The 57,300-nt window shown below is 70.8% G+C and carries 49 protein-coding genes and 2 tRNA genes (1 of these 51 cut by a window edge); 33 read left to right on the top strand and 18 right to left on the bottom strand.

The genetic code is table 11. The features are described 5' to 3' along the window. Together BJ971_RS39035 and BJ971_RS39030 are read right to left on the bottom strand one after the other, a co-directional pair. A protein-coding gene (locus BJ971_RS39035; protein ID WP_184998298.1) for a GNAT family N-acetyltransferase crosses the window boundary here: on the bottom strand, nt 1-357 show its 5' portion. It extends 129 nt beyond the left edge of the window; only the first 357 of its 486 coding nucleotides appear in the window; it begins with the start codon at nt 355-357; the stop codon falls past the left edge of the window. A 107-nt stretch (nt 358-464) separates the two neighbouring features. Further along, nucleotides 465-872, bottom strand: coding sequence for a hypothetical protein (locus BJ971_RS39030; protein WP_184998297.1), 408 nt, complete (start codon nt 870-872; stop codon nt 465-467). A 77-nt stretch (nt 873-949) separates the two neighbouring features. Between BJ971_RS39030 and BJ971_RS39025 the strand changes: the two genes are divergently transcribed. Together BJ971_RS39025 and BJ971_RS39020 are read left to right on the top strand one after the other, a co-directional pair. Then, entirely contained in the window at nt 950-1,522 is a 573-nt protein-coding gene (locus BJ971_RS39025) for a YbaK/EbsC family protein (protein ID WP_184998296.1), read from the top strand. Then, entirely contained in the window at nt 1,519-2,040 is a 522-nt protein-coding gene (locus BJ971_RS39020) for a GNAT family N-acetyltransferase (protein ID WP_239087788.1), read from the top strand. The genes BJ971_RS39025 and BJ971_RS39020 overlap by 4 nt, the downstream gene beginning before the upstream one ends. Before the next feature lie 16 nt (nt 2,041-2,056). On the opposite strand, the gene BJ971_RS39015 is transcribed toward BJ971_RS39020, so the two are convergent. From BJ971_RS39015 to BJ971_RS39000, 4 genes are read right to left on the bottom strand one after another with little or no spacing between them, the layout of a single operon-like run. Continuing rightward, the gene (locus BJ971_RS39015; RefSeq protein WP_184998295.1) at nt 2,057-2,698 is read right to left on the bottom strand and encodes a DsbA family oxidoreductase; all 642 of its coding nucleotides are present in this window, start codon (nt 2,696-2,698) and stop codon (nt 2,057-2,059) included. After that, nucleotides 2,695-3,132: a SufE family protein gene (locus BJ971_RS39010; protein ID WP_184998294.1), complete on the bottom strand. Its 438-nt coding sequence runs from the start codon at nt 3,130-3,132 to the stop codon at nt 2,695-2,697. The genes BJ971_RS39015 and BJ971_RS39010 overlap by 4 nt, the downstream gene beginning before the upstream one ends. Before the next feature lie 9 nt (nt 3,133-3,141). Further along, entirely contained in the window at nt 3,142-3,549 is a 408-nt protein-coding gene (locus BJ971_RS39005; RefSeq protein ID WP_184998293.1) for a CBS domain-containing protein, read from the bottom strand. A 45-nt stretch (nt 3,550-3,594) separates the two neighbouring features. After that, on the bottom strand, nt 3,595-5,328 hold the full coding sequence (locus tag BJ971_RS39000) for a proline--tRNA ligase (protein ID WP_184998292.1): 1,734 nt from the start codon (nt 5,326-5,328) through the stop codon (nt 3,595-3,597). Between the two features lie 93 nt (nt 5,329-5,421). Between BJ971_RS39000 and BJ971_RS38995 the strand changes: the two genes are divergently transcribed. The 11 genes from BJ971_RS38995 to BJ971_RS38945 all read left to right on the top strand — a co-directional run bounded on the left by BJ971_RS38995 (nt 5,422) and on the right by BJ971_RS38945 (nt 22,353). Beyond that, nucleotides 5,422-6,321, top strand: a complete 900-nt coding sequence (locus tag BJ971_RS38995) for a sulfurtransferase (protein WP_184998291.1) — start codon at nt 5,422-5,424, stop codon at nt 6,319-6,321. Between the two features lie 140 nt (nt 6,322-6,461). Beyond that, on the top strand, nt 6,462-8,222 hold the full coding sequence (locus BJ971_RS38990) for an HSP90 family protein (protein WP_184998290.1): 1,761 nt from the start codon (nt 6,462-6,464) through the stop codon (nt 8,220-8,222). Next, the gene (locus BJ971_RS38985; RefSeq protein WP_184998289.1) at nt 8,219-11,053 is read left to right on the top strand and encodes a tetratricopeptide repeat protein; all 2,835 of its coding nucleotides are present in this window, start codon (nt 8,219-8,221) and stop codon (nt 11,051-11,053) included. The genes BJ971_RS38990 and BJ971_RS38985 overlap by 4 nt, the downstream gene beginning before the upstream one ends. Nucleotides 11,054-11,105: 52 nt before the next feature. After that, nucleotides 11,106-11,708 carry a TetR/AcrR family transcriptional regulator gene (locus BJ971_RS38980; protein ID WP_184998288.1) on the top strand — a complete coding sequence of 201 codons (603 nt, stop codon included), beginning with the start codon at nt 11,106-11,108 and terminating at the stop codon, nt 11,706-11,708. Nucleotides 11,709-11,883: 175 nt separating this feature from the next. After that, nucleotides 11,884-13,242: an acetyl-CoA carboxylase biotin carboxylase subunit gene (locus BJ971_RS38975; RefSeq protein WP_184998287.1), complete on the top strand. Its 1,359-nt coding sequence runs from the start codon at nt 11,884-11,886 to the stop codon at nt 13,240-13,242. 6 nt (nt 13,243-13,248) lie between these two features. Beyond that, entirely contained in the window at nt 13,249-14,130 is an 882-nt protein-coding gene (locus BJ971_RS38970; protein WP_184998286.1) for a hydroxymethylglutaryl-CoA lyase, read from the top strand. A gap of 65 nt (nt 14,131-14,195) precedes the next feature. Further along, a complete protein-coding gene (locus tag BJ971_RS38965; RefSeq protein ID WP_184998285.1) occupies nt 14,196-15,395 on the top strand; it encodes a hypothetical protein in 1,200 nt (399 codons plus the stop codon). A 286-nt stretch (nt 15,396-15,681) separates the two neighbouring features. After that, nucleotides 15,682-16,851, top strand: a complete 1,170-nt coding sequence (locus tag BJ971_RS38960) for a chaplin (RefSeq protein ID WP_184998284.1) — start codon at nt 15,682-15,684, stop codon at nt 16,849-16,851. A 215-nt stretch (nt 16,852-17,066) separates the two neighbouring features. Continuing rightward, nucleotides 17,067-18,593 (top strand): acyl-CoA carboxylase subunit beta, encoded by a 1,527-nt coding sequence (locus tag BJ971_RS38955; RefSeq protein WP_184998283.1) that lies wholly within the window; start codon nt 17,067-17,069, stop codon nt 18,591-18,593. Nucleotides 18,594-18,621: 28 nt separating this feature from the next. Next, a complete protein-coding gene (locus tag BJ971_RS38950; protein WP_184998282.1) occupies nt 18,622-19,779 on the top strand; it encodes an acyl-CoA dehydrogenase family protein in 1,158 nt (385 codons plus the stop codon). A 114-nt stretch (nt 19,780-19,893) separates the two neighbouring features. Continuing rightward, complete coding sequence (locus BJ971_RS38945) at nt 19,894-22,353, top strand: ATP-binding protein (protein WP_221478938.1); 2,460 nt, start codon at nt 19,894-19,896, stop codon at nt 22,351-22,353. Between the two features lie 241 nt (nt 22,354-22,594). Here the strand turns inward: BJ971_RS38945 and BJ971_RS38940 are convergent, their stop codons facing one another. Beyond that, entirely contained in the window at nt 22,595-23,110 is a 516-nt protein-coding gene (locus BJ971_RS38940) for a MarR family winged helix-turn-helix transcriptional regulator (RefSeq protein ID WP_184998281.1), read from the bottom strand. 102 nt (nt 23,111-23,212) lie between these two features. Between BJ971_RS38940 and BJ971_RS38935 the strand changes: the two genes are divergently transcribed. Together BJ971_RS38935 and BJ971_RS38930 are read left to right on the top strand one after the other, a co-directional pair. After that, nucleotides 23,213-23,791 carry a YceI family protein gene (locus BJ971_RS38935; RefSeq protein ID WP_184998280.1) on the top strand — a complete coding sequence of 193 codons (579 nt, stop codon included), beginning with the start codon at nt 23,213-23,215 and terminating at the stop codon, nt 23,789-23,791. A 210-nt stretch (nt 23,792-24,001) separates the two neighbouring features. Next, nucleotides 24,002-25,480 carry a glutamate-cysteine ligase family protein gene (locus BJ971_RS38930; RefSeq protein WP_184998279.1) on the top strand — a complete coding sequence of 493 codons (1,479 nt, stop codon included), beginning with the start codon at nt 24,002-24,004 and terminating at the stop codon, nt 25,478-25,480. A gap of 15 nt (nt 25,481-25,495) precedes the next feature. Here the strand turns inward: BJ971_RS38930 and BJ971_RS38925 are convergent, their stop codons facing one another. Then, on the bottom strand, nt 25,496-27,259 hold the full coding sequence (locus BJ971_RS38925; protein ID WP_184998278.1) for an ABC transporter permease family protein: 1,764 nt from the start codon (nt 27,257-27,259) through the stop codon (nt 25,496-25,498). 106 nt (nt 27,260-27,365) lie between these two features. On the opposite strand from BJ971_RS38925, the gene BJ971_RS38920 reads away from it, so the two are divergent. Then, complete coding sequence (locus BJ971_RS38920) at nt 27,366-28,319, top strand: PASTA domain-containing protein (RefSeq protein ID WP_184998277.1); 954 nt, start codon at nt 27,366-27,368, stop codon at nt 28,317-28,319. 7 nt (nt 28,320-28,326) lie between these two features. On the opposite strand, the gene BJ971_RS38915 is transcribed toward BJ971_RS38920, so the two are convergent. After that, nucleotides 28,327-28,626 carry a hypothetical protein gene (locus BJ971_RS38915; RefSeq protein WP_184999328.1) on the bottom strand — a complete coding sequence of 100 codons (300 nt, stop codon included), beginning with the start codon at nt 28,624-28,626 and terminating at the stop codon, nt 28,327-28,329. Between the two features lie 475 nt (nt 28,627-29,101). On the opposite strand from BJ971_RS38915, the gene BJ971_RS38910 reads away from it, so the two are divergent. The 3 genes from BJ971_RS38910 to BJ971_RS38900 all read left to right on the top strand — a co-directional run bounded on the left by BJ971_RS38910 (nt 29,102) and on the right by BJ971_RS38900 (nt 30,835). Then, complete coding sequence (locus BJ971_RS38910; protein ID WP_184999327.1) at nt 29,102-29,983, top strand: helix-turn-helix domain-containing protein; 882 nt, start codon at nt 29,102-29,104, stop codon at nt 29,981-29,983. Beyond that, nucleotides 29,947-30,171: a DUF397 domain-containing protein gene (locus BJ971_RS38905; protein ID WP_184998276.1), complete on the top strand. Its 225-nt coding sequence runs from the start codon at nt 29,947-29,949 to the stop codon at nt 30,169-30,171. Before BJ971_RS38910 ends, BJ971_RS38905 begins: the two co-directional genes overlap by 37 nt. 214 nt (nt 30,172-30,385) lie before the next feature. Further along, nucleotides 30,386-30,835: a hypothetical protein gene (locus tag BJ971_RS38900; protein WP_184998275.1), complete on the top strand. Its 450-nt coding sequence runs from the start codon at nt 30,386-30,388 to the stop codon at nt 30,833-30,835. A 7-nt stretch (nt 30,836-30,842) separates the two neighbouring features. On the opposite strand, the gene BJ971_RS38895 is transcribed toward BJ971_RS38900, so the two are convergent. The 4 genes from BJ971_RS38895 to BJ971_RS38880 form a co-directional block, all read right to left on the bottom strand. Beyond that, on the bottom strand, nt 30,843-31,523 hold the full coding sequence (locus BJ971_RS38895) for a hypothetical protein (protein WP_184998274.1): 681 nt from the start codon (nt 31,521-31,523) through the stop codon (nt 30,843-30,845). Between the two features lie 275 nt (nt 31,524-31,798). After that, nucleotides 31,799-32,602, bottom strand: coding sequence for a WecB/TagA/CpsF family glycosyltransferase (locus BJ971_RS38890; RefSeq protein ID WP_377885101.1), 804 nt, complete (start codon nt 32,600-32,602; stop codon nt 31,799-31,801). Continuing rightward, nucleotides 32,602-33,681 (bottom strand): NAD-dependent epimerase/dehydratase family protein, encoded by a 1,080-nt coding sequence (locus BJ971_RS38885; RefSeq protein ID WP_184998273.1) that lies wholly within the window; start codon nt 33,679-33,681, stop codon nt 32,602-32,604. Before BJ971_RS38885 ends, BJ971_RS38890 begins: the two co-directional genes overlap by 1 nt. A 1,112-nt stretch (nt 33,682-34,793) precedes the next feature. Continuing rightward, a tRNA-Leu gene (locus BJ971_RS38880) sits at nt 34,794-34,876 on the bottom strand. 168 nt (nt 34,877-35,044) lie between these two features. Between BJ971_RS38880 and BJ971_RS38875 the strand changes: the two genes are divergently transcribed. The 7 genes from BJ971_RS38875 to pknB all read left to right on the top strand — a co-directional run bounded on the left by BJ971_RS38875 (nt 35,045) and on the right by pknB (nt 43,920). Then, nucleotides 35,045-35,830 carry an FHA domain-containing protein gene (locus tag BJ971_RS38875; protein WP_041840475.1) on the top strand — a complete coding sequence of 262 codons (786 nt, stop codon included), beginning with the start codon at nt 35,045-35,047 and terminating at the stop codon, nt 35,828-35,830. A 5-nt stretch (nt 35,831-35,835) separates the two neighbouring features. Further along, complete coding sequence (locus BJ971_RS38870; RefSeq protein WP_184998272.1) at nt 35,836-36,318, top strand: FHA domain-containing protein FhaB/FipA; 483 nt, start codon at nt 35,836-35,838, stop codon at nt 36,316-36,318. Then, a complete protein-coding gene (locus BJ971_RS38865; protein WP_184998271.1) occupies nt 36,315-37,742 on the top strand; it encodes a PP2C family protein-serine/threonine phosphatase in 1,428 nt (475 codons plus the stop codon). Before BJ971_RS38870 ends, BJ971_RS38865 begins: the two co-directional genes overlap by 4 nt. A 143-nt stretch (nt 37,743-37,885) precedes the next feature. Continuing rightward, a complete protein-coding gene (locus tag BJ971_RS38860; protein WP_184999325.1) occupies nt 37,886-39,277 on the top strand; it encodes an FtsW/RodA/SpoVE family cell cycle protein in 1,392 nt (463 codons plus the stop codon). Next, complete coding sequence (locus tag BJ971_RS38855) at nt 39,274-40,776, top strand: peptidoglycan D,D-transpeptidase FtsI family protein (protein WP_184998270.1); 1,503 nt, start codon at nt 39,274-39,276, stop codon at nt 40,774-40,776. The genes BJ971_RS38860 and BJ971_RS38855 overlap by 4 nt, the downstream gene beginning before the upstream one ends. A gap of 1 nt (nt 40,777) precedes the next feature. Then, the gene (locus BJ971_RS38850) at nt 40,778-42,127 is read left to right on the top strand and encodes a serine/threonine-protein kinase (RefSeq protein ID WP_184998269.1); all 1,350 of its coding nucleotides are present in this window, start codon (nt 40,778-40,780) and stop codon (nt 42,125-42,127) included. Then, nucleotides 42,124-43,920: a Stk1 family PASTA domain-containing Ser/Thr kinase gene (gene pknB / locus BJ971_RS38845; RefSeq protein WP_184998268.1), complete on the top strand. Its 1,797-nt coding sequence runs from the start codon at nt 42,124-42,126 to the stop codon at nt 43,918-43,920. Before BJ971_RS38850 ends, pknB begins: the two co-directional genes overlap by 4 nt. A gap of 74 nt (nt 43,921-43,994) precedes the next feature. On the opposite strand, the gene BJ971_RS38840 is transcribed toward pknB, so the two are convergent. The 4 genes from BJ971_RS38840 to BJ971_RS38825 are packed head-to-tail and all read right to left on the bottom strand — an operon-like array spanning nt 43,995 to nt 48,645. Next, nucleotides 43,995-44,645, bottom strand: coding sequence for an aminodeoxychorismate/anthranilate synthase component II (locus tag BJ971_RS38840; RefSeq protein ID WP_184998267.1), 651 nt, complete (start codon nt 44,643-44,645; stop codon nt 43,995-43,997). An 8-nt stretch (nt 44,646-44,653) separates the two neighbouring features. Beyond that, complete coding sequence (locus BJ971_RS38835) at nt 44,654-44,935, bottom strand: hypothetical protein (RefSeq protein WP_184998266.1); 282 nt, start codon at nt 44,933-44,935, stop codon at nt 44,654-44,656. A 12-nt stretch (nt 44,936-44,947) separates the two neighbouring features. Further along, nucleotides 44,948-47,836, bottom strand: coding sequence for a class E sortase (locus BJ971_RS41895; protein ID WP_260415207.1), 2,889 nt, complete (start codon nt 47,834-47,836; stop codon nt 44,948-44,950). Next, complete coding sequence (locus tag BJ971_RS38825; RefSeq protein WP_184998265.1) at nt 47,836-48,645, bottom strand: DUF881 domain-containing protein; 810 nt, start codon at nt 48,643-48,645, stop codon at nt 47,836-47,838. Before BJ971_RS38825 ends, BJ971_RS41895 begins: the two co-directional genes overlap by 1 nt. A 170-nt stretch (nt 48,646-48,815) precedes the next feature. Between BJ971_RS38825 and BJ971_RS38820 the strand changes: the two genes are divergently transcribed. The 5 genes from BJ971_RS38820 to BJ971_RS38800 all read left to right on the top strand — a co-directional run bounded on the left by BJ971_RS38820 (nt 48,816) and on the right by BJ971_RS38800 (nt 54,855). Then, the gene (locus BJ971_RS38820; protein ID WP_184998264.1) at nt 48,816-49,079 is read left to right on the top strand and encodes a cell division protein CrgA; all 264 of its coding nucleotides are present in this window, start codon (nt 48,816-48,818) and stop codon (nt 49,077-49,079) included. Nucleotides 49,080-49,282: 203 nt separating this feature from the next. Then, entirely contained in the window at nt 49,283-51,433 is a 2,151-nt protein-coding gene (locus tag BJ971_RS38815; protein ID WP_184998263.1) for a (Fe-S)-binding protein, read from the top strand. A gap of 103 nt (nt 51,434-51,536) precedes the next feature. Then, nucleotides 51,537-52,871, top strand: coding sequence for a hemolysin family protein (locus BJ971_RS38810; protein WP_184998262.1), 1,335 nt, complete (start codon nt 51,537-51,539; stop codon nt 52,869-52,871). Beyond that, nucleotides 52,864-53,889, top strand: a complete 1,026-nt coding sequence (locus tag BJ971_RS38805) for a hemolysin family protein (RefSeq protein WP_184998261.1) — start codon at nt 52,864-52,866, stop codon at nt 53,887-53,889. Before BJ971_RS38810 ends, BJ971_RS38805 begins: the two co-directional genes overlap by 8 nt. 171 nt (nt 53,890-54,060) lie before the next feature. Beyond that, a complete protein-coding gene (locus BJ971_RS38800) occupies nt 54,061-54,855 on the top strand; it encodes a LamG-like jellyroll fold domain-containing protein (RefSeq protein WP_184998260.1) in 795 nt (264 codons plus the stop codon). Between the two features lie 158 nt (nt 54,856-55,013). Here the strand turns inward: BJ971_RS38800 and dcd are convergent, their stop codons facing one another. Continuing rightward, nucleotides 55,014-55,592 (bottom strand): dCTP deaminase, encoded by a 579-nt coding sequence (dcd, locus tag BJ971_RS38795; protein ID WP_184998259.1) that lies wholly within the window; start codon nt 55,590-55,592, stop codon nt 55,014-55,016. Nucleotides 55,593-55,667: 75 nt separating this feature from the next. On the opposite strand from dcd, the gene BJ971_RS38790 reads away from it, so the two are divergent. Next, complete coding sequence (locus BJ971_RS38790) at nt 55,668-56,183, top strand: pyridoxamine 5'-phosphate oxidase family protein (protein WP_184998258.1); 516 nt, start codon at nt 55,668-55,670, stop codon at nt 56,181-56,183. 140 nt (nt 56,184-56,323) lie between these two features. Beyond that, nucleotides 56,324-56,394, top strand: a tRNA-Gly gene (locus tag BJ971_RS38785). Nucleotides 56,395-57,300: the final 906 nt, after the last annotated feature.

The following is a 57,300-nucleotide window of genomic DNA, read 5'->3' as shown; positions in this document are numbered from 1 at the left end:
CCAGTTCAGCAGGGCCGTGGTGCAGCTCCGGGAGTAGCCGAGGCGGCGGTGGGCGGGGTCGGTGGCGACGTTGAAGACGTAGCCGGTCAGGCCGCTGGGGTTGCCCGGCCCGCCGAGGCGCGCCTCCACGGTGCCGACCGCGCAGGCGGCGAGCCTGCCCGGGGTGTCCGGCTGTGTGACGACAAAGGCCGCGAGGGTCGGTTCGGCCTCGGCCAGCCGTCTTTCCAGGGTTCCCTGTGCGTACTCGCGCCATGGACCGTCATCGGGCTCGCGGCCCTGCATCGCAGCGATCATCACGCCGCGAAGCCGGACCAGTTCCGCAGCGTCGGCTGCGGTGGCTCTACGGGCGCTGATCATCGGCCGATGATATGAGCGGCCGGCCAACCGGCGAGAAGGACACGGGCCGGCGCCGCTAAGGCGACCCGGCGATGAAACAAGACCCGATCCCGGCGATGAAACACGCCTCAGCGCCCCGCGGCCTCTTCGCTTGTCGGTGTGGTTATCGCCCGGCGGCGCTCGCGGACGAAGTAAACGCAGCTCACGGCGTACCCGATGGTCAGGATCAGGCCGACGGCCCGGATCGGTGGCGCGGCCACGGGCAGGACCGTCGCGGTCAGCGCGCCCACCGCGAAAACGGCGAGCAACACCGAGTTGACGGTGTCCTGGACCGCCCAGCCGCCCGCCGATCGGCGCCGCGCCTGGCGCCGGATCTCCGTCAGCAGCGCGTGGCCCATCACGACCGCCAGCAGCCCGAGCAGGGTGGAAGAGAAGATCGTATGGGTGTCGCCGGCTACCGCGGCCATGGCCGTGCCGCCCGCCAGCAGGGCGAGGCCGCTGACCGTGCCCACCCGCGCGCTGCGTCTCTCCTCCATCCAATCAATGTCGGCAGGATCACACCAAAACTGAGCGCTGGTGAATTGGCTGGCCGGTGGGCGGGCGCTCGGGGAGGATGTCGGGCGTGCTCGGAACCCTGAAGCTCGAACCCGCGACCTCTCGCCCCGATCTGCTCGCCGCGCCGGTCACGGCGGCTCTCGAGGCGTGGCCCACTCCCGCGCTGACCGATCGCGATCAGGTGATGGTCGCGCCGATCGACCCCGGCCTGGCCGACACGGCCGCCTTCTGCGACGCGTACGGCGTGCGCCTCGAGGAGTCGGCGAACTGCGTGATCGTCGCCGGGCGCCGCGGCGAGGTCACCAGGTACGCGGCCTGCGTCATCCTGGCGACGACCCGCGCCGACGTGAACGGGATCGTGCGCCGCCTCCTCGACTCCCGGAAGGCCAGCTTCGCGCCCATGGACGACGCGGTACGGCTGACCGGCATGGAGTACGGCGGAATCACCCCGATCGGAGTCCCGTCGTCGTGGCCCGTGCTCGTCGACGCCCGGGTGGTCGCGACGCCGCACGTGATCATCGGGTCCGGGGTCCGGCACAGCAAGATCGCCATCCCGGGTGCGGCGCTGGCCGCGCTGCCGGGCGCCGAGGTCATCGAGGGCCTGGCCCGCGAGGTCGGCGCCGAGGCGTGAACGACATCCGGCCCACCCGGTACGACGATCTGACCGTCATCCAGCAGATCGAGCTGGCGGCCGGCGAGCTCTTCCACGACGTCGGGATGTCGGACATCGCCGAGCATCCGGTACCCACCACCGAGGCCCTTGCCGAGTTCGTGCGGGCCGGGCGCAGCTGGGTCGTCGTCGACGAGACGGACACTCCGATCGCGTTCGTCCTGGTCATGTCGGTCGACGGGCTTGCGCACATCGAGCAGATCAGCGTGCGGCCCGAGCACGCGCGCCGCGGCGTCGGCCGCAGGCTGATCGACCACGTCGACGCGTGGGCGGCCGGGCAGGGAATCGGCGCGCTGACCCTGACCACGTTCCGGGGCGTGCCGTGGAACGGGCCGTACTACGAGCGGATCGGCTTTGTCACGCTAGAGCCCGGTGAGCGCGGGCCCGAGCTGACGCGGCTGATGGCCGAGGAGGCCGCGCACGGGCTGGACCCCGCGCAGCGGATCGCCATGCGGCGGGACAATCGCGCCCGTCGATGAGGTTTCACGTGGAACCTCATCGAGGGGTGTCGACGGCCTCTCGGCGGGCGATCTCGTCGAAGGCGGTGCGCAGCACGGCCGGCTCCTGTGCGCCCTGAATCGCGAACTTCCGGTCGACCACGAACGTCGGCACGCTGGTGATGCCGAGCTGGCGCGCCTCGGCCAGGTCGGCGTTCACGGCGTCGGTGCCGGCGGGGGTCGCCAGGTAGGCGTGCGCGGCCTGCCCGTCGAGGCCGATCGAGTCGGCGAGCCGGGCCAGTTCGGTGTGCGAGCCCAGGTCGACGCCGTCGGTGAAGTGCGCCCGTTGCAGCGCCTCGATCATGCTGAGCTGTAGCTCCTGGGTGGCGGCCCAGGCGATCAGGCGATGGGCGTCGAAGGTGTTGGCGGCGATCGCCTTGTCGAAGTTCATGGTCAGCCCGTCCGCCGCGGCGATCGCGGTGACGTGGGCGAACATCCGGTCGGCCTGCTCCCGGCCGCCGAACTTCGCCTCAAGGGCCTGCCTGATCGGCACCGGGTGCGGTATCGGTGCGGGATCGAGCTGGTACGCCCGGAAGGTCATCGTCGCGTCGCCGCCGAAGTCCCGCAGCGCGGTCTCCAGGCGGCGCTTGCCGATGTAGCACCACGGGCAGATGACGTCGGACCAGACCTCGACGTTCACGGCTTCGCGTCCTCCTGCTCACGGATCTGGCGCTTGAGCCTGCCGAGGATCGCGGTGCCGCCGCGGATGCGCAGCGGGCTGATCGCTGTTGCCAGGCCCATCCGGTTGTAGAGGTCGTCGGGCACGGCCAGGATCGCGCCGGCCGACGCGCCTTCGAGCCCCTCGGCGAGGATGCCGGCGAACGCGCGGGTCGTCGGCGCCTCGAGCGGGCAGTCGAACCAGGTCTGCACCGTGTCGTCCGGCCGCACCTCGGCGCGCAGGAAGAACTGCGTCTGGCACTCCGGCACCTGCTCCATGCCCTCGTGGCCCTTGAGCTCGTCGGGCAGGGGTGGCACGGCGTCGGAGAACTCGAGCAGCATCTCCAGCACGACGTCGCGCGGCGCGGAGGCGAAGTCGTCGACGATCTCGGCCAGCTTGGGCGGCATGTCGCTCACGTCCCGACCCTACGTCGCGTTCGCCCGTCCCGACTCCGAGGTCGGCAGGAGGGCAACGTCACTCAGGCTGAGGATGCCGACGAGGTTGCGATCCGCGTCGCACACCAGTAGCCGGCGGATGCCGCGGTCGCGCATCGCCTGCACCGCCTCCTCCACTGTGGCGAACTGGTCGATCATGATCAGCTCGCGGGAGGCGATCGACGCCAGCGTCGTCGCCGCCGCCTGCAGGCCGGCGGCGACCGCCCGCACCACGATGTCGCGGTCGGTCACGATGCCGGAGAGGGTGGGGCCGTCGGTGACCACGACGTCGCCGATCTCCTGGTCGCGCATCACCTGCGCGGCCTCGTCCAGCATCGTGCCGCCGGGCAGGTAGACGATCTGCCGGGTCATCACGTCAGCGACCGCTGTCCTCGCCATTGGTCCGTAAACCTCCACCCGTGTCCGCGTCCGTCTCCGGCCCGCTTACCCGGCCAGCTCCTTCATTACACGCGTCACGTCCGCGAGCGGAACGTCGCGCCGCTCTCCGGTACGCCGGTCGCGCACCTCCGCGTACCCCTCGGCGAGACGGCGGCCGACCACGACGATCCGGCGGATTCCGATCAGCTCGGCATCGGTGAACTTCACCCCCGCCGACAGCTGCGGCCGGTCGTCGACGAGCACCCGCAATCCCTCCGCGAGCAGGGTCGCGCCGAGGTCGAGGGCCGCCTCGACCTGACCCTCCTTGCCGGCCGCGATCACGTGCACGTCGGCGGGGGCGACCTCGTCCGGCCAGAGCAGGCCGCGGTCGTCGCGGTGCTGCTCGGCGATCGAGGCGACCGCGCGCGAGACGCCGATGCCGTAGGAGCCCATGGTCAGGCGCGCGGGCTTGCCGTCCGCGCCCAGCACGTCGACCTTGAAGGCGTCGGTGTAGCGCCGGCCCAGCCGGAAGATGTGTGCGATCTCGATGCCGCGCCGGATGGTCAGCCCGCCGGTGCCGCACGCCGGGCAGGGGTCGCCGGCCCGAACCTCGGCGGCCTCGACGGTGCCGTCGGGGGTGAAGTCCCGGCCCGCGACGACCGAGGTCGCGTGCCGGCCGGGCTCGTTGGCGCCGGTGAGCCACGCGGTGCCGGTCGCGACGCGCGGGTCGGCCAGGTAGCGGATCTTGATGCCCTGCGGCCCGATGTAGCCCTTGACCAGGTCGGGGTGCGCCTCGAAGTCGTCGAACACGCTGACGGTGGCCGGGCTCAGCGCGGCGTCGAGGCGCTTGGTGTCGATCTCGCGGTCGCCGGGCACGCCGACCGCCAGCAACTCGTCCTCCCGGCCCGGGTGGTGGACGGTGAAGACGACGTTCTTGAGGGTGTCGGCGGCCGTCCAGTCGGTGCGGCCGTCGAGCGCACGCGCGTTGGCGAGGTCGACGAGCGCGGCGATGGTCGGGCTGTCCGGGGTGTCGTGGACCGTCAGCCCGGGGTGCTCGCGCCCGGGTACCGCGGGGACCGGGGTGACGACCGCCTCGGTGTTGGCCGCGTACGCGCAGGCGGTGCAGCCCACGAACGTGTCCTCGCCCACCTCGGAGGAGGCCAGGAACTCCTCCGACGCGGAGCCGCCCATGGCGCCGGAGGTCGCCGACACGATGGTGTGCTCGAGCCCGAGGCGCTCGAAGACGCGCTGGTAGGCCGCCCGGTGCAGTGCGTACGCCGCGCCGAGGCCCGCGTCGTCGAGGTCAAACGAGTAGGAGTCCTTCATCAGGAACTCGCGGCCGCGCAGCAGGCCGGCGCGGGGCCGGGCCTCGTCGCGGAACTTCGTCTGGATCTGGAACAGGACCAGGGGCAGGTCGCGGTACGAGCTCGTCATGTCCTGCACCAGCAGGGCGAACATCTCCTCGTGCGTGGGCGCGAGCAGGAACTCGGCGCCGCGGCGGTCCCGCAGCGTGAAGATCTCGTCGCCGTACTCCGTCCAGCGGCCGCTCACCTCGTACGGGTCGCGGGGCAGCAGGGCCGGGAAGGCCACCTCCTGCCCGCCGATGGCGGTCATCTCCTCCCGGATCACCTGGGTCACGCGGTCGAGCACCAGCCTGCCGAGCGGTAGCCAGGTGAATCCGCCCGGTGCCGCGCGCCGGATGTAGCCGGCCCGCAGCAGCAGCCGATGGCTCGGCACCTCCGCCTCGGCCGGCTCCTCGCGCAGGGTCTTGAGCAGCATCGTGGACATTCGCAGCAGCATGATTCGCAGCCTAGGTACGGCCGCCGCCCGCGACACCCGGTTATCCGGGGTTACCGCCCGGGCCGGGCGCCGCCGACGCGATAGCGTGTGAACATGTCAGTCGAGAACGACCCGGCGCCGTCCCTCCAGGCGTACGCGCACCCCGGCATGCTGGTCACCACCGATTGGCTCGCCGCGCACCTCGGCGACCCCGGCCTGGTGGTCGTCGAGTCGGACGAGGACGTGCTGCTCTACGAGAGCGGTCACATCCCCGGCGCGGTGAAGGTCGACTGGCACCTCGAGCTGAACGACCAGCTCGTCCGCGACTACCTCGACCCCGCAGCCTTCGCCGCCATGTGCGAGGCCAAGGGCATCGGGCGCGACGACACGATCGTGTTCTACGGCGACAATTTCAACTGGTGGGCGGCGTACGCCCTCTGGGTCTTCAGTCTTTTCGGACATCGTGACGTCCGGCTGCTCGACGGCGGCCGCCAGAAGTGGGCCGCCGAGGGCCGCGAGCTGACCCGCGACCGCACCGAGCGCCCGCCGGTGAACTACCCGGTGCCGGTGCGCGAGGACGGCCAGATCCGCGCCTTCCGCGACCAGGTCGGCGCGCACGTCGCGAGCGGCCATCCCCTCGTCGACGTGCGCTCGCCGCAGGAGTACACCGGCGAGCTGACCCACATGGCGGCGTACCCGCAGGAGGGTGCGCTGCGCGGCGGGCACATCCCCGGCGCGGTCAGCAAGCCGTGGAAGTCGGCGGCGAACGACGACGGCACGTTCAAGGCGGCCGACGAGCTCACCAGGATCTACCGGGACGAGCTGGGCCTGGACGTCGGCGACGACGTCATCGCGTACTGCCGGATCGGTGAGCGGTCCAGCCACACCTGGTTCGTGCTCCAGCACCTGCTCGGCTATCCGCAGGTGCGCAACTACGACGGCTCCTGGACCGAGTGGGGCAACCTCGTCCGGGCGCCCATCGTCAAGGGCACCGAGCCGGGCAAGATCTCATAAGCCGGGTGTCCAACATCGACTATGTCCCGGCCGTCACGCTGTTTTTGCGCTGGTCGACGCGGGAGTAATGAACTCCGGAACGTCGTAGCCTCCCTGTAGCCTGAGCGACCACAGCGCCGACGGGAGGGCGAGAACCACCAGTGAGCAACACCTTCCAGGTCGATCTTCGGGGCATCGTCGACCTGCTCAGCCACCATCTATACGCCAGCCCGCGGGTCTACGTCCGCGAGCTCCTGCAGAACGCGGTCGACGCGATCGTCGCCGTTCGGCAGGACGAGCCGGCCACCCCGGGCCGGGTCGTCATCGAGTCCTCCGACGCGACCGGCGACGGCAGCCTGCGCATCACCGACGACGGCATCGGCCTCACCGAGGAGCAGGTGCACGAGCTGCTCGCCACCATCGGCCGCAGCTCCAAAAGGGACGAGCTCGGCTTCGCCCGCCACGAGTTCCTCGGCCAGTTCGGCATCGGCCTGCTCTCCTGCTTCCTGGTGGCCGACGAGATCCGGGTGCACACCTGCCGGGCCGGCTCCCCGCCCGTGCTGTGGACCGGCTACGCCGACGGCCGCTACGACGTCCGGCCCGGGCCCGACCGCGAGCCCGGCACCGCCGTCACCCTGCTGCCGCGCCGCGGCGCCGAGATGTACCTCGTCGGTGCGACCGTCACCCAGCTCGCCACCCTCTACGGCTCGCTGCTGCCGGTCGAGGTCACCGTCGACGGCACCGTCGTCACCGCCGGCGAGGTGCCCTGGGCGGCCGGCCGCCGCGCCTCGATCGCGTACGCGGAGCGGACCCTGGGCTTCACCCCGTTCGACGTGATCGAGCTGGACGTGCCCGAGGCCGGCCTCACCGGCGCCGCGTACGTGCTGCCGACGCCGGTCAATCCCGCGACCCGCGGCGGCCACCGCGTCTACCTCAAGCGCATGCTGCTCGCCGAGGCCGTCGAGGGCCTGTTGCCGGAGTGGGCCTTCTTCGCCCGGTGCATCGTCGACAGCACCGAGCTGAGGCCGACCGCCAGCCGCGAGGCGCTCTACGACGACAGCCTGCTCGAGGCCACCCGGGATGCCATCGCGGATCAGCTGCGCGGCTGGCTGGTGCGGCTCTCGTCGTCGGACCCGCGCCGGCTCGCCGAGTTCCTGCGCATCCACCACCTCGGCGTCAAGGCGCTCGCCCTGCACGACGACGAGATGCTGCGCCTGGTCGAGCAGTGGTGGCCGATGGAGACCAACGCCGGCCAGACCACGCTCGCCGAGTTCCGGGCCCGGCACGGCCTGCTGCGCTACGCGGCGACGACCGACGAGTTCCGGCAGCTCGCCGCGGTCGCCGCCGCCCAGGACGTCGGCCTGATCAACGGCGGCTACACGTACGACGCGGAGATCATCGAGCGGCTGCCGCAGGTGGACCGGGAGATCAAGGTCGAGCGGCTGGAGCCGACCGACCTGGCGACCCGGTTCGAGGCCCTGGACGCGGCGGTCGAGCTGCGGCTGCGCCCGTTCCTGTCGGCGGCGCAGCGGCGGCTCGACCGGCTCGGCTGCGAGGTCGTCGTGCGCACGTTCGAGCCGGCGAACCTGGCGGCCCTCTACCTGGTCAGCCGGGCGGCGCATCTCCACGAGGAGTTCACCGCGACCCGCGCGAAGGCCGACGACCTGTGGGGCGGCGTGCTCGACGCGCTCGCCGACACCGAGGCGCCCGAGCGGCCCCAGCTGGTGCTCAACCATCGCAACCCGCTGGTGCGCCGGGTGACCGCGCTCGGCGACCCCGACCTGACGGCCCTGGCCGTCGAGGCGCTGTACGGCCAGGCGCTGCTGCTCGGCTACCACCCGATCAGGCCGGCCGACGCGGCGCTGCTCAACACGTCGTTCCTCGGACTGCTGGGCCGGGCCGTTCCCGGGGAGGAGCGGTGAGCCGGTCGGTCGAGGAGCTGTGGGTGCTGTTCCGGGAGGCGCACCGCATGCCGTACGGCGCCGCGCAGATCGCCCTGGTCGAGCAGGTCATCCGGCACGCCGACGCGCTGGGCGAGCGGGAGCTCGGCTACGAGGCGCGCATCCTCGCCACCACCGCGTACACCTACGGCGGCGAGGTCGCGAAGTCGTTCGTGACGTTCTCCTGGTGCCTGAGCGACTTCGACCGCGACCCGGCGGCGTTCCACGCGCGCAGCCGGCACACGCTGTACTGGCACTTCAAGTACATGGTGTCGGCGCTGACGAAGTTCCCCGAGGTGCCGCTGGAGCGAACCTACGCGGTGCTTGACGACATGGAGCGCCGCTACCGCGAGGCCGGGCACAGCCTCCAGGCCGTGCACAAGCACCGCTACGTGGTGGCCCGGCACGTGGGTCTCGAGGCCGAGGCCGACGGCCTCTACGAGCGGTGGAACACCACGCCCCGCGACGACCTCTCCGACTGCGCGGGCTGCGACCCGTCGTCGCAGGTCACCTACCTGTCCGGCCGGGGCCGGTATGAGGAGGCGGTGGCGCTCGCCGAGCCGGTGCTGGCGGGCCGGCTCACCTGCAACGAGCAGCCGCAGACGATCCTTCGTGGACTGATGGTGCCCTATCTGCGTACCGGGCGGCTGGAGCAGGCCGCGGACGCGCACCGCCGGTCCTACCGGCTGATGCGCGGCAACCTCGCCGACCTGTGGGACATCGGCGACCATGTCGCCTTCTGCGCGCGCACCGGCAACGAGAACCGCGGGCTGGAGATTCTCCAGCGGCACGTCGACTGGCTCGAGCGGGCGCCGTCGCCGGCGGCGGGGATGAACTTCGCCGCGTCGTCGGCCATGCTGCTGCGCCGGCTCGTCGCGCTCGGCCACGGCGACACCATCGTGCACCGCCGCGAGCAGGGCGACATCGCCGCAGCGGCGCTGGCCGAGGAGCTGGCGGCGCACGCGACCGGGCTGGCGCTGCGCTTCGACGCGCGCAACGGCACGACGACCCAGAGCCGGCAGATCGCGGAGGAGATCTCCGCCGAGCCCTATGACGTCGTGCTCCCGCTCTCGCCGTCGACCCGTCGCGGCCCGGCGGCGAAGCCGCAGACCCGGGTGGACGCGAAGCCGGCGCCGGTGGAGGTGCCGGCCGACGCTTCCGCGGACAGCCTGCTCGACATGGCCGAGGAGCACGAGAACCAGGATCGCGAGGACGCCGCGGACGCGGTCATGGCGATCTACGACGACCGCTACGGCCGGGCGGCGCCGCACGCGATGCGCGAGGCTCGCCGGGCCATGCTGCTGGGCGGCCAGCGGTGGCGTGCCGACGACCACGAGGGCACCGCCGCGGCCTGGGGCCGGGCGATCGACCTGTTCACCGAGGCCGGCAGCGAGATCGACGCCTCGGTCGCGAGGGGCCGGCTCGGCGTCTCGCTCGCGTGCACCGGACGGCCCGACGAGGGCCGGGCCCTGGTCGAGCCGGACACCGCGTACCAGCAGGAGCACGGTGACGCCCGCCGGCGCGCGGCCGCCTGGTCCCGGCTGTCGCTCGTCAATCTCCTGCTGGACCGCCCCGACGAGGCCAACGAGGCGCACGACAAGGCGGAGCGGGCCGCGGCCGAGACCGGCGACGCCCGGTTGGCGGCCTTCTACCTGGCGCGGCGCGCCTCGAACCGGGCGGCAGCCGGCCGCAACGAGGAGGCCCTCGCCGCGGCGACCGAGGCCCGGGCCTATTTCCTTGAGCACGGGCCCGCCGCGCGGCTGGCCGACGCCTCGGTCCTCTTCGGCCAGCTCACCCACGATCCCGAGCAGGCGGTCACGGCGTTCGGCGAGGTGCTGGCGGCGGTCGACCCGGAGGGCGCGCTCACGGCGCGACTCGGGCGGGGCCGGGCGCTGGTCCAGCTCGAACGGGCCGCCGAGGCCGTCGACGACCTGGTCGAGGCCGTCGCCCTCTGCACCGAGCAGGACCTCGACGAGGGCGGCGCGTTCGTCCGGCAGGAGCTGGCCGACGCATACCGGCAGGCGGGCCGGGTCGTCGAGGCGGCCGAGGTCGGCGAGGAGGCCCTTGCGACGTTCGAGCGGCTCGGCCATGACGAGGCCGCCGACAACACCCGCTTCCTGCTGGCCGGCCTCTACCGCGAGCTCGGGGACAGCGTCGGCTCGCTGGTGCTCTACGAGGCGCTTGTCGAGCGGCTCGGCGCCAACCTGGCCGGCCGCGGTCAGATCCGCGAGAACGGCGGCGACCTGCTCTTCCGGCTGGACCGCGACGCCGAGGCGGCGGAGTGGTTCGGCGCCGGCGCCGAGGACCTGCGCGTCGCCGGCGACCCGCTCGGCGAGCTGCGGCTGCTGCGCCGCCGGGTGATGGCCCTGCACTGGGCCGACGACGTGGCGGCGGCCGTGGAGACCTTCGAGCTGGCCGAGCGCAGGCACGCCGGTCTGGGTTCCGGCGTCGCCGGGCAGCCGGACGCGATCTGGGAGCGGGCCATGCTCGGGTTCGAGATGAGCCGGCTGCTGTTGGCCCGCGGCCGGGCGGTCGAGGCTGTGCCGTACGTCACGGGTTCGCCCGAGCGGCTGCGCGCGATCGGCGCCCGGAGCGAGGCTGAGCAGGTCGCGACGATGCTCGGCGAGGCGCTGCTGCGCTCCGGCCGTCCGCAGGAGACCGAGGACCTGCTCTGGCCGGTGCTCGGCGAGATGGCTCAGGACGCGCCGTCGCGTCAGGTCGCGGCGCGGGTGCTCGCCGAGGCACTGGAGGCTCGGGGCGCGGACGAGCAGGCGGCGAGGCTGCGCCGGACCGAAGGCGTCGAGGAGTCGTAATCGGCTGAACGGCCGTTAAGGCATCGGCTTGACAGCGGGTTAGAGTTGCCAGGTGACGGTAGATCAGCAGCAGCGTCCCGGCCCGCCGGCCCCCCGTCGGCGCTCGCGCCGTGACGAGATCCTCGAGATTGCGGTCGGCCTCTTCGCCGCCCGGGGGTACCACGGTGTGTCGATGGACGACATCGGCTCCGCCGCCGGCGTGACCGGCCCGGCTCTGTATCACCACTTCGCCGGCAAAGAGGCCATGCTGGTGGCCGCGCTCATCCCGGTCAGTGAGGGCCTGCTGCACGGCGGCAGGGAGCGGGTGGGCCGGCACCGCGAGGACGCGCACGCCGCACTCACCGACCTGATCGAGTTCCACGTCGAGTTCGCGCTGGCGAACCCGGCGGTGATCGCCCTGCACCTGCACGAACTGGACCGCCTTCCCGAGGAGCCGCGCCGGCAGATCCGCCGCCTGCAACGCCTCTACGTGGAGGAGTGGGTCGGCGTGCTGGCGACGCTGCGCCCCGACCTGGAGGGCGGCGAGGCGCGGGTGCTGGCACATTCGGCGTTCGGCCTGATGAACTCGACGCCGTTCCTGGGTGGCGAGGTGGACCGCCGGCGCCGCGCGGACCTGCTGCGCGAGGCGACGGCACACGCCCTCATCGGCAGATAGGCGCGGCCCGAGCCCGGGTTGACGGCCGCGCCGGCCCGACCGGCGGAGCGACGGTAGCGAGAGTCTCCCGGCTCCGCGCGGACAGCCATGCGCCCGGTGAGGCCGCGGCGGACGGAAAGCGCACCACCGCAAGGCAGCCGGCCGCCGAGACGGCCGGAACGCACGAGGGAGAGAAATGATCGAGTCGCTGCTCATCGCCAACCGGGGTGAGATCGCCCGCCGGATCATCCGCACCGCCAAGCGGCTGGGTATCCGGTCGATCGCGGTCTACTCCGAGGCGGACGAGGGCATGCCGTTCGTCGCCGAGGCGGACGAGGCGGTCTGCGTCGGCCCGGCCAACCCGGCCCTGAGCTACCGCAACACCGAGGCGATCCTGACCGCAGCGAAGTCGACCGGCGCGCAGGCAATCCACCCCGGCTACGGCTTCCTCAGCGAGAACGCCGACTTCGCCCGTACCGTCGAGGCCAACGGCCTGGTGTGGGTCGGCCCGTCCGCCGATGCGATCACCGCGATGGGCGACAAGATCAATGCTCGGAACCTGATGGCGGAGGCCGGCGTTCCCGTCGCCCCCGGCACCCACGACCCGGCGGCGACCGTCGAGGCCGCGATCGAGGCCGCCGCGACCATCGGGTACCCGGTGATGGTCAAGGCCGCCGCGGGCGGCGGCGGCATGGGCATGGCGGTCGCGAACGACGAGGACGGCCTGCGCACCGAGTACGACAAGGTCCGCGCGTTCGCCGAGCGCATGTTCGGCGACGGGTCGGTGCTGATCGAGCGCTACTTCCCCCGGGTACGCCACGTCGAGGTGCAGATCCTCGGCCTCGCCGACGGCCGGGTGGTCGCGCTGAGCGAGCGCGAGTGCTCGGTGCAGCGCCGCAACCAGAAGCTGGTCGAGGAGGCGCCCTCGCCCGCGGTCGGCCCCGAGCTGCGCGAGCGGTTCCTGGCCGCGGCCGTCAAGGCCGGCGAGGCCGTCGGTTACCGCAACGCGGGGACCGTCGAGTGCCTGCTGGACCCGGCGACCGGCGAGTTCTTCTTCCTGGAGATGAACACCCGGCTCCAGGTCGAGCACCCGATCACCGAGCTGATCCACGGCATCGACCTGGTCGAGGAGCAGCTGCGGATCGCGTCGGGCGAGGCGCCGACGTTCGACCCCGCGACGGTGCACGCCACCGCCGGTCACGCCATCGAGCTGCGGATCAACGCCGAGGACCCGAAGCGGTTCCTGCCCGGCCCGGGCAAGGTCGCGACCTGGGTCGAGCCGTCCGGCGAGGGTGTCCGGGTCGACTCCGGCTACGGGCCCGACACCACCGTCACGCCGTTCTACGACTCCCTGATGGCGAAGCTGATCCTGGTCGGCACGGACCGGGAGGACGCGATCGCCAAGGCCCGGACGGCGGTGGCCGGATTCGAGATCGTCGGGCCCAAGAACAACCTGCCGTTCTTCGCCGAGTTGCTCGAGAACGCCGAGTTCCTCTCCGGCGACTACGACACCGGCATCGTCGGCCGCATGCGTGAGAAGCCCAAGAAGGGGTGATCTGACATGACGAACACCGTCTCGATCCGCGAGGTGGCCCCTCGCGACGGACTCCAGAACGAGGAGCCGATTCCGACCGACAACAAGGTCCGGCTGATCGACGCCCTCTCCCGCACCGGGGTGCGGCGGATCGAGGCGGTCTCGTTCGTGCACCCGAGGGCGATTCCGCAGATGGCCGACGCGGACGAGGTCTGGGCGCGTTCCTGGCACAATCCGGACGTCCGTTACTCGGCGCTGATCCCCAACACCCGCGGCGCCGAGCGCGCGATCCGGGCGGGCTTCAAGGAGATCGAGGTGGTGGTGTCGGCCAGCGACACACACAACCGCCGAAACCTCAATCGCTCGACCGAGGAGTCGCTCGACGACATCACGGGCCTGATTCCGCTGATCCACGAGGCCGGCGCCAAGCTCGAGGTGATCGTGGCGACCAGCTTCGGGTGCCCCTTCGAGGGTGACATCGACCCCAAACGGGTGGCTTCCATTGTGGAGCGGGTCCGCGCCGACGGCGCGGACCGCATCGCGTTCGGCGACACGACCGGCATGGCGACGCCGCGCCGGGTCCGTGACCTGCTCTCGGAGGTACGCCCGGACCTGCTGCACTTCCACAACACCAGGGGTACGGGGCTGGCGAACGTCCTGACCGCCCTGGACCTGGGCATCACCGAGTTCGACGCGAGCGTCGGTGGCATCGGCGGCTGTCCGTACGCGCCGGGCGCCTCGGGCAATATCGCGACCGAGGAGGTCGTGCACATGCTCGAGGACATGGGCATCGACACGGGAATTGACCTGGAAGAACTCATCCGGGTGGCGGAGCTCGCCGAGGGGCTGCTCGGCCGCACTCTGCCCTCGGGTGTTCTCCGCGCCGGACCCCGTGCCCGATTGGTCTGATTCACCTCCGCTTTCCCGATCGTTTCGGTGTTCCCGCGAAGCGATCATTTTTCCCGATTGTTTGCGTGACTCCGGCTGTGCCGCTTCGTTACCAATACCGAGCGGCCGATATCGCCTCGTTCTTTCGAGAGGTATTCGGTCGCCGGTCTGAAGTCGACGACGAGGGGCGGGACCAAATGACAGGGCCGGAGGTCGAGCGCGATGCGCGCACGGCGTTCCCGCTCTCGTCAGTTCCGTCCACCGGTGTCGCCGCGCCCATGCCGCCCCAGAGCCAGGGGGCGGAGCGGCGCAGCGGGCACCGCGCAGGACGCACCGGTTCCCGGTGGGCCCTGCGGGCACTTGTCGTCGGCGGTCTTGCCGGCGCGGCCTGGCTGCTCACCGGTGCTGCCGCGCACGCTGCGGACCATGGTTCGACGGACGGGGGACTCACCCTCGACTCGTCGATCATCGGTACGGCGGTGCACGGCGGCGACCGCCACGAGCCGGTGGTCAATCGGATCCTCAAGGCGGCCACCAAGCCGCTGGAATCCGACCGCCGAGGTCTCGTCTCCGCGGTACCGCTGCCCAACAGGGTTGCAGGAACGCTGAACGGGACCACTAGGAGCAGGACCGACGCGGATGCCGCCCACGGCGGGGTCAACGGCGTCGTCAGGGGGTTGACCAGCCCAATTCGCCTTGCCGGCGAAGCGGTGGACACCCGCAATCTCGTCCCGATCACCGATCTGCCGCAGGGCCGCCTCCTGAACGACGTGGCGGCCACGGCGGTGCCGGTGAAGCACTCCGCGCACCGAGTCGTCGTCTCCGGTTCGGAGCACGACGCACCCGAGGCGGATGCCGACCGTTCCGGTGCAGACCGGATCGGCGTCGACGAGGTCGTCGCCGATGAGTTCGGCGGAGCGGCTGTCACGGGCGAGGAGGCTCCGGTGGTTGAGCCTGCGCTCGACCGGCGGAGCACGGTGGGAACGACCGTCACCCGGCAGCACGAGATTGCTGCCGATCGGCACCAGGCCGCCGTCACGGTGGCCGAGCCGAAGATGGTCAGCGACACACCCGGCGGTGACGCACCCGCACCTTTGCGGGGAAACCTCGGGGCAGCGAATGGCGTTCCGGCCTCCGGGCCGGGATCTGCGACGGATGGTGGCTCAGCGGCCTTCCTTCCGGCCAAGGTCGCGGACAGCACGGTGGCTCGCCGCCGGCTGACGATCGCGACAGATGTCGAGGTCCGGCGGCATGACGCCGAGGCACCGACCGTCTCACCTGACTAGTGCTGACACCGGCCGGCGCGTAGCAGATCCACTGATCATCAGCGGATCCGTGCGCCCGCACCACGGGCCCGATTCCTCACCCGCCTGCGAACAGGCGGCGAATCACCTCTGGGCCCAGGGTCATCACTTTCACCGCACCGAAGGCGCCAGTAAATCCAGGGCGCATGTCGACAAGCGGGGTCAGGGCAGTCGAAATAACGCCAGGGCACCGCTGCGCCCGAAAGCACCGATCAATTGAATACGCGTCTCACCATTCTCTGACAATTCTGAAAGGCATCTTCTTTCCATGAAGACTTGGGTTCGTAAGACTCTGAACGTCGGTGCCCTCGCCGCGGGTGCGCTCCTGTTCGCCCCGGGCGTCGCCCACGCCGATGTCAACTCCCAGAGCTCCGGCGCCAACATCGGGGTGCTCAACGGCACCCAGGTGATCGCACCGGTCTCCGTCCCGGTGAACCTGACCGGCAACTCCGACTCCGTCCTGGGCTTCGGCACCGCGACGGCGCAGAGCGGCAACTTCATCGAGTCCGGCAAGACCGAGGGCGGCCCGCGCCGCCGGGTCATCGTCCGCGGCGGTGACCAGGTCGGGCAGGTCTCGCAGGGCAACTTCGGGATCGGCAACGGGACCCAGGTGTACATGCCGGTCTCGCTGCCGGTGAACATGGTCGGCAACGGCGTCTCGTTCCTGGGCATCACCAGCGCGGCCGGCACCGGTGTCAACCGCATCGAGAGCGGCCGGGAAGAGTGCGGCGCCGGCGGCGGCCGTCCCTGCCGGGGCGGCGGCAGGCTGGTCGGGCAGAGCAGCACCGGCAACGTCGGGTTCCTGAACGGCACGCAGTTCTACACCCCGGTCAACATCCCGGTGAACATGTGCGGCAACTCGCTCGCCGTCCTGGCGCTGACCCAGGCGCAGGCCTCCTGCGTGAACAACATCGAGTCGGCCAGCGTGACCGAGAAGAAGTCGGCGGGCCACGCCCGGTCCGCCGCCAAGACCGAGTCGGGCATCCCCGACGTGCTCACCCAGAGCACGGCCGGCAACTTCGGCATCGGTAACGGCACCCAGATCGCGGCGCCGATCAACGTCCCGGTCAACATCTGCGGCAACTCGTTCGCGCTGCTCGGCGCGACCAACGCCGCTGGCTCCTGCGCCAACAACATCGGCACCACCGGCTGCGTCAGCAGCGTCACGGTCGTCAAGGGCTGCAAGGGCAACCGCCCGGCTCGTCCGGCTCGTCCGGCCCGTCCGGCCACCCGTCCGGACAACGCCGGCGACAACGACGACCAGTACGCGGGCGACAACGACGACCGCTACGGCGACCAGGGCCGCAAGGGCGCCAAGAAGGCCATGGTCGGAGAGTCGAGTGGCATCGAGGGCATCGACGGCCTCACCCAGAGCCTGAGCAACGCGGGTGGCCTGAACGTCGCTGGCCTGAACGTCATGGACACGCTCAACAACTGAGCTGGTTCGCAGAGGCCCGGGTCACGCCGGTCCCGGGCGTGACCCGAGCGACGCCACCGGGCGTCGGGCAGTAAGCCGGCGCTCCTCCACAGCGCCGGTAGCACCAGACGGACGGGAGTCCTCGCGAGAGCGGGGGCTCCCGTTCGGCGTCTCTGGTCTCAGCCACCGGAATGCGCTACCCTAACGATCGTTCAGGGAAGCACGAAGGGGGCCAGGTGGCATTCGACTCAGAGGCGCTAGCGCAGGCACGCAAGCGGGCGATGGCCGGCGGTGCCGATCGCTACCACGCCGCGAATGCCGCGAAGGGCAAACTCTTCGCCCGTGAGCGGATCGCGCTGCTCGTCGACGAGGGCTCCTTCGTCGAGGACGGGCTCTACGCCAACAGCCTGGCCGAGGGCCTGCCGGCCGACGGCGTGATCACGGGCAACGCCCGGATCGACGGGCGTGCCGTGTGCATCATGGCCAACGACTCGACCGTCAAGGCGGGCTCCTGGGGCGCCCGCACGGTCGAGAAGATCATCAGGATCATCGAGCGGGCGTACGCGACCGGCGTACCCATGGTCTATCTCGTCGATTCCGCGGGCGCCCGGATCACCGACCAGGTCGACCTGTTCCCGGGCCCGCGCGGCGCCGGGAAGATCTTCCACACCCAGGTCCGCGCCTCCGGCTCGATTCCGCAGGTCTGCGCCCTGTTCGGCCCGTCGGCCGCGGGCGGAGCCTACATTCCGGCGTTCTGCGACGTGGTCGCGATGGTCGAGGGCAACGCGAGCATGTACCTCGGCTCCGACCGGATGGTCGAGATGGTCACCGGGGAGAAGACGACGCTCGAGGCGATGGGCGGCGCGCGGGTGCACTGCGCGGAGTCCGGCGTCGGGCACTTCCTCTGCAAGACCGAGCGGGACGCGCTCGAGGTGGTCCGCTCGTACCTGTCCTATCTGCCGTCGAACTACGCAGAGCAGCCGCCGGCCGCGGCCGCGGCCGAACCGGCAAAGGTGGATCTCTCCGCCCTGGTGCCGGTGAGCGAGCGGCAGGCCTTCGACATGCGCCGCTACGTGAAGGGCATCGTCGACGAGGGCTCGTTCTTCGAGATCCACGCGCTCTGGGCCCGGGAGCTGACGGTGGGCTTCGCCCGGCTCAACGGCGAGGTCGTCGGCGTGGTGGGCAACAACTCGATGTTCAAGGGCGGCGTGCTCTTCGTCGACTCGGCCGACAAGGCGAGCCGGTTCGTCCAGCTCTGCGACGCCTTCAACGTGCCACTGATCTTCCTCTCCGACGTGCCCGGCTTCATGGTCGGCAGCGCGGTCGAGAAGCAGGGCATCATCCGGCACGGCGCCAAGATGATCAGTGCGATCTCCGAGGCAACCGTTCCGAAGATCTGCGTCGTGGTCCGCAAGGCCTACGGCGCGGGCCTGTACGCGATGGCCGGCCCCGGCTTCGACCCGGAGGCGACCATCGCCCTGCCCACCGCCAAGATCGCGGTGATGGGCGCCGAGGCGGCCGTAAACGCGGTCTACGCCAACAAGATCGCGGCTCTGCCCGCGGACGAGCGGGAGGCCTTCGTGGCCGAGCGCCGCGCGGAGTACGAGCGCGATATCGACATCATGCGACTGGCCGGTGAGCTGGTGATCGACACCATCGTCGAGCCCGCCGACCTGCGGGGCGAGCTCATCAGCCGCTTCGCCGCCGCCCGCGGCAAGGACCGCGGCTTCTCCCGGCGCCGGCACGGCGTCACCCCGGTCTAGCAGGTCTCTGGTCCAGAAAGGACACGTCATGGTCGACTTCCGGCTCAGTGAGGAGCAGGAGGCACTCGTCGCCAGCGTGCGCGAGTTCGCCCGCGAGCAGGTCGCGCCGGTCATCGGCGAGCATTACGAGCGCAAGACCTTCCCGTACGACCTGATTCGGCAGATGGGCAAGATGGGCCTGTTCGGGCTCCCGTTCGCCGAGGAGCACGGCGGGATGGGTGGCGACTACTTCACCCTCTGCCTGGCTCTCGAGGAGCTGGCCCGGGTCGACAGCAGCGTGGCCATCACCCTGGAGGCCGGCGTCTCGCTGGGTGCGATGCCGATCTACCGATTCGGTACGCCGGAGCAGAAGGCCACCTGGCTACCCAGGCTGACCAGCGGCGAGGCGCTCGCGGCGTTCGGGCTCACCGAGCCAGGCACGGGCTCCGACGCCGGCGCGACCACCACCCGGGCGGTCCTCGACGAGCGGACGAACGAGTGGGTGATCAACGGCTCGAAGGCGTTCATCACCAACTCCGGCACGGACATCACCTGCCTGGTCACGGTGATGGCGGCGACCGGCACGAGGCCGGACGGCAGCAAGGAACTCTCCACGATCATCGTGCCGTCGGGTACCCCGGGCTTCACGGTGGCGCCGGGCTACTCGAAGGTCGGCTGGTGCGCGTCGGACACCCATGAGCTCTCCTTCGACGACGTCCGGGTGCCGGCCGCCAACCTGCTCGGCGAGCGTGGCCGGGGCTTCGCCCAGTTCCTGCGGATCCTCGACGAGGGCCGGATCGCCATCGCCGCGCTCTCGGTCGGCCTGGCGCAGGGCTGCGTCGACGAGTCGGTCAAGTACGCCAAGGAGCGCCAGGCGTTCGGTCAGCCGATCGGCAACTACCAGGCCGTCCAGTTCATGATCGCGGACATGGAGATGCGGGCGCACACCGCGCGGGTCGCGTACTACGACGCCGCGGCGCGGATGCTCGCGGGCCGCGACTTCAAGCACCAGGCGGCGCTGGCCAAGCTCTACTCGAGCGAGGCCGCCATGGACAACGCCCGCTACGCGACCCAGGTGCACGGCGGATACGGCTTCATGAACGAGTCCGCCGTCGGCCGGTTCTACCGGGACGCCAAGATCCTCGAGATTGGTGAGGGCACCTCCGAGGTGCAGCGGATGATCATCGCGCGCGGCCTCGGACTGTAGATCTTGGACGCTCGGTTGGTTTCTGCGGCAAATCCGACGGCGTAACCGTCGGTTACTCGACAAATGGCCGGCTGAGTGCGGCATCCATCGACACGGGTGCCTAGGTTCGAAGGCATGACGTCCGAGCACGGGGCGGGCCAGGTCGGTCCGGGATTCGACGCCGTGCTGCGCGGATACCGGCAGCGGGCGAAACTCACCCAGGACGAGCTGGCCGCCCGGGCCGGGATCGGCGTCCGCACGGTCCGCGACCTCGAGCGCGGTCGCGCGTCCCGGCCGCAGCGCACCACGGTGGAGCTGCTGGCCGCCGCGCTCGGCCTCGCCGGGGCGGACCGGCTGGCGTTTCTCACCGCCGCGCGTGGTCAGCAGTCCGAGGCCGCCGCGGCGCCCCGATTCGTGCGCCTGCCGCCGGCCGCCGACCTGATCGGCCGCGACGGCGACGTGGTCGAGCTGCTCGCCCGGCTCTCGCGGCCGCAGGACGACGGCCCGCGCGGCATCACCCTCGTCGGCCTGGCCGGCGTCGGCAAGACCAGCCTGGCGCTGACGCTCGCGCACCGGGTCGCGCCGGCGCACCCGGGCGGCGTGGCCGGGATCGTCGTCACCGACGGCTCGACCGCCGGCGAGGTGCTGGGCGGCGTCGCGGCCGTGTTCGGCGTCGGCCGGCCGGACGACCTGGTGCCGCGCTTCGCCGGCCGCTCCGCGTTGCTGCTGGTCGACGCCGTCGAACGCGCGTCGGAGGCGGTGGCCGAGGCGCTGAGCCGGCTGCTCCGCCAGCACCCCACGCTGCGCTTCCTGGCCACCGGCCGGCACCCGATCGGCCTGCCCACCGAGCGGGTCTGGCCGGTAGCCCCGCTGGTCGCGCCGCCCTGCGACGCGGGACCGGGTCTGGCCGATGTGGCCGGTTATCCGGCCGTGGCGCTCTTCCTCGACCGGCTGGCCCGGGTGCGCGGCGCGCCGGTCGAGCCCGACGAGGTGGCGCCGCTGTCCGCGCTGGTCCGGCGGCTCGGCGGCCTTCCGATCGCGCTCGAACTGGCCGCCGCCCGCGGCCGGGTGCTCACCGTCGCCGAGATCCTCGACCGGTACGGCGACCGCGTCCTCGATCTGTCCGGGCCTCCCGCCGAGGGCGGCGTCGTCTCGGTGCGTGACGCGGTCGCGGCCAGCTACCGCCTGCTCCCGGCCGACGAGCAGCGCGACCTGCACCGGCTCGCCACCTTCCGGAACCGCTGGTCGCTGGACCTGGCCGAGGCGGTCATCGAGGACGGCCGGTCCAAGGACGCGGTGCATCTGCTGGACCGGCTGCTGGAGCTCGGCCTGCTCAGCGCCCGCGGCGCCCGCGCGCTCCGGTTCCGCCTGCTGGACGTCGTGCGCGACTACGCGCTCGAACGCGCCGCCGCCGGTGGCGACCTGCACGCCGCCCGTCGCCGGCACGCCGAGGTCATGGCCGACCTGGCGCAGGGGACCGCGCCGGAGCTGAACGGCGCCCGGCTGGCCGAGGCGGCCGCCCGGCTCGACGACGTCGCCGGCGATCTGGGCGCCGCGCTCACCTTCGCGGCCCAGGAGCAACCACACACCGCCCTGCGCATCGCGGCCGCGCTGCCGCGATGGTGGCGGTTCCGCGGCCGGGACGTCACCGGGCGGCAGTGGCTGCGGCGGCTACTGGCCGACCCGCGCACGGCCGACGCCGACCCGGCGGTACGGGCCTGGGCGAAGGTCGGGCTGGCCCAGCTGGCGCTCGAACACGGGTCGGGTGCCGAGGAGATCGGCTCCGCGGAGGCGGCCCTCGCCGAGTTCTCGGCCCTCGATGACGTGCCGGGCCAGCTCACCGCCCACACCCAGCTCGCCGCGCTGTGGATGACGACCCGCGGCTACGACCAGGCCCGGCGGCACGGCACGGAGGCGCTCACGCTGGCTCGCGGCAGTGGCCGGGTCCGCGACATGGCGGTGGCGGAGAACAACCTGACCTGGCACGAGATCCGCGAGGGTGACCTGGCCGCGGCGCGTGACCGGCTCGCCGAGGTCGACCGGCTGGCCAGCCGCTGCGGCGAGCACCGGCTGCGGGCCGTGGCGGCGGCGAACCTCGCCGAGGTGGAACGGCTCGACGGGCGGTTCGACGAGGCGGCGCGGCTGGGCCGGGACGCGATCGCCGAGCTGGAGGACGTCGGCGACCCGGGACACCGGCGCCGGGTGCTCGCCACGGTCGGGCTGGCCCTGGCCGGCGGCGGCCGGGTCGACGAGGCGGCCGCGGTGCTGGCCGAGCTGCGCCCGGCGGAGAACACGGATCCCGCAGACGGGCCGGCCGCGATCGTCGAGGCGGCGATCGCGCTGCGGCGCGGCGACCAGATGCGGGCGGCGGAGTGTTTCGCGGCGGCCGCGGGGGCATACGACGGCCGACACGATCCGCGGGACACGGTCGAGGCGCTTGTCGGACTGGTGCTGAGCACCCCGGATCCGGATCGCCGGCAGCAGGCGGTGCGGCGGCTCGGTGAGCTCTGCCGGACGGGCGGGATCACGCTGATGGCCGGCGAGCGGGAACTGCTCGGCGCGGAGGTGACCCGGCAGATCGAGGGGGGCGGGTGAGCGTCCGCCGGCGGCGTGGACGACCGGCGTTTTCCGTGGCCCCCACACGCCGGTCGTCACAACGCCCCGGTAACGCGGCGAGGACAAAACTCCCCCGTTCGCCCCGCCTCGGCCTCGGCCGCGCCGCGTCCCCCTTGCGGAGATCACCCTAGCGGTGGCGGGTGGCGATTTGCGAAGTTAAGCGGGTTTCGGCGGCGCCGCCCGGCGGTTCTGCCGGTACTTCTGCCGGTTGATCCCCGCGTCAGCGGGCCGGCGCGACGGGCCCGGTGCTCGGGTCGTGGTGGTCCTCCCCGGTGCTGCCCGCCGTCGCGCACGGGTTGACCGCGTCGCGGATGATCCGCAGGGAATCCAGCATCTGGTCGAGCTGTGCGGGCTCCAGCTGACCGATGAACCATTGCTGCACCAGCTGGAGGTGCCCGGGGAGGATCTCCTCGAGCCGAGTGACTCCGGCCTCGGTGATAACCGCGTAGGAGCTGCGGCGGTCGTTGGGGCAGGCCTCGCGGCGGATCAGGCCGCCGCGTTCCATGCGGTCGACGACCCTGGTCACGCCGCTGGTGGACAGGGAGGTCTGGCCGGCGAGATCGGTCATGCGCAGGCGGTTCTGCGGCGAGCGGGCGAGGCGCATCAGCACCTCGAACTCGACCGGAGAGACCCGGTGCTGCTCGAACTGCACGGCGAAGCGGCTGGTCAGGCCCGTGAACGCCTCGGAGAAAAGTCCGACGGCGGTGAATCGGGGGTCCTCGAAAATGTTGCCCACGTCGCCATCTTACCAGCGACCCTTGACACGGGGAATATTGCTGGGCATATAGTTGCTCCGTCAGACAACAAGTTCGGCACCAACCTTTGAGGGGAACCTGTCATGACCAACTCCGTCGCCACCACCCGCGAGTTCGAGGGTCTCCAGATCCCGGCCGCCGGCGTCTACGAGCTCGACGCCGCGCACAAGCGGGTCGGCTTCGTGGTGCGCCACCTGATGGTGAGCAAGGTGCGTGGCAACTTCGCCGAGGCCACCGCCACCATCACGATCGGTGAGGACCCGCTGCAGTCCTCCGTCGTCGCCTCCATCGCCACCGCGAGCGTGCAGACCGGTCAGGCCGACCGCGACAACCACCTGCGCACGGGCGACTTCTTCGAGGCGGAGAAGTACCCGACCATGGAGTTCCGCAGCACCGGCATCAAGTCGCACGAGGGTGCCGAGTTCGTCCTCGACGGCGAGCTCACCATCAAGGGCGTGACCAAGCCGGTCGAGCTGCTCGTCGAGTTCGAGGGCGCGGCAACCAGCCCGTACGGGCAGTCGGTGTTCGGCTTCAGCGCCACCACCGAGATCGACCGCGAGGACTGGGGCCTGACCTACAACATGGCCCTGGAGTCCGGCGGCGTCATGATCGGCAAGAAGGTCAAGATCGAGATCGAGGGCGAGGCCATCCTCCAGGCCTGACCTCCGACCGATCAGCGGGAGCGCCGTCCGTTCGGGCGGCGCTCCCGCTGTATGTCCACCTTTGGTAGCGACATCGCCCGAGGGGATGCGAAGGTAGACCCTGCGCTTCCGAGCGCTCACCCACAGCTGATCTGTGTCCGTTTCGTCCCTGGTCATGGTTACCGAGCCCACATAACGTGAGAGCATCACGCGAATGTGGCAGGAGGAACGATGGGTAAGGACCTCTCAGTGGTCGTCAGCGCCCAGGACGATCGGGTCCGCTATCGGCGAAAGGTGCGCCGCTGCCTGGACGTGTTGAGGCGCATGCTCGACGACGTCACGTTCGACACGGAGAGCCCGACGACAGGTCTCGAGATCGAGCTCAACCTGATGGACTCCGATGCCGAGCCCGCCATGTGCAATGCGGAGATCCTGGGCAACCTGGCCGACCCGAGGTTTCAGACGGAGTTGGGGCAGTTCAACCTCGAACTGAACGCGATACCCCGGCTGATCAGCGGAAACGGGTTCGCCGACTACGAGCTGGACATCGTCGAGAGCCTCGCGCACGCCGAGGACCGGGCCGGCAAGTCGGGCTGCACGATCGTGCTCATCGGCTGCCTGCCCACCCTGCGGCCGGATCATCTGGTGCTGGCGAACCTGTCGGCGAACGAGCGCTACCGTGCGCTGAACGACCAGATCGTCGGCGCCCGCGGCGAGCATTTCAGCGTCGACATCCGCGGGGTCGAGCGCCTGCAGACGTCGAACGACTCGATCGCGCCCGAGGCGGCGTGCACCAGCGTGCAGTTCCACCTGCGGGTGCCACGGGACGAGTTCGCGGCCTACTGGAACGCCTCACAGGCGGTGGCCGGCATTCAGGTGGCGGTGGGTGCGAACTCGCCGTACCTGCACGGGCGGCAGTTGTGGGCCGAGACCCGGATCGCCCTGTTCGAGCAGGCCACCGACACCAGGCCGGACGAGCTGAAGGCGCAGGGGGTACGGCCGCGGGTGTGGTTCGGCGAGCGCTGGATCGACTCGGTGCTCGACCTGTTCGAGGAGAACGTGCGGTACTTCCCGCCGCTGCTGCCGATCATCGACGACGAGGACCCGGTCGAGATCATCGAGGCCGGCGGTGTGCCGATCCTCGGTGAGCTGCGGCTGCACAACGGCACCGTCTACCGCTGGAACCGGCCGGTGTACGACGTGATGAACGGGCGGCCGCACCTGCGGGTGGAGAACCGGGTGATGCCGGCCGGGCCGACGGTGATCGACATGCTCGCCAACGCGGCGTTCTACTTCGGCATGGCCTGGGAGCTGGCGGCCGAGGAGGATCCGATCTGGGCCCGGTTGCCGTTCGCCACGGCCGAGGACAACTTCCACGTCGGCGCCCGGCGGGGAATCGAGGCGACCGTCGTCTGGCCCCGGGTCGGCGAGATCTCGGTGACCGATCTGGTGCTGGATGTGCTGCTGCCGAAGGCATATGCGGGGCTCGACCGTCTCGGCGTCGACCCGGTGCAGCGGGATCGGCTGTTGGGAATCATCGAGGGCCGGTGTGTCAGCGGTCGCAACGGTGCCACCTGGCAGGCGTCCGCGGTCTGGTCCGCCGAGCATCGGCGGGGGTTGTCGCGGGACGCCGCGCTGCACGACATGTTGCTTCGATACAGCTCACTCCAGCGAACGAATTGTCCCGTTCACACCTGGCCGACCGACTAGTCGTTGTTTGCCGGGTCAGGCGCTCGTGTCGTCGCCCGATCGGCGGCCGAAGCGGCGCAGGCCGCGCCGCTTGGGTTCCGCCGTGGACGGTTCGTCGTCGACCCATAGTGGACCCGCGGGCGCCGAATTCGTGGCCGCGCCTCCGGGTTCGGACTTCCCCGGGGTCTGCGGTGCCGCCGGTGCCGCCGATTTGGCCGGGGTGGACTTGGTGGACTTCGCGGGGGTCTTCCCTGCTGGGGGCGTTTTATCGGAACTGGCGTCATCCGCCGGGCCGGGCGTCGAATTGCCACCCGGTTTCGGCGGGCCGCCCGCCCGCTTTGCCGCCTCCGGGGAAGATTCACCCGATCGAGGAGGATTGATCTTCGCGACCTGCGGCGCGGTGGGCGGCGGCTTGACGGTCGAGCGGGCGTCCGATCCCCCGGGTGCCGCCGGTGCGCCGTTGCGGGCGCCACTCTCGGTAGCCGCGGGGCCGGGCTGGGCGACCGGCGCCTTCCCACGCGGCGATGCCGGTTTGGTCACGCTGGGTGTTGGCGGAGCCGACGGCGCGGCGGGCGCCGGCTTGCCGGACCCGGCCCGTCCCCGCTTCGTGCGGGCGGTCGCCGGGGCACCGGCGGCCATCTCCTGCCCGTTCGCCGGCGAGCGCTGGGCCGGTGCCTGTGCGGCGGCCGGTGCCTTGGCGCGGCCCGTCACCACGCCGGGCTCGCCGGCACCGTCGCGAGCCGCGCTGCTGCGCCGCAGCCGGCCCAGCAGCGAGGGCCGCGTGCGTCCCTCCGGCGCCGCGGGCGGGTTCGCGGCCGGCGCGGCCGTCGCGGCCGCCCGGCTCGACGACCGGGGCGTGGGCACGGCGCGTTCCGGTGTGGAACCCGCGCCGGCGCCGGCGCCGAGCGCGCGCGGCCCAACGGGCGCCGGGCGGGCGGCCCGCCGGTTGGCGCGGCCCTGGCCGATGGCGACCGTGAGCGCCGAGCCGGCCAGGCCGGCGAGGACCGCGTAGGGCGCGATCAGGTACGCCGACTCCAGCGGTCCCAGGGCGCCCGTCAACTGCGGTGCCAGGACGAAGAAGGACGCCGCCACCAGCAGCGGGCCGACCGCGCCCGAGGTGGCCGCGCCGACGCCGAGGTCGCCGCGCAGCACCGCGGGCAGGGCGCCGATCACGCCGATGATCAGGGCGGCGAGCAGGCTCAGCAGGGCGCTCGGCCAGTAGATCGTGCCGAACATGGCGTCGATCGAGTCCGGCGCGGCGAACTGCCAGCTCGACAGGTACGTCGCCGACGGACGGTGCCAGGCGATCGAGACCACGACCGCCGCCGCGGCCAGCGACCAGAGCCAGGCGGCCGTGGCGATCAGGTTCGCCGCCACCGGCCTGGACGCGATCGCCCAGTAGGCGATCACCAGGCCGAGGAGCACGCCGGCGACCGCGTAACCGCCCGCGATGGTCTGTGGTGAGAACGTGTCCACGCGTACCGCGGAACGGGCCGGTAGCGCGATCAGCGCGACCGTCAGCAGGGCGCCGACCGCGGCGGAGGTCGCCAGCGCCAGGCGCCAGGCGCCACCCGTCGCGCGCCCGAGCCGGCCGGCGATTACCGCGCCGAAGACCGTCGCGTTCGCCGCGATCCACGTCGCCCAGCCGAGGCTGCCCAGCCAGACGCTGTCGTCGGCGGACGGGATGACCGGCCAGACGACCACGCCGAGGCCGTAGCCGAGGCCCAGTTGAGCGGCGCCCGTCCCCGCGGCCACCCCGGCCGCGGTTGCTACCTGCACTGTCCAGCCCTTCTCGGCCATGCCGGGCACTGTAGCCGTCGGTCACCATGCCTGCGAATCGCCGAGGTGATGCCGCAAGATTGGTTAGGTTGGCGTCAGCCGGCGTGTAAGTGGAGAGGATCCTGCGATGTCCGACGACGAGGAGCCCCGCCGTCCTGACGAGACGAGCGAGTCCTCGCCATTCGACGACGAGGGCGAAAGTCGTCCGAACGACGGTCCCCGAACGGGTGACGAGGTCGCGGACAGCACCGAGGAGATGCCGCGCACGGCGCCGGACGGGGACGCGGACCGCACCGAGCAGATGCCGCGCACCGCGCCGGACGGGGACGCGGACCGCACCGAGCAGATGCCGCGCACGGCGCCGGATGACGACGCGACGCAGGAGTCGCCGCGGCCGTCGCGGGGCGACACGACGTGGGAACTCCCCGCCACCGACGACTCCGCTGCGCGTACCGAGCGTTACGACCGCGACGCCGACACCTGGGCGGACGACGGTGGGCCGGCGTGGTCCGGACGGGCCGGTGTGCGCCCGCGCGCCGGCTACGAGGACGACGACTGGGCCTCGGTGTCCCCGGACGGGCCGGACGGGAAGTGGTGGATGCCGATCCTGGTCGGCATCATCGCCCTGCTGCTGCTCGGCCTGCTTGGCTGGGGGATCTACCTGATCGTGCAGTCCACCGGGGACGACGCCGGCACCCCGCCGGCGGTGACCGCCTCGGCCGCTCCGCCGCCGACCGCCGAGCCGACGACGCAGGCGCCCACCACGAGGCCGGCCACCACCGAGCCGACGCGTTCGGCGGCGCCGTCGCCGACCGACATCACGGTTCCGGCGTTGAAGGGGCTCTCCACCGACGAGGCGCGCGCCGCGCTGGACCGCAAGCGGTTGAGCTATCGCCTGCGGTTCGTGACAAGCGATTCTCCGCCCGGCACCGTGATCGACAGCGACCCGGCCGAGGGCCAGCAGGTACCGGCGGACACGGTGATCGCGCTGATCATCGCGGCCGCGCCGACCACGTCGCCGACCCCCACGCAGGCGGAGACCACCAGCGGCGGCCCTGCCGGTCAGCAGGGCGAGGACTGAGCCGCGGTCAGCGGTTGGCGCGTAGTGCGCGGGCCTGGATCGCGCCGGTGGTCATCCCCGGCTGGCGACCGTTGCGGGCACGCGGATCCGGGGCCTTGCCGACCTGGCGCAGGCCGCCGACCTGCACGAAGATCGAGCGTCGCTCGACGGCGTCACCGGACGCGTTGAGCTCGTAGCCATCCAGCCAGATCCAGCCCTCATAGGTCGGCCAGTCGTGCACCCGGATGACCCGGAAAAGCATTGGCGCCGCGAATTGGACACTCGCCGCCTTCGTCACGTGTATGACATCGCCGGACCGAGGTAGCACGTCATCTCCTGTCCTGAACCCAGTAGGGGCAAACATCATTTTGCCGCATAGTGAACGCAGATGGTCCAGTGTGCCCGGCTCGTACATGTTTGCAAGGTTGTGACGATGCCATTCATCACAACGGTGCGGTAACGCCGTCGACGGCGTCGCCGGATCCGGCGGACTTGCCACAGTCCAACCAGGACACTCGGCGGAAGCCGACCCCCGGTGAAGGCGTCGCTTTTGGTGCGGTGCGTCGGGCCTGACGGTGTCGCTCAGCACTTCTTCAAGAACACTAAGTGACGCACGCCATACGGAAAGACTGCACCACGAGGTGGGTCGATGCAAGTTGCAGGTCAGCCGAAAGTGATCTAACGATCACTGTGGACACTTGAAGGATCAAGAGATCAACAGAGACACTGATCCCGACAAACACCGTACGGTGGACGCCGCGTAGTCGTTCCGTCGCACAGTGCCACGCAGTCCGGAGGTGAGCGTGAATCCGCGCCGCAGCCCCACAATCCGCCGCCGCCGACTCGGTGCCGAACTTCGCAGGTACCGCGACGAGGCCGGCGTGACGATCGACGTGGTGGCCGACCGTCTCGGCTGTTCGCCGTCCAAGGTGTCCAGGATCGAGACCGGTCATACCAGTGCCACGCCACGCGATGTCAAGGATATGTTGGACATTTACGGCATTAGCGGCATCGAATCGGAGGAATTGGTACAAATATCCAGAGAGGCGCGTCAGAAGGGGTGGTGGCACCCGTTCAGCACGGTGCTCACCGGCGCCTATGTCGGTCTGGAGGCCGCGGCCAAGTCGATCCGCGCGTACGAACAGCAGGTCGTGCCGGGTCTACTTCAGACCGATAAGTACGCGATTGCCATGATTAGGGCCGCCCGACTGGGTGACAGTGACCGAGAAATAGAGCAACGGGTACGAGTCCGAATGGCGCGCCAGGCGTTATTGATTCAGGACGATCCGATCGAACTCTGGGTGGTGCTCGATGAAGCGGTGGTAAGTCGCCCCGTCGGCGGCGACGAGGTCATGCGAGATCAACTGCTCCGGTTGGTCGAGGCGACCCGGATGCCCAACGTCACGCTGCAGATCCTGCCGTTCGCGGCGGGTGCCCACGCCGGCATGGACGGCACGTTCGCGATTCTCGACTTTCCGGATGCCGAAGATCCCGATGTGGTGTTCTCTGAGAACGCCACCGGTGGGCTCTTTCTGGAGAAGAGCGACGACCTCCGCAAGTACAACTCCATCTTCGACACCATCCGGGCGACGGCCCTCTCACCCGAGGAGTCCAGGAACATGATCGCTATGCTGGCAGAGGAGCCATTGTGGAAGTTGAGACCAAAGGTTTCCGGATCGATCTGAACCGCGCACAGTGGTTCAAGAGCACTCGCAGTGGCCCGAACTGTGACAACTGCGTCGAGGTCGCCTTCGTGGACGGGGCCATCGCGGTCCGCGACTCGAAGAACCCGGCAGGACCTGCGCTGATCTTCACCGCCGCCGAGTGGGATGCCTTCGTGGGAGGCACCAAGGACGGCGAGTTCGACCTGTAGAGCACGGCACCTGTGGCCGCCCCCGCCACCAGCGCGGGGGCGGCGGTCGCATTTCGCCCATTTTGTACCGTCGCCCCTCGGCGTCGGCCTCGTTGAACGCTCTAAGCGCGGACCGGACCGCGCTCCGAACCGTCGTCGGCCCGCACGGCTGACCGTCCCCCCTCAGTGACGGTGCGGGCAGGCCTTCGATACGAGCGAGGCAAGGCGAAACAAGATGACGATTGGTTCCGACAACCTCAGTAACGGATCCTCCACCGCGCAGGATCGGTTCAGCGGCGGCGTGAGCGCGTACCGCCAGACCCGCCGGGAGGCGGCCCTGGCCGCCGAGAACGGCGACGGTGAGCTGATCTCGCGCAGCAGCGGCAGCAGCCTCCCCTCGGGCCTGCCGACCCGCACGCCGATCGAGCCGACCAGCGCGCTGGAACGGGCGGCGAAGCTGCCCTCGCTGGACCTGCAAGGCCTCAGCGAGCCGGTCTTCACGTCCGGTGGCTGGGTCGACGCCTCCGCCTCCCTGTCGATGGCCGACCATCCGCTGCTGCGCGGCCTGCTGCTCGAGCTGCCGGCCCGCGGCACGATGCCGGAGTCCGGCTGGCTGGACCGCTGGTTCGAGGCCGCCCGGTCGATCCTGGAGCTGCTCTACGTCCAGGAGGCCCGGCGCAAGTAGTTCGCGGTCACGCGGCCCGGTCGGCGGGGACGGCCAGGATCGCCGCGTCGTGCTCCTCCGGCGGCGCGGCGTAGGTCTCGGCCGGCGTGGACGTGCGCATCGTCGGCAGGGCCCGCAGGCCGGCCCGGCCGATCGGCGCCAGGACCGCCACGTTGAGCCGGCTGTGCCGGATCGCGTGGCGGATGCCCAGAGCCAGGACGCCGACGCCGACCGCGGTGAGCACGACCCCGACCATGTCGGCGCCGGGCGCCTCCACCACCCCGGCGGCGATCGGCACGCCCGCCAGCGCGGCCAGGCCGGTGACTTGCAGCGGGGTCGCGACCAGCGGGTGGGCAGCCGCGGCCCGCAGGGCCGGCGGCGCCGGCGTCAGCGGGGCGGTGGCGAACGCGCCCGCGCCGCGCCGGATCTGGGTGACGCGGCGCGCGGTCACCAGCAGCACGAACGCCGCCGGTACGGCGGGCAGCAGCGCGGCGCCCGCCGCCGCGGACTCACCCGGCAAAGCGCCGGTCGCCATCGGTACGGCGATGAGCACCGCGACGCCGCCACCGACCAGCATGGACAGTGCGCGGGCACGACGGCGCAGCTCACGTGCCGTGCGGACGCCGGGCAGCGTCTCGGCCAGGAATCCGGCGGCGAGCCAGATCGCGGCGAGCAGGCCGATCGGGATGAGGTCCGTTGCGGTGTTCACATCGACAGAATTCACCTGCCGCGCAAGGAACAGAACCGGGATATGCCCTGACCGGGTACCCGTAGGGGGACGGTCAGCAACTCCACGTATCAGAACAATTACGCAGGGCGCTCACCCCAATGGGCGAAGTGGACAATGGCCCCTGTTCCGACGGTGACGTGTGTCCTAGTGTCGGGTGCCAGATGTCCGGCGATGCATCGGCCGGGCACCGACGGCTCGACCTGGGGAGGTCGGTCGGGGTCCCGGCGGCGACGCGGCGGACCCCGGCACCGCCGTCAGACCGCGAAACTCGTGACCGGCTCGGTGGCCGGCGCGGGCGGGGTCGCCTTCCACAGGCCGAGCCGCTGCGCCGCCAACCGCGACACGTACGCCGGGTTCAGCAGGATGTAGCGCCTCCAGAGCCGCTTCGGTTCCAGCCCGAGCCGCCACAGCCACTCGAGGGAGTACTTCTGCATCCACGCGGGCGGGTTCCTGAGCAGGCCCGCGTGGTAGTCGAACGCCGCACCGACGGCGAGCAGCGGCATGTCGAGCAGCGGGCGCATCGCGTACGTGAAGATCTCCTGGCGCGGGCAGCCCAGCCCGACCAGGACGATGCGCGCGCCCGACGCCTTGATCCGGTCCGCGATCCCGGCGTCCTCGCCCGGCTGGACGCTGCGGAACTTCGACGCCTCGACCCCGGCGATCTTCAGCGCGGGGAACATCCGCTCCAGCGCCGGCACCAGCTTCTCCAGCGTCGGCTCCGTCGAGCCGTACAGGTAGACCGGCAGGCCCTCCGCGGCGGCCTGGCGCAGGACGCGCAGGGTGAGCTCCGGGCCGTACACCCGGTCGGTGAGGCCGGCCCGGTGCAGCAGGTTGAGCGCGCCGCGCACCGGCTGGCCGTCGGGGGTGACCAGGTCGAAGGAGTTGAGCCGGGCGTTGTGCGCCCGGTCCTGCACGCCGGTCATGACGCCGTGCACGGCCAGCGCGGTCACCGCGTAGGGCCGGCGCTCGCGCGCCGCCTCGATGATCTGCGCGGTCGCGGCCTCGTAGTCGATCGCGTCGACCAGTACGCCGAGGACGTTCTTCTTGCCCTGGGCGATCACGACTTGGCCGCCGGAACCCACTTGTCGACGTTCGCCTCGTAGATCTCCTGGAGGATCATCGGGACGTCGTAGACCTGCTTCCACTCCGGGTAGTCGGCCTGGAACGCGGCCATCGAGCCGATCCACCACTGGTGGTCGCCGATCCGGTTCTCGTCGACGTACTCGGTGACCATCTCGGTGCCGCTGATCTTCTCCGCCATGGCGAACGCCTCGAGGTTCGAGCAGTTCGAGTGCCGGCCGCCGCCGAGGTTGTAGACCGCCGCCGAGCGCGGGTTGCGGAAGAACGCCTCGAACGCGCTGAGCACGTCGTGGCTGTGGATGGCGTCGCGGACCTGCTTGCCCTTGTAGCCGAAGATCCGGTACAGCCGCCGCTCCATGTTGGCGCGCATCACGTACCCGAGGAACCCATGCAGCTCGGTGGCCGAGTGCGCCGGTCCCGTCAGCGTGCCACCCCGGAAGATCGCCGTCTTCATCCCGAAGTAACGCCCGTACTCCTGCGCCATCACGTCGGCCGCGACCTTCGACGCGCCGAAGACCGAGTGCAGGCAGTGGTCGATCGACATGTCCTCGGTGATGCCGTCCGCATACGCGTGCCCGGGGTCGATCTCCCACCGGGTCTCCTGCTCGACCAGCGGCAGCCGATTAGGCGTGTCGCCGTAAACCTTGTTGGTCGAGCAGTGGATGAACGGCGCGTCGATGCAGTACTCACGAGTGTTCTGCAACATGTTGAGCGTCCCGCCGGCGTTCACGTCGAAGTCGGTGAACGGATCACGCACGGCCCAGTCATGCGACGGCTGCGCCGCCGTGTGGATCACCACGGCGATATCCGACCGGTACCGCTGGAAGATCTTCGCCAGCGAGTCCCGATCCCGGATGTCCACCCCGTGGTGCGAGTAGGCCGACCCGAGCTCCGCGGTGAGCTGCTGCACATTCCAGGCCGTCGAGGCCTCCGCGCCGAAGAACTCCTGCCGCATGTCGTTGTCGATCCCAACAACCTCGAGGCCAAGCCCGGCAAAGTGCCGGACCGCCTCGGAGCCGATGAGACCACCTGATCCGGTTACCAGGGCGACGGCCACGAGGAACTCTCCAGAGGGTCGGTTACGAAAATCAGACGAGAGCATAACGCGCCCACGCTCACGCTCCGTTGTCACCCAATCGGACCCCCTCCCCCAACCACAAGCCCACCCCACCCCCACCCATCACCCTCCGCGCACCCAAACCCCCCACCCCGCCCCGCCAACACGCCCCTACCCACCCGCCCCCGCCAACTCGCACGTCCCGGAGCGCTCACCCGAGAGGGTGCGCCGTGCGGCTTGAAGCAAGCAGTCACCCCGAAGGCCCCGCCTGGACGGAGCAATCAGTCACCCCGGAGGTGCCGGCTGGGCGGAGCAATCAGTCACCCCGGAGGTGCCGGCTGGGCGGAGCGAGCGGTCACCCCGGAGGTGCCGGCTGGGCGGAGCGAGCGGTCACCCCGGAGGTGCCGGCTGGGCGGAGCGAGCGGTCACCTCGGAGGTGCCGGCTGGGCGGAGCGAGCGGTCACCTCGGAGGTGCCGGCTGGGTGGAGTGAGCGGTCACCCTGGAGGTGCTGGGTGGATGGATTGAGCGGTCACCCGGGGCGTGGATGCATGCAGCCGACCGGTCGCGCCGGGCGGGTTGCGTGGCGTCGGGTGGGTGGAGCGAGGGCGCGTGGGGTCAAAGCCCCACACTGCTGCCCTCGGCCTTCACCGACATGGCCATCTCCCCACAACCGACACCGTCCGAGCGACCAGCCTCAGGCTGACCAGCCTGCGGGTGATCAGCCTGCGGGTGATCGACACGCTACGGGTGACCAACGTGTGGGTGATCGACACGCTCCGCGTAAGCACGCTGCGAGTGACCGAAACGCTGCGAGTGACCAGGCACCGCGCAACCGACACGCTCCGCGTATGCAGGCACCGAGCAATCGACATGCTGCGCGCAAGGTGCACCGCGCAACCGACACGCTCCGCGCAAGGAGCACGCGTAACCGACACGCTCCGCGCAAGGTGCACCGCGTAACGGACACGCTGCGCGCAAGGAGGCACCGCGCAACCGACACGCTCCGCGCGACCACTACAGCGCGGGGCTTCCGGGGGCTCGGCCCCCGGAGCCGGAATGACGATCGGCCCCGGTCCGCGCTTTCCGCGGACAAGGGCCGGCCAGTCGATCGTGGGGATGGGGGGAGTTGAACCCCCACGTCCTTTCGGACACACGGACCTGAACCGTGCGCGTCTGCCATTCCGCCACATCCCCGTGGCATTCAATTAGCCGGAACAGACTACGCTGTCCCTCGTTACACCGCGAGCAGATACTGCCCGTGACGCCAGGGAAGACTAGCACGGCGTCAGGGGCTGCAATACGAGGGTCAGGAGCGACCGGCTGCTCTGCGTAGAGATGCGGAAGCGGCGGCCGGATACCATCATGTCCTCGGAACCCGAGGAGGAGCCGGTGAGCGTGCTGCAGCGCTTTGAGAAGCGGTTGGAAGGCCTGGTCGAGGGGGCCTTTGCGAAGGTGTTCAAGGGTGTCGTGCACCCGGTGGAGATTCTGAATGCGATGCAGCGGGAGGCCGAGGCACACAAGGCCATCCTCGCCGGTGGCCGTACCTTGGTGCCTAACCGCTACGTGATCGATCTCTCGCCGTACGACCACAGCAGGTTGGCGCCGTATGCCGCCGCGCTGGCCCAGGAGTTGGCTCAGTCACAGGCCGAGTTCATCGGTGAGCAGGCCTGGACTGTCTACGGCGATGTCATCGTCGAGATCGAGCGCGGTGACGGGCTCGATACCGGCATGTTCCGCGTCACGGCGGAGGTGTACACCGGCGGCGAGGTCGCCCCGGTGCAGCAGCCCGCCTACGACGCTGCGCCGGCGTACTCGCCGTACGACCAGCAGCAGCAGGGTGGGTACCAGCAGCATGGGCACAACGGCCGCAATGTCGGCCTGGTGTCCGGCGATGGGCGCACCTACCCGTTGCAGATGGGCTCGACGGTGATAGGCCGCGGCGACCAGGCGAATCTGCGCCTGCCGGACGTCGGCATCTCCCGTCGGCATGCCCGGCTGGACTACGACGGCAGCCAGGTCGTGCTTACCGATCTGGGATCGACGAACGGCACGATGGTCAACGGCCAGCGCGTGTCGGCCGTGGCACTCAACCCGGGCGACATGATCCAGCTGGGCACGACCACGCTTACGTTCCGAGTGGACGGCTAGGCACCTTGCCAGAATTCGTCCTTACCGTCGCTCGGTTCGGCTTCCTCGTCCTGCTGTGGATCTTTGTGTTCACAGTGGTGGGGGTCATCCGAAAGGACCTTTTCGCCGGAGTCCGGTCCAAGAGCATCGTCGCGAGCCCGCGAGGCGTGGGTGGTGCGGTGATGCAGGGCCGGCCCGCGAAGGCGAAGCGTGGCAAGGCGGCCCGGCAACTCGTCGTGACCGCCGGTCAGCTGGCCGGCACGAGGATCACGCTCGGTGAGGCTCAGATTACTATCGGACGGGCGGAGGACTCGACGCTGGTCATCACCGACGACTTCGCGTCGGCTCGACACGCCCGGCTCGTGCCGCGGGACGGCCAGTGGTTCGTGGAGGACCTCGGCTCGACGAACGGCACCTACCTCGATCGCGGTAAGGTCTCCGGACCTACTCCCGTCCCCCTTGGCGTGCCGATCCGGATCGGCCGCACTTCACTTGAGTTACGGCCATGACCCTGACCCTGCGCTACGCCGCCCAAAGCGACCGCGGTCTGATCCGAGACGGAAACCAAGACTCCGTCTACGCCGGACCGCGGCTCCTTGCCGTCGCCGACGGCATGGGCGGCATGGCCGCCGGTGACGTCGCCAGCAACATCGTCATCGCGGCCATGGCACCGCTGGACGAGGACGTACCCGGCGATGCGCTGGTCGACGCCCTTCGTCACGCGGTCGGCACGGCCAACCAGACCCTGCGCGACACCGTCGACGCCAATCCGCACCTGGAGGGCATGGGCACCACGCTGACCGCGGTGCTCTTCTCCGGCAGCAAGATCGGCATGGTGCACATCGGCGACTCGCGCGCCTACATGCTGCGCCAGGGCGAGTTCTCGCAGATCACCAAGGACGACACCTACGTACAGATGCTGGTCGACGAGGGCCGGATCAGTCCGGAGGAGGCGAGCAGCCACCCGCAGCGGTCGCTGCTGACCCGCGCGCTCGACGGCCGGGACATCGACCCGGAGTACTCGGTCCGCCAGGTCCTCAAGGGTGACCGCTACCTGATCTGTAGCGACGGTCTTTCCGGCGTCGTCAGCGCCGAGACCATCGACGAGAGCATGCGGGACATCCCGGATCCGCAGGTCTGCGTGGAGCGGCTCGTGCAGCTCGCGCTCCGCGGCGGCGGCCCCGACAACATCACCGTGGTGATCGCCGACGCGACCGACGCCGACATCATGGAGCAGGCACCGATCGTCGGCGGCGCGGCCGCCCGCGACCGCGGCAACTCGACGGTGGCGGACTCGTCCAGCGCGGCCGCCCGCGCGGCGGCCCTCCAGGCGCCGCCGCGGCCCGCGCAGCCCGAGGGGGCGGCCTACGAGCGGGACGAGCCGGAGCAGCCGGGTCGGCACCCGGTGCGGACCAGCCTGCTGGTGCTCCTGCTGCTCGGCGTGCTCGGCGGCGGCCTCTACCTGGGCTGGCAGTACACCCAGAAGCAGTACTACGTCGGCGCTACGCCGCAGGGCCAGCTCGCGATCTACCGTGGCGTGCCCGGTCAGATCGCCGGCCTCGACCTGTCGAGCGTCCACGAGACCAGCCCGGCCCGCCTGGACGACCTCACCCTGGTCGCGCAGGCCCGGGTCAAGGAGGGCATCCACGCGGACAGCCAGCCCGACGCGCGCCGCCGGCTGGCCGAGCTCACCAGCGATGAGCCGTCCAACCCGAACCTGAAGCCGATCTGCTCGCCGAGCAGCCCCGCGCCGACGGTGACGCAGCCGGTGAACCCGTCCGGCGCACCGTCCGCGGCAGGGAAGACACCGTCTCCCGGCCGGAACACACCCTTTTCGGCGCCGGCGCTCGCGCCTGCCACCACGCCGGACGCCCCGCCTTCGGACTCTGCCCCGCCGGTCATCGACCCGGTCGGGTGCCGACCCGTCGACTGAGCGTCCGCCCACCGAAGTCTGGGGACTCCTTCTTGACCGCGCCCGCCGTACCGGCTCCCACACCCGCTCCCACGGGTGAGCTGCCGCGTGTCCCGGGCCAGAAGACGGGCCGCAACGCCGAGCTGGGCCTGCTCGCCTTCGCGATGGCGATCGTCGCCCTGTACGGGGCAACGGTCGAGGCCAACCAGTTCGGCGAGATCACGCCGACCTTCTGGGTGCCGGCCGCGCTGCTGAGCGTGCTCTTCCTCGGCCTGCACCTGGTGGTCCGCTACGTGGCGCCGTACGCGGACCCGGTCCTGATCCCCGCCGTCGCGCTGATCAACGGCCTGGGCGTCGGCTTCCTGCGCCGCCTCGACGTCGCCAAGTCGATCGCCGACAAGGACCCCGTGCCCGGCTACTTCGCGGGCGCCGGCGGCCGTCAGCTCGCCTGGACGCTGGTGGCCGTGGTGCTGGCGGCGATCCTGCTGCTGGTCGTGCGGGACCACAAGACCGTTTCGCGGTACGCGTACACGCTGGGCCTGGTCGGCATCGTGCTGGTGATGATCCCGGCGGTGCTGCCGGGCAGCCTGTCCGAGGTCAACGGCGCCAAGCTGTGGATCAAGATGGGCGCGTTCTCGATCCAGCCCGGCGAGTTCGCGAAGCTGGCCCTGGTCTCCTTCTTCGCCTACTACCTGGTCCGCAAGCGCGAGGTGCTCTCGCTGGCCAGCCGCCGCTTCCTCGGCATCGACTTCCCCCGCGGCCGCGACCTGGGCCCGGTCGTCACGGTGTGGCTGCTCTCGCTGCTGGTCCTGGTGTTCGAGAAAGACCTCGGTACGGCGCTGCTCTACTTCGGCCTGTTCGTCGTGACCCTGTACGTCGCCACCGAGCGGGCCAGCTGGCTGATCATCGGCCTGGTCATGTTCTTCGGCGGCGTCTACCTGGCGTACCTGCTGGGCGCCGCGGTCGGCGGACCGTTCGCCAACTTCTACGACCGCGCGACGGTCTGGCTCGACCCGTTCGCCTCGGAGAACTACGAGCGGGTCGGCGGCAGCTACCAGCTGGTGCAGGGCCTGCTCGGGCTCGGGACGGGCGGGCTGTTCGGCACCGGGCCGGGTGCCGGCTCACCGGGCTTCGTGCCCGAGGTGCGCAACGACTTCATCTTCGCCGGCATGGGCGAGGAGATCGGCCTCTTCGGCCTCTCCGCCCTGCTGATCTGCTACCTGCTGATCGTCGAGCGCGGCCTGCGGACGGCTCTCGCGGTACGCGACTCGTTCGGCAAGCTGGTCGCCGGCGGCCTCGCGTTCACCCTGGGCTTGCAGGTCTTCGTCATCCTTGGTGGCATCACCGGGTTGATCCCGCTGACCGGTCAGACCACGCCGTTCCTGTCCGCCGGCGGTTCGTCGCTGATGGCGAACTGGCTGCTCATCGCGATGCTGCTGCGGATCTCCGACGCCGCACGCAGGCCGACGACCGGCGGCCCGGCGGCATCGCCCGGTGTACCGAAGCAACCGCCCGCCCAGCTGCACGGCGCCATGACGGAGGTGATCAGGCCGTGAACGCACCTCTGCGCAAGGCCGGCGTGGTCATCCTCGTCCTCTTCGGCCTGCTCTTCGCCAACCTGAACTGGGTGCAGGGCTACAAGGCCGACGACTACCGCACCAGCGACTACAACGGCCGCGTCCGGGTCGCCGAGTACCAGGTCCCGCGCGGCGTCATCGAGGTCGGCGGCCAGGGTCTCGCGATCAACAAGGCCACCGAGGGCACGCTGAAGTTCCTGCGGGTGTACCCGGAGAAGAAGCTCTACGCGCCGATCATCGGCTACAAGCCGGTCAACATCGCCGAGGTCGGCATCGAGCGCAGCGAGAACGAGTTCCTCTCCGGCGCCAGCGACAAGCTCTTCGCCGACCGGGTCAGCGCGATGTTCACCGGCGACAACGCCGGCGGCGGCAACGTCGTGCTGTCGGTCAAGCCCAAGGCGCAGGAGACGGCCTACAAGCAGGTCACCAACAACGAGCGCGGCGCCAAGAAGGGCTCCGCGGTGGCGATCGACCCGAGCACCGGCGCGGTGCAGGCGATGGTGTCGTTCCCGACTTTCGATCCGAACCCGCTGGTCAGCCACGACACGGAGGCGGCCGCCGCGGAGTACAAGAAGCTGAACGAGGACAAGGACAAGCCGCTGCTGAACCGCGCGCTGTCCGAGACCTACCCGCCCGGCTCCACCTTCAAGGTCCTCGTCTCGGCGGCCGCGCTCCAGGAGGGCTACGAGAAGAGCACCGAGATCCCGGCCGGCTCCACCTACACCGCGCCCGGCTCCGGCGCTCCGATCAAGAACTCGGAGGCGGAGACCTGCCCCGGCTCGAAGGTCACCCTCGAGGAGGCCCTGACCGACAGCTGCAACACCGGCTTCGCGCAGCTCGGCGTCGAGCTCGGCCGCGACAAGGTGATGAAGACCGCGCAGGCGTGGGGCTTCGAGCAGGAGGACCTGACGGTCGGAAACCTGGAGGGCCCGGGCCTGCCGGTCGCGGCCAGCCACACCGGCGCCATGGCCAACCCGGACGGCAGCACCGACCAGGCCGCGCTCGCACAGTCGTCGATCGGGCAGAAGGACGTCCGGATGACGACGATGCAGGGCGCGCTGATGGCGGCGACGGTCGCCAACGGCGGACGGCAGATGCGGCCGTACCTGGTGCAGCAGCTGCTCAGCCCCGATCGGCGGCCGATATACAACGCCAGCCCGCAGACGCTGCGCACGCCGATCGACGGCGACGTCGCGAGCGACCTCAAGGACATGATGGTCAGCGTCGTCGAGAACGGCACCGGCAAGGCGGCGCAGATCGACGGCTTCCAGGTCGGCGGCAAGACCGGCACGGCGCAGAACGCCGTCGGGGCCGACGACCACGGATGGTTCATCGGATTCGCCTTCAACGACAAGGGCGAGGCGGTATCGGCGGTCTGCGTCATGCTGGAGAACGTGCCCGGCGGTCACGCGAGCGCCGAGGCGGCCCGGATCGCGGGGCTCATCATGAAGGCCGCGGCGGGCCGGGGAGGGGACTGAGATGATCAGCCCTGGGGTCACCCTCGGCGGCCGGTACCGCTTGGACGAGCGGATCGCCGGAGGCGGCATGGGCGACGTGTGGCGCGGCACCGACGAGGTGCTGGGCCGGACGGTCGCCGTCAAGATTCTGCTACCGGCCCTGCTGGACGAGCCCGGCTTCGCCGAGCGCTTCCGCGGCGAGGCCCGGACCATGGCCACCATCAACCACCCCGGCGTGGTCGACGTCTACGACTACGGCAGCGACCAGCAGCTCGCGTTCCTGGTCATGGAGTACGTCGAGGGCGACGCCCTTTCGCGCACCCTGAGCCGGGTCGGCCGGCTCACCCCGGCGCGCACGATGGCGCTGGTCGCGCAGGCCGCGGACGCGCTACAGGCCGCGCACGCGAACGGCATCGTGCACCGCGACGTCAAGCCCGGCAACCTGCTGGTACGCCCGAACGGCACGCTGGTGCTCACCGACTTCGGCATCGCCCGGTCCGCCCTTGTCGGGCAGCTGACCGTGGCGGGCTCGGTGCTGGGCACGGCGTCGTACATCTCACCGGAGCAGGCCTCCGGAGCGGTCGCCACGGCCGCCTCCGATGTCTACGCTCTCGGCGTGGTCGCATACCAGTGCCTGTCCGGACACCGGCCCTTCGACGGCTCGACGCCGATCGAGATCGCCATGAAGCACGTCCGGGACACCCCGCGGCCGCTGCCCGCCGACATCCCGCCGGCGGTCCGTGCGATCGTCGACCGGGCGCTGGCCAAGGACCCCGGTGCGCGCTGGCCCACCGCCTCGGCGATGGCCGCCGTGGCCCGGCAGGCCGCCTCGTCCCTGACCACCCAGATAAATCAGCAGGCCGTCAACGGCTCCGGCCAGGGGCACCCGCAGCCGGCCGGTCCGGCGATGAACCGGCCGCACTCGGGCGCACCGGCCTCGGGCCCGCCCGGGCATCCGGTCTCGGGCCAGGCCCGGCCGCCCTATCCGCCCATCCCCCGCCCGGTCTCGGGCGGTCAGGCGCGCGGAGCGGCCTCGGTGCCGCCGGCACAGCAGCCATACCGGCACCCGTCGGCGCCGCCGATGCAGCATCACCCGATTCAGGGCGGCAAGCCCGAGGGTTCCGGCGGCCGGCAGGTACTGATCGTGCTGGCGGTGGTCCTCGCACTTCTGGTCCTGCTCTGCGCCGGTGTCATCTCGTTCCTGCTTAAACAGGGCAATACCGGTGCGATAGGCGACCTGGCCGACCGGCCCACGATCGCCGGGGCGGGCTCCGCCGCGCAGTGGACGCCGGTGGCGTCGTACCGTCTTCCGAAGCAGGCTGCCGCTCCGGGCAACCTGCACCACGCGACCGAAGGACGACAGACGCTATGACGGCGCAGGCCCGCCTGCTCGGTGGCAGGTACCAGGTCGGCGAGCTGCTCGGCTATGGCGGTATGGCAGAGGTGCACAAAGGCCGCGACCTTCGCCTCGGCCGCGACGTAGCCATCAAGATGCTGCGCACCGACCTCGCCCGGGACGCCACGTTCCAGGAGCGGTTCCGCCGCGAGGCGCAGAACTCCGCTGCGCTGAACCACCCGGCGATCGTCGCCGTCTACGACACCGGTGAAGAGGTGTCGTCGACCGGCGAGAAGCTGCCGTTCATCGTGATGGAGTTCGTCAACGGCCGGACCCTCAAGGAGGTCCTCGCCGCCGAGCAGCGCCTCCAGCCGCGCCGCGCCCTGGAGATGACCGCGGACATCTGCGCCGCGCTGGAGTTCAGCCACCGGCACGGCATCATCCACCGCGACATCAAGCCCGGCAACGTGATGATCACGCAGAACGGCCAGGTCAAGGTGATGGACTTCGGCATCGCGCGGGCCCTGGCCAGCGGTGCCACCACGATGACGCAGACCAGCGCCGTCATCGGCACGGCGCAGTACCTGTCGCCGGAGCAGGCCCGCGGCGAGTCCGTCGACGCCCGCTCCGACGTCTACGCCGCCGGTTGTGTGCTCTTCGAGCTCATGGTCGGGCACCCGCCGTTCGTCGGTGACAGCCCGGTCAGCGTCGCCTACCAGCACGTCCGCGAGGACCCGAAGGCGCCGAGCGACATCAACCGCGAGGTACCGCCGGACGTCGACGCGATCGTGCTGAAGGCCCTGGCGAAGAACCCACTGAACCGCTACCAGAGCGCGCAGGAGATGCGTGCCGACGCGCTGCGCGCGGTCTCCGGCCGCCCGGTGATGGCGACCCCGGTGATGTCCGAGGCCGAGACGATGGCGATGTCGGGCGCGCCGACGCGCCAGCAGACGGCGATGACCCGGGCGATCCCGGCCGGCGGCCCCCGCGGGCCGCAGCAGCCGGAGCGCCGGACGTCGTCCTGGGTGATGGCAGTGCTCGCCGCGCTGGGCGTGCTCGCCGTCGTGGCGCTGGGCATCGGCCTGATCCTGGCGAACAACGACAAGGAGCCCGAGCAGGCGGTGTCCAAGCCGGTCCCGAAGGTGACCGGGCTTTCGGAGAGCAACGCCCGGACGAAGCTCGCGGACGCGGGCTTCCAGAACGTGGCCCTCGGCACGCCCGAGGTGACCGACGACTGCAAGGACACGGTCGCGAAGCAGGACCCGAACGCGAACACGCCGCTGGCGGTCGACCAGACCGTGACCATCAGCATGTGCGCCAGCCCCGAGCTGACCCGGGTACCGGGCGACCTCGTCGGCCGCAGCCGTGCCGAGGCGAAGGCCGCGCTGGACGATGCCAAACTCGAGGCCTCGTTCAAGGAGGTCAGCGACGCCGCGCCGGCCGGCCAGGTGCTCAAGGTCGAGGACGAGGGCAAGCAGGTCAAGCCCGGCACCACCATCACGGTGGAGATCTCGAAGGGCAACCTCTTCGAGGTGCCGGGTGTCGTCGGCCGGAGCGAGGAAGTGGCCAAGGCGCTGCTTCAGAACGCGGGCTTCAACAACATCACCATCCAGACGTCGGACCAGGAGGGCGTGCCGGGCACCGTGGTCGCGCAGACCCCGGACGCGCGGTCGAAGAAGTCCAAGAACACCGAGATCACGCTGACCGTCATCGCCGAGCCGGACCCGGACGACACCGGTACGCCGGACCCGAGCACGCCGACCCCGCCGGGCGGCGACGGCGGCGGCACCGTCGACAGCAACTCGGTCGGTGGCCTGCTCGGCAACTGATCACAGCCAGGTAGAACGAAGGCCCGGACGCCACTCGGCGGCCGGGCCTTCGTCTTCGTCGATCCCGGTGCGGGTCAGGCGGTCGCGAACGCCGAGCGGCGGCGGGTCTCCACCTCGGCGGCGAGCTCCGGCGCCCGATCGAGCGCCTCCGGCATACCGCAGGAGGCCAGCCAGTTCGCCAGCATGGTGTGTCCGCCCTCGGTCAGGACCGACTCCGGGTGGAACTGGACGCCCTCGATCGGCAGCGTCCGGTGGCGCATAGCCATGACCACGCCGGACTCGGTCCAGCCGGTGACCTCGATCTCGCCGGGCAGCGTCTCGGGCAGCACGGCCAGCGAGTGGTAGCGGGTCGCCGTGAACGGGTCCGGCAGGCCCGCCAGCACGCCCGTGCCCTTGTGCCGCACCGCGGAGGTCTTGCCGTGCAGCAACTCGGGTGCCCGCGTCACGGTGCCGCCGAACGCCGCGCCGATGGCCTGGTGGCCCAGGCAGACGCCGAACATCGGCAGCTTGCCCGCGTACTCGGAGATGACGTCCATCATGATCCCGGCGCGGTCCGGCGTACCCGGTCCGGGGGAGAGCAGAATCCCCGCGGCGCCGAAGTCGCCGACGTCGGCCACCGTGATCTCGTCGTTGCGCCGCACCTCGCACTCGGCGCCGAGCTGACCGAGGTACTGCACGAGGTTGAAGACGAACGAGTCGTAATTGTCGATCACGAGGATGCGCACGGGGTCACCTAGCTGGCAGTCGGTTCGGGTTCGTTCGAGTGCTCGTTGTAGGGGATCTCGTCCGGGCCGAGCTCGGCGTCGTCGCCGGGCACCGCGTTCGGATCCCGTCCGGCCGGCCCGCCCTGCTCGGTACCCGTGCCGACCTGCACGTCGTCGAACGGCAGCAGCGGCGTCGCCCACGGGAAGACGACGTACCAGAGCAGTGCGCCGACGATCGTGACCAGCACGAGAGAGCCGGTGAGCCGGCCCCACAGGCCGAAGGGCAGCTTGCGCCAGATCCAGGCATACATCGCGAGCCCTCCCTACGCCTTCTTCTTCATCTCGTCCGGCTTGCCGGCGCCGGGCAGCGCGGCGTCGCGCTTGACCGTGTCGACGAGCTCGGCGTGCACGATGAGTCGTTGGTAGTTGTTGAACTTCGGGTTGCAGGTGGTCAGCGTCAGCATCGCCTTTGTCGCCTTGGCGTTCGGCCTGCCCGGCACCGGCGCCACCACCTCGACGGCAGAGGGCTTCACGACCTCGCTGCGGCTGACCTTGTAGACGTACCAGTTCGACCGGGTCTCGACCCCGATCACGTCGCCGGGCTTCAGCTCGTCCAGCCGCCAGAAGATCTTGCGGATCCGGTGGCCGGCCACCGAGAAGTTGCCGACCTCACCGGGATCGGCGGTGTCCGGGTAGTGCCCGGGCGCGTACCGGATGTCCTGCGGCCGCACGCCGTTGACGACGACCCACTCCATGCCGAGCTTGGGAATGTAGAGCCGCCCGACCAGATTCTTGCCGGGCGCGGCCGGGGCCTTGACCGGCTGCTGCGAGGGCGCGACGGTCGGATCGTTCCACTCGTCGTCGAGCTGATTGGCGAGGGTGTCCTGCTCGTTCTCGACCTTGGCCGAGTTGCCGAACACCTGGTAACCGGCGAAGAGCAGCACGACCAGCCCGAAGGTGATCATCAACTCGCCGGCTACCCGCACGCCGGCCCGGATGCGCGAGCCCAGTGTGGGGCGGGTCAACTCGGAGTACACGCTCTTGTAACCCTCGTCCGTCTGTTCCGGTCGCAGCTTGACCACTTTTTCTCCGCGCCGGGGCTTGTCGGCCTCGTCATCGCCGGCGGGATCGCCGGGATCGGCGGCCGCCGCGGCAGTGGCCGCGGCGACCGAGGCGGCACCCTTGTCGCCGGGCCCGGGTGGCAAGGGCGTGCGCAGCGGGCCGCCCACGTCCGATGCCGGCCGGGCGCCGGCCTTGGGCCGGACGGAGGGGAGCAGGCCCGTCGGAGCGTCGGCGGTGCGGATGATCGCGGTGGCCGCCGGGTCCTGGTTCAGCGCGGCGGGTTCGTGGCTCCGGGCCGGGGTTCCGGGGGGCGCGACGCCGCCCCGGCGGCCGGCCGGGCCGAGACCGGCGGACCGGTCGTCGATCGGCGGCCGCCCTCCGAACGCGGCGGCCGCGCGGTCGTCGTAGGGTGCCTCGTCCCGGCGCCGCAGTCCGTCCCGGGAGTCGTCACGGCCGGGCGGGAAGGCGCCGGCCGACCGGCGATCGACGGCATCGCCGCGGATGCCATCGCCGCGGATGCCATCGCCGCGGACGGCATCGCCACGGACCGCGTCGCCACGGACCGCGTCGCCACGGACCGCGTCGCCACGGACCGCGTCGCCACGGACCGCGTCGCCACGGACCGCGTCGGCCAGGCGGCCGGCGGCGGCACCGGCCACGGCGCCTTCACCCGCGGCCGACCACGAATCATCGCGGGCGGCGGGCAGGGCGCTGTCGTAGCGGCCGTATCCGCTGGGCGCCGGCCGTGGACCGGTGCCGTTCGCTGGCGGCCGGCGGTAGGCGTCGGCGGGGTCTGTGGGCACGTCGTCGCGGCCCGGGGTCGGCCGCGGGAAATCGTTCGGCGTGCGGCCGTCCGGAAGGGCGCCGAAGCCGCTCGCGGACCGCGCCTCGACGCCGCCTGCATAGCCGGGCGAGCTCTGCGGACCTACCTTCGACCATGCGCGGCTGTCACCAGCTGGGCTTTGCGCCTCGCCGTTCGACCATGCGCGGCTGTCACCGGCCGGGTTTTGCGCCTCGCCGTTCGACCATGCGCGGCTGTCACCGGCCGGGTTTTGCGCCTCGCCGTTCGACCATGCGCGGCTGTCACCGGCCGGGTTTTGCGCCTCGCCGTTCGACCACGTGCGGACGTCGCTGGGTGGGTTCTGCGGGTCGCCGGTTGACCACGTGCGCACGTCGCCGGGCGGATTCCGGGGATCGCCGTTCGCCCATGCGCGGTCGTCGCCGGGCTGAGCCTCTCGGGAGGCCTGGGTGCGGCCGTTGGTCGGACGACCGATGGCGGCGGACGGCGCCTCCGCCCCGGCTACCAGCCGCCCGTCACCGGCGGGCGATTGAGAGAACGCGCCGGGATCGGCCGGAGAGAACGCGCCGGGATTGGCTGGAGCGAAAGTGCCGGGATCGGCTGGTGCGAAAGTGCCGGGATCGGCCGGTGCGAACGTGCCGGGATTGGCTGGAGCGAAAGTGCCGGGATTGGCTGGTGCGAAAGCGCCGGGATCGGCCGGTGCGAACGTGCCGGGATCGGCTGGCACACCCCGGGGCTGCCGAGGCGCGGCCGGGGCCTCCTCTGCCGCGGCGGAGAAGAAGTCGAATGGATTGCCGGCGCCGGGGGCCGTCGGTGCGGCGGGGCCGGGTGCCGGCGGCGCGGGCGGGCCGGAACCGAACGAGGCGGCCGCCGCGGTGAGCGGGGCCGCCGTCGCCGGTCCTGTGGCGGATCCGGCCGGCCGGGGCGCGGCGCCCGGAAGTACGGGGGAGGAGTCGACCTTCGCGGCGGCCCGCGCGGCGGCAGCGGCTCGCGCGACCATCTGGTCCAGGCCCGGCCCGCCGGGCGCATCCGTCAGGATGATGGCGGTGTCGGCGGGCGAGGGCGCATCGCCCGGGCGGGGCGACTGGGCCTGCTGGGCCTGCTGCTGGGCCTGTTGGTCCTGCTGGGGTAGCTGGGGCTGATTTCCGCCCGGAACGGCCGGACCGGCGCCCGGCAAGGACGGCCAGGCCGTCGTTCCGCCTTGTCCGCCCGGCACCTCCAGCGGCCCGCCGGGTATGCCGTTCGGCGACGCGTCGGTGATCCGGGGGATGTATGCCGTCTGGGCGTCGCCGTCGGGTGCGCGACGCCGTCCCGAGTACGCCGCGCCCTCCTGGGCGTCCGACGTCCCCATCACTCGGTGACCTCGGCGGATCGGAGGTCACTCGACCCGTCGTACGCCCGCACAGTCACATTCCTCTCGACGGTTTCCTGATAGCCGAGGCCGAAATCGGCGACAGCAGCCCGGAATTGCTGGACTCCCTCTGCGGACTCCAACGCCTGATGCATCGCTGTGGGTTCGCCGATTGCTGTGATCTTGAAGGGCGGCGAGAAGACCTGACCGTGAAGCAGCAGCGTGTTGCCGACACAGCGTACCGCGCTCGTGGAGATGACGCGGACATCCATGATCGACATTGCCTCGGCCCCGCCGGCCCACAATGCGTTCACCACGGCCTGTACATCGCCCTGGTGGACGACCAGGTCGTCGTTCTCCGGCGCGTCGGTGCCGCCGCCGGTGGCGCGCTGCGGCGAGTCGTTCAGGCGGACCGTGATTCCCGGACCGCGCAGGGTGGTGAAGCCGGCGCCGCCGCGCATCGCGGCGGCGCGTTCGCGGGCGGATTTGACCGGCTCGTCCACGTCTGCGAGTTTCGCGGCGTCCTGGTCGACGATCGCCCGCAGGTTGGCGGCGCGTTCCTCGCGGTCTTCCAACCGGGCACGCTTGTCGGCGATAAGCTGAGCCAACTGGGGTCTACGGTCGTCGCGCAGTGCCGTGCCGTCGGCCGTCGTGGCCGAGGTCGTGAAGAGCAGGCCGGCCGCGAGCCCGATCAACGGGACCGCGATCGACCAGCCACGCTGGCGCTGGCTCGGCCGCCTCGGGCGCAGTCCGCCGAGGGCTCGTCGCAGGACAAGTCGCCACGAGGGCGCCCCCGTGGTGTACTCCACGTCGGTTGTCCTCCCTCGGCTCGGCCGAAAAACCCACCGGCGGGTGCCTGTACGCGCGCCGCCTTGACTACGCTAGCTATCGAACAGTATTCGCCACGGGCAGCTTTCGGGGTCCCCCGGAGCCGCTCAGGGGTGGGTTGTTCACCACTTGTTGCCCTCAGGAGAGCGCCGTGCCGAAGTCACAGGTTCGCAAGAAGAAGGTCTACACCCCGCCCACGGACATTCGTCCGGCCGCGGCGGCGGCGTCCAAGAAGCCGAGTCCGGTCTGGCTGCCGATCACGGCGGTCGCGTTGATCGTCTTCGGCATCACCTGGCTGGTGGTCTATTACCTCTCGGAGCAGCAGTACCCGGTCGAGGCCTGGAAGTACTGGAACCTCCTGGTGGGCTTCGGCTGCATGGTCGCCTCCCTGGGCATCCTGTCCCGCTGGCGGTAACCGCGAGCACGCCGCGTGGGTGCCTTCCAAGCGGTAGCGTGATCTTCGTCTGATTTGTCCGACAGCGCACCCCGCCGTCAGAACCGCGCGGGGTGCGCTTTCGGCTGAGCAGCCGAAAAGACGACCGGGTTGCCCGCGCGCAATCTGATTACTCGTGGGTAACATGGGCCGGCGAGTCAGCCGACCGAGGAGGCACAACGCACATGGGCACCGCGCAGATAGTCGCCACCGTCCTAGCGGGCGCCGTCACCCTCGTCGCCGTCGCTCTCGCCGTACGCGCGGTCATGTCGATGACCGCGGTGATCCGGCAGGGCCAGGCCGACCCCGGGCGCTTCGGCGACAAGGCGACGCGGACGAAGACGATGCTGGTCGAGACGGTCGGCCACACCCGCATGCTCAAGTGGGGCGTCGTCGGCGCGGCGCACTGGTTCGTGATGGTCGCGTTCGTGGTGCTGTCGCTGCTGGTCCTCGAGGCCTACTTCGAGGTGGTCAGCGCGGAGCTCGGCCTGCCGATCATCGGGCACTGGACGCTGTTCGGCCTGGTGACCGAGTGGATCGGCGTGTTCGGCACGATCGGCATCCTGGTCCTGGTCGTGATCCGCCAGCTGAACAAGCCGGGTCGCGGCAAGGGCCTGTCCCGCTTCACCGGCTCCACGATGTGGCAGGCGTACTTCGTCGAGGCGATCATCATCGCCGTCCTGATCTGCGGCTTCCTGATCCGCGGCTTCAAGGTCGCCACCGACCACTTCGAGTACCCGCTCTGGGCGACCCCGGTCAGCCACGGCATCGGTGCGCTGCTCCCGGCCTGGGAGGACGGCGCCACCTGGACGGCCCTCGTCAAGATCCTGATCTCGATGAGCTGGCTGATCACCATCTCGCTGAACGTGACGATGGGCGTCGCCTGGCACCGCTTCCTCGCGTTCTTCAACATCTTCTTCAAGCGCAGCCCGGAGAAGCCCGCGGGCTCCGGCCTCGGCGCGCTGCGGCCGATGATGAGCGAGGGCAAGCCGCTCGACTTCGAGGACGCCGACCCGGAGAAGGACCAGTTCGGCGTCGCGCACGTCGAGCAGTTCACCTGGAAGGGCCTGCTCGACTTCTCGACCTGCACCGAGTGCGGCCGCTGCCAGTCGCAGTGCCCGGCCTGGAACACCGCCAAGCCGCTCTCGCCGAAGCTGATGATCCTGTCGCTGCGCGATCACGCGTACGCGAAGGCGCCGTACATGCTGGCCGGCGGCGGCAAGGACCTGACCGGTGAGGAGAAGGCCACCGAGGCCCAGCTCGCGCACCTGGACGTCCTCGCGCTGGCCGAGGGCAACCGGCCGCTCATCGGCACCGAGGCCGAGCAGGGCGTCATCGACCCGGACGTGCTGTGGTCCTGCACCACCTGCGGCGCCTGCGTCGAGCAGTGCCCGGTGGACATCGAGCACGTCGACCACATCGTCGACATGCGCCGCTACCAGGTGCTCATCGAGTCGAGCTTCCCGGCCGAGGCCGGCGTCATGCTGCGCAACCTGGAGAACAAGGGCAACCCCTGGGGCGCGCCGCAGAACACCCGCGAGGACTGGACCAAGGGCCTCGACTTCGAGATCAAGCGGGTCGGCGAGGCCGACTTCGACTATCTCTTCTGGGTGGGCTGCGCCGGCGCGTTCGAGGACCGGGCCAAGAAGACCACCCGGGCGGTCGCGACGCTGCTGCACGAGGCCGGCGTCGACTTCGCCATCCTGGGCGAGGGCGAGACCTGTACGGGCGACCCGGCCCGCCGTATCGGCAACGAGTTCGTCTTCCAGATGCTGGCACAGCAGAACGTGGAGACCCTCCAGGAAGCGAACGTCAAGCGGATCGTGGCGACCTGCCCGCACTGCTTCAACACCCTCGGCAACGAGTACGAGCAGCTCGGCCTGAAGGTCGAGGTCGTGCACCACACCCAGCTGCTGGCCCACCTGGTCGCCGAGGGCAAGCTGACCCCGGTCCAGCCGGTCGACGGCGGCGTGACCTACCACGACCCCTGCTACCTGGGCCGGCACAACCGCGTCTTCGAGGCGCCCCGCGAGGTCCTGGGCAGGGCGATCGAGGGTGGCCTCACCGAGATGCCGCGCAACTCCGAGCGGTCCTTCTGCTGCGGCGCCGGCGGCGCCCGCATGTGGATGGAGGAGAAGATCGGCAAGCGGATCAACGTGGAGCGCACCGAGGAGGCCCTGGCGACCGGCGCGAAGACGATCGCCGTCGGCTGCCCGTTCTGCTACACGATGATCGGCGACGGCGTCACCGGCAAGGGCGAGCAGGAGAACGTCGAGGTCGTCGACGTGGCCAGCGTCCTGCTCCGATCGATCAAGGGCGACAAGGCTCCCGCGTAGTACGTGGTCGGCGGCCGCTCCGGCGGCCGCCGAAGCACCCATCGAGATCGCCTTCAGCAGATGCGAGGCGTTCCGGCACAATGGGGGCCGAGGTGAACCGATCATGGACGGCCTGTTCCTCACCGCGGTGCTCCCGCTGGCCGCTTTCGCTCTGCTGACCGCCGGTAACGCGTTCTTCGTGGCCGCCGAGTTCGGGCTGGTCACCGTCGACCGGGTGGAGATCGGAAAGCGGGCCGACGCGGGTGACCGGCGCGCCCGGACGGTCCGGCACGCCCTGCACGAGCTCTCGTTCCAGCTCTCCGGCACCCAGCTGGGCATCACACTCACGGCGCTGCTGACCGGCTACCTGGCCGAGCCGGCGCTGTCCCGGCTGTTCCGTCCCATGATCGAGCCGATCGCCGGCGGCGCCACCGACACGGTGACGCACGTGCTGGCGCTGGGCCTCGCCACGCTCGTGTCGATGCTCTTCGGCGAGCTCGTGCCCAAGAACGCGGCGCTGGCCCGGCCGATGCGGGTGGCCCTGGCCACCGCCGCGCCGCTGCGGGCCTTCTCCCGGCTCTTCAAGTGGCTGATCGGCGCGCTCAACGGCTCGGCCAACCGGCTGGTCCGGCGACTCGGCATCGAGCCACAGGAGGAGCTGGCCAGCGCCCGCTCGCCCGAGGAGCTGGGCCTGCTCGCCGCGATCAGCGCCCGGGCCGGCGCGCTGCCGACCGAGACCGCGACGCTGCTGCGCCGCACCATCCGCTTCGGAGAGAAGCGCGCGGCCAAGGCGATGACCCCGCGCGTCGACGTGGTCGGCCTCAAGACCACCGCGAGCGTCGCCGACGTCATCGCGGTCTCGCGCGCGACGGGACACACTCGCTTCCCCGTGTACGAGTCGACGCTCGACCTGGTCGTCGGCGTGGTCGGCGTGCTCGACGCGCTCGGGGTCCCGCCCGAACGCCGGGCGGCGACAGCGGTGTCCTCGGTCGCCCGCGAGCCCGTCTACGTGCCGGAGAGCCTGCCCCTGGACAAGGTGCTGGCCGCGCTGCGTGCGGCCGACGCGGACCTGGCGATCGTCGTGGACGAGTACGGCGGCACCGACGGCGTGGTCACGGTCGAGGACCTGATCGAGGAGCTGGTCGGCGAGATCACCGACGAGTACGACGCCGACCTCGCCGAGGCGGGCAGCCAGGAGCTGACCGTGCCCGGCGGCGAGAAGACGTACCTGGTCGACGGCCTGCTCCGCGAGGACGAGGTGGCCGAGCAGACCGGCTTCCGCCTGCCCGAGGGCCCGTACGAGACGCTGGCCGGCTTCCTGCTCTCCCGGCTCGGGCACATCCCGGTTGCCGGGGAGTCGATCGAGGACGCCGGCTGGGAGTTCACCGTCATGCAGGTCGACCGGCACCGCATCGAGCAGGTCCGGGTCGTGGCACCGCCGGAGCCCACCGATGACTGAGCTGCTGATCACCGTCGTGCTCCTGCTCGGCAACGCGCTCTTCGTCGGCGGGGAGTTCGCCCTGATCGCCTCCCGGCGTACGGCGCTGGAGCCGCTCGCGGCGACGTCGCGGCGAGCGCGCTGGGCGCTGTCGGCGATGAACCAGATCCCACTGATGATCGCGGGCGCCCAGCTCGGCATCACCATCTGCTCGCTCGGCCTGGGCGCGATCGCCGAGCCGGCGTTCGCGCACCTGCTGGAGGGTCCGCTGACCGCGCTGGGGCTGCCGGAGGGCATGATCCATCCGGTCGCGTTCGTGCTCGGCCTCGGCGTGGTCGTCTTCCTGCACACCGTGATCGGCGAGATGGTCCCGAAGAACATCACGCTGGCCGGGCCGGAGCAGTCGGCGCTCGTCTTGGGCCCGTTCATGCTGGCGTTCTGCACCGCGACCAAGCCGCTGCTGACCGCGATGCGCTGGGCCGCGCGGGTGGTCCTCTCGCCGTGGAAGATCGAGGCGACCGAGGCGGTCAAGACGGTCTTCACCGCGGAGGAGCTGGCCGGCATGGTCACCCAGGCCCGGGCCGAGGGCCTGCTCGGCACCGAGCAGTACGCCCGGATCCACGCCGCCCTCGGCCTCAACGTCCGTACCGCCGCGGACACCCTGCGGCCCTGGTCGGGCGTGACGACCGTGGCCGACGACGCGTCGCCGGCCACGATCGAGGCGGTGGCTACCCGCAGCGGCCGATCGCGCTTCCCCGTGGTGCAGCGCGAGACCCGGCGCGTCATGGGGTTCGTGCACATCAAGGACGTCCTCGGCTACACCGGGGCGCAGCGCAGGCTCCCGATCCCCGCCGAGATCGTCCGCCCGCTTGCGGTGGTGCCGCCGGACCGGACGCTGGCGGACCTGTTGCTGACGATGCGGCGCGACCGCCGGCACCTGGTGCTCGTCAGCGACGGCCGCCACCCGCTCGGCGTGATCGCGCTCGACGACGTCCTGCACGCGGTGATCGGCGAACCTACCGCCCGCGCCGCCGTTTAGAGTGCTTTTCGCCACATTTAACCCAAAGCAGGGGGGTCATCGAGGCATCAATCGGGCGTTCTGGACAATAGTGGCATGTTCGACAACCGACGGTCATCGCGAGGCGCAGGCCGGCGCGTAAGCCCCCTCGCCGCACTGGTAGCGACCACCGCTCTCGGTGCGGGTCTGCTCATGGTCGCCCGCTTCTCCCCGCCGAGCGGCGCCGCGCCCCGAATCAGCCCCCACTACCTGGCCCTCTCACCCCGCCCGTCCGCCGGGGTGATCTCCGGCGTCAACACCGGCTTCGCGGTATCGCCGCAGCGCGGCGGCCAGGTCGGCGTCGCGGCGGCGCCGGTCGCGGTCCGCTACACCTTCGACGGCGGGGTCCAACAACCGATCACGGACCTGGGCGGCGCGTTCGTGCTGCGCCCGCTCGCGCAGAACGGCGGAACGCTGAGCCTGGTGCCGCAGGGCAACGGCCTGGCGGTCCAGTACCCGAGCCGCTGCACCCTGCCCCGCGAACGCCAGTGCCCGCGGGCGATCCTGGAGGGCATCCGCGACGACCGGCTCAACCCCGGAACCCGCACCATGCAGTACGGCGCGTCGATCCTGATGTCACACGAGGACCTCTCGGACGGCGCGAACGTCCTCCAGAAGGGTTACTCGGTCGGCGGGACGAGCCAGTTCAAACTCCAGGTCGACCACCGGCTGGGCCACCCGAGCTGCGTGATCGCGGGCCGGACCCGGATCTACCGCGCGGAGCCGTTCATGGACGTCGCGGACGGGATGTGGCACAACCTGATGTGCGCCCGCAGCCGGAACCGACTGACGACCATCGTGGACGGCGTCGAGCGGGCCTGGGTGCCGGTCCCGCCGACCCTGTCGATCGCGAACGCCGAGCCGCTGCGGGTCGGCGGCAAGGGCGCGAACATGGGCAACGACCAGTTCGCCGGCCGGGTCGACGACGTCTACCTGACTATCAACTGAACCCGGGGTCGGTGGAGCACGGACCTGGCAGGGTGGGGGTGGCCGCTCATGAGCCGCCAGGCGATTGGCCGCCCCCGCCCCGGTCTCGGCGGGAGCGACGGTCGGTGCCATGCAACCAGGCACGACATGGTCCTGATGTTGATCTGAGCCCGTCGGGCTCAGGTGGTCGGCCAGGTGCGGAAGTTGACGTGGCTGCGGCTCGGGGTCGGGCCGCGCTGGCCCTGGTAGCGGGAGCCGTAGACCGCCGAGCCGTAGGGGTGTTCCGCCGGGGACGACAGGCGGAAGATGCAGAGCTGGCCGATCTTCATGCCCGGCCAGAGCTTGATCGGCAGGTTGGCCACGTTGGAGAGCTCCAGCGTGACGTGGCCCGAGAAGCCGGGGTCGATGAAGCCCGCGGTCGAGTGCGTCAGCAGGCCGAGGCGGCCCAGGCTGCTCTTGCCCTCGAGGCGGCCGGCGAGCTGATCGCCGAGGGTGATCACCTCGAGGGTCGAGGCCAGCACGAACTCGCCCGGGTGCAGCACGAACGGCTGCCCGTCGGAGACCTCCACGGCGGCGGTCAGATCGTCCTGCTGCTCGGCCGGGTCGATGTGCGTGTACAGGTGGTTGTTGAACACGCGGAAGAAGCGGTCGAGCCGGACGTCGATGCTGGACGGCTGCATCAGCTCCGGCTCGAACGGCTCGAGAGCGAGGTTTTCCGACTTGATCTCGGAGACCAGGTCACGGTCGGAGAGCAGCATCGCCACACAATACCGAGCGGCTTTAAGGTGCGTGTTCGGTGGTCGTCTCGTACATATGTTCGATATGATGTCCGCATGGCTTCCTGGTCCGAATTCGCCGCCGCTGAGCCCGAGCTCGCCTCGGCCGTCCGCGCGCTGCTCCAGCAGTACGGCCCCGGCATGGGCTACCTGGCTACGGTCCGTGCCGACGGCGGCCCGCGCGTGCACCCGGTCTCTCCGGTCGTCACCGAGGAGGGGCTCTACTGCTTCGTCGTCGACTCGGCGAAACGCCGTGACCTGGAGCGCGACGGGCGCTACGCCCTGCATTCGTATCCGCCCGAGGAGAGCGACGACGAGGCCTATGTGGCCGGTCGCGCCCACCCGGTGACTGACCGGGCGGTGATCGCCCGGCTGGCCGGCGCCCTGCGCGCCTCGCTCATGGTCGACTGGCGGCTCTTCGAGTTCGACATCGAGACGGCGATGGTCCGCCGGCACGGACCCGGCGGCGCCCTGCCGCTGGCGATGACCCAACGCCACCCACCAATCACCCAAACGTGGCACGACCGGGCGGCGAGCTTAGGCCGGCCGCTGGTCGCAGCCGCCAGATCGTAGGCACCGGCCGGACACCGCGATCTGCGTCCGCGGGGCGCTGCCAGGCCTGGAGGGAGCTGGGCCGCGCCGAGTCCGGCCGGTGCCTGCCTACGTGGCGGTTACGCCATGGAACCCCGTCATCGGGTACAGTGGTGCCGCTCGCGGGTGTAGTTCAATGGCAGAACATCAGCTTCCCAAGCTGACAGTGCGGGTTCGATTCCCGTCACCCGCTCGTCGCTGAGGAGCCCCGGTCCGCAAAGTGCGCGGACCGGGGCTCCTCGCATTTCTGCCTGGGGGAGACCCCCGGACCCCCACGGTGCGGGTGGGCGCTCGGCGTGAGTCGGGGTCGGGTTTGGGTGGGTCGGGTTCAGGGTCGGGTTTGGCCGTTAGTGGGTTGGTGTATGTCTTGGTGATCGGGTCGTGGGTGGCTCTGTCGGTTAGGTCGCAAGTTGACGGTGCGGGTTCGATTCCGTCATCTGCTTTGTTCCTGGTCTTTCATGCCGATCAGCCCTTGAGGGTCTGGCGTTCCGCTTGATTCGCTTGGTGTTCGATCGGTGGTGATTCGACGCCGCCACCCAATCCACCGTCGCTCTGTCGCTCCGTCGCGTACTGCCGCGACCCCGTAGACGGCAACGGCGACCCCAAGTCCGACCTCCGCGATACCTGCCAGCACACGACCCTCGGACAAGATCGCGACCCCGATCACGGCAAGCGCGACCCCGAATCCGACCAACGCGGTGCCGGCCAGCAGATGACTCTCGCGCACTGCCGCGACCCCGACCACGGGAGCCGCTACTCCGACCCCGACCAAATGCGGTACCGAACAGCAGATCACCCTCGCGCACCGACGCGACCCCGAACACGGCGGCAGCTACCCCGAACCCGATCACCGTGGTACCGAGCAGCACACGGCCCTCGCGCAGCGCCACGACCCCGAACGCGGCAGCAGCTATCCCGACGCCGATCACCGTGGCACCGCCCAAGAGCCGGCCGACGGTGCCTAGATCCGTGACGATCAGGACCGTGACTGCCAGCATCCCGGCGGACATCGCAACCAGCGCAACAGCCCAGCTCGCACTTGTGACCAGACTGGCCATGCTGCACCGCCGGCCGCCACCCAGAGACTGATCGATGCGGC

The organism is Amorphoplanes digitatis (genome assembly GCF_014205335.1).
Lineage (GTDB): Bacteria > Actinomycetota > Actinomycetes > Mycobacteriales > Micromonosporaceae > Actinoplanes > Actinoplanes digitatus.
The sequence above is the reverse complement of the archived record's forward strand: the minus strand, read 5'-3'. Positions and strand labels throughout refer to the sequence as shown.

What these genes read in the sequence shown, in the direction of transcription:
- BJ971_RS38790 (WP_184998258.1), top strand. Translation starts at nt 55,668, where the DNA reads ATGGCTTCCTGGTCCGAATTCGCCGCCGCTGAGCCCGAGCTCGCCTCG.
- BJ971_RS38935 (WP_184998280.1), top strand. Translation starts at nt 23,213, where the DNA reads ATGACCAACTCCGTCGCCACCACCCGCGAGTTCGAGGGTCTCCAGATC.
- BJ971_RS38900 (WP_184998275.1), top strand. Translation starts at nt 30,386, where the DNA reads ATGACGATTGGTTCCGACAACCTCAGTAACGGATCCTCCACCGCGCAG.
- BJ971_RS38810 (WP_184998262.1), top strand. Translation starts at nt 51,537, where the DNA reads ATGGACGGCCTGTTCCTCACCGCGGTGCTCCCGCTGGCCGCTTTCGCT.
- BJ971_RS38875 (WP_041840475.1), top strand. Translation starts at nt 35,045, where the DNA reads ATGTCCTCGGAACCCGAGGAGGAGCCGGTGAGCGTGCTGCAGCGCTTT.
- BJ971_RS38925 (WP_184998278.1), bottom strand. Translation starts at nt 27,259, where the DNA reads ATGGCCGAGAAGGGCTGGACAGTGCAGGTAGCAACCGCGGCCGGGGTG.
- BJ971_RS38815 (WP_184998263.1), top strand. Translation starts at nt 49,283, where the DNA reads ATGGGCACCGCGCAGATAGTCGCCACCGTCCTAGCGGGCGCCGTCACC.
- BJ971_RS39025 (WP_184998296.1), top strand. Translation starts at nt 950, where the DNA reads ATGTCGGGCGTGCTCGGAACCCTGAAGCTCGAACCCGCGACCTCTCGC.
- BJ971_RS39030 (WP_184998297.1), bottom strand. Translation starts at nt 872, where the DNA reads ATGGAGGAGAGACGCAGCGCGCGGGTGGGCACGGTCAGCGGCCTCGCC.
- dcd (WP_184998259.1), bottom strand. Translation starts at nt 55,592, where the DNA reads ATGCTGCTCTCCGACCGTGACCTGGTCTCCGAGATCAAGTCGGAAAAC.
- pknB (WP_184998268.1), top strand. Translation starts at nt 42,124, where the DNA reads ATGACGGCGCAGGCCCGCCTGCTCGGTGGCAGGTACCAGGTCGGCGAG.
- BJ971_RS38970 (WP_184998286.1), top strand. Translation starts at nt 13,249, where the DNA reads ATGACGAACACCGTCTCGATCCGCGAGGTGGCCCCTCGCGACGGACTC.
- BJ971_RS38850 (WP_184998269.1), top strand. Translation starts at nt 40,778, where the DNA reads ATGATCAGCCCTGGGGTCACCCTCGGCGGCCGGTACCGCTTGGACGAG.
- BJ971_RS38805 (WP_184998261.1), top strand. Translation starts at nt 52,864, where the DNA reads ATGACTGAGCTGCTGATCACCGTCGTGCTCCTGCTCGGCAACGCGCTC.
- BJ971_RS38995 (WP_184998291.1), top strand. Translation starts at nt 5,422, where the DNA reads ATGTCAGTCGAGAACGACCCGGCGCCGTCCCTCCAGGCGTACGCGCAC.
- BJ971_RS38860 (WP_184999325.1), top strand. Translation starts at nt 37,886, where the DNA reads ATGGCGATCGTCGCCCTGTACGGGGCAACGGTCGAGGCCAACCAGTTC.
- BJ971_RS38865 (WP_184998271.1), top strand. Translation starts at nt 36,315, where the DNA reads ATGACCCTGACCCTGCGCTACGCCGCCCAAAGCGACCGCGGTCTGATC.
- BJ971_RS39005 (WP_184998293.1), bottom strand. Translation starts at nt 3,549, where the DNA reads ATGGCGAGGACAGCGGTCGCTGACGTGATGACCCGGCAGATCGTCTAC.
- BJ971_RS41895 (WP_260415207.1), bottom strand. Translation starts at nt 47,836, where the DNA reads ATGGGGACGTCGGACGCCCAGGAGGGCGCGGCGTACTCGGGACGGCGT.
- BJ971_RS38960 (WP_184998284.1), top strand. Translation starts at nt 15,682, where the DNA reads ATGAAGACTTGGGTTCGTAAGACTCTGAACGTCGGTGCCCTCGCCGCG.
- BJ971_RS38800 (WP_184998260.1), top strand. Translation starts at nt 54,061, where the DNA reads ATGGTCGCCCGCTTCTCCCCGCCGAGCGGCGCCGCGCCCCGAATCAGC.
- BJ971_RS38835 (WP_184998266.1), bottom strand. Translation starts at nt 44,935, where the DNA reads ATGTATGCCTGGATCTGGCGCAAGCTGCCCTTCGGCCTGTGGGGCCGG.
- BJ971_RS39000 (WP_184998292.1), bottom strand. Translation starts at nt 5,328, where the DNA reads ATGCTGCTGCGAATGTCCACGATGCTGCTCAAGACCCTGCGCGAGGAG.
- BJ971_RS38920 (WP_184998277.1), top strand. Translation starts at nt 27,366, where the DNA reads ATGTCCGACGACGAGGAGCCCCGCCGTCCTGACGAGACGAGCGAGTCC.
- BJ971_RS38945 (WP_221478938.1), top strand. Translation starts at nt 19,894, where the DNA reads ATGACGTCCGAGCACGGGGCGGGCCAGGTCGGTCCGGGATTCGACGCC.
- BJ971_RS38950 (WP_184998282.1), top strand. Translation starts at nt 18,622, where the DNA reads ATGGTCGACTTCCGGCTCAGTGAGGAGCAGGAGGCACTCGTCGCCAGC.
- BJ971_RS38930 (WP_184998279.1), top strand. Translation starts at nt 24,002, where the DNA reads ATGGGTAAGGACCTCTCAGTGGTCGTCAGCGCCCAGGACGATCGGGTC.
- BJ971_RS38975 (WP_184998287.1), top strand. Translation starts at nt 11,884, where the DNA reads ATGATCGAGTCGCTGCTCATCGCCAACCGGGGTGAGATCGCCCGCCGG.